Here is a 55,638-nt window from a genome sequence, read left to right on the forward strand (position 1 = left end):
CGCGACATAGCCCTTGGCGAAATTGAGGTAGTCGAGAATGCCCTCGGCGTCCGTCCAAAGCTTGAACAGGTAGTTGTTCTTGAAGAAGTGGTTGTGGCCGAAGGCGGCATGCGCAATGACCAGCGCCTGCATCGTCGCCGTATTCTCCTCCATCAGGTAGGAGATGCAGGGCGAGCTGTTGATGACGATCTCATAGGCGAGCCCGCGAAGACCCTTGCGATAGAAGGCCTCGTGATGGGCGAAATGCTTGCCGAAGGACCAGTGCTTGTAGAACAGCGGCATGCCGATCGAGGAATAGACGTCGAGCATCTGCTCGGCGGTGATGATCTCGATCTGGTTGGGGTAAACGTCGAGACCAAGTTCCTTGACGGCAATCTTCTCGCAGGCATCGTGGATTCGCTGAATGGTGGCGAAATCCCAGTCCGCACCTTCAAAAAGCCGTTCCATCGATGCTTTCGCCATCACCCACTCCTGGTTTCTGCCGTCCGACGCTGGAAGAGATCGTGGAAGACCGGATAGATCTGGCTACGATCATTCACGCGCCGCATCGAGAGCACCGGCCAGGCCGCCTGCAGCCGCTCGTAGAGCGACCAGATCGCCGAGCCCGACGAGATCGCGACGCTGCGTGATTCGCCCACTTCCAGATAGGCGAAATACTGGCAAACCGGCAGGATTTCGCCAGTCAGGAGCGCAGCGGTCGTCGCATTGTCTGAATAGGCGTTGTCGCCGTCCGATGCCTGCGCGGCATAGATATTCCAGTCCGATGGCGGGAAGCGATCGTGCACGATCCGCCGCATCGCTTCGAGCGCACTCGAAACCTGTGTGCCACCCGTCGCCGGACTGCGAAAGAACGTCTCCTCATCCACCTCCTCGGCCACGTCGGTATGCCGGATGAAGACGATCTCGACACGGCGATACTGCCGGGTGAGGAAGATGTAGAGCAGCATGTAGAAGCGCTTGGCGAGATCCTTCATGTGCTCGGACATCGAGCCGGATACGTCCATCAGGCAGAACATGACGGCCTGCGCCACCGGCTTCGGCTCGTTCTCGAAACGGCGATAGCGGATGTCGATCGGATCGATATAGGGAATGCGCCGAACCTTGGATTCCAGCAGCTTGATCTCAGCCTCGAGCTGGGCCCGACGCTTCTCGTCCTTGCACTCTTCTGCCTCTTCGATGAGCTTGGCGACCGTTTCCGGCTTCGGACGATGCAGGGCGACACGCCGCATCATCGCCAACCGCATGGTGCGGTTGATCGCCAGATTGGCGGGCGATCCCGTCACCGAATAGCCTGATCGTACTGGATTGATCTGGTCTGTCGATATAAGCCGCCGCTTGGCGAGATCCGGCAGCTCGAGATCATCGAGGAAGAGATCGAGGAACTCATCGCGCGTCAGGATGAAGCGGAAGGCGTCCTCGCCGGTACCGTCGCCGCCGGCGCGCGGCTTGCCGCCGCCGCTTTCCGGACGCGGGATGATGTCGCCTTCCAGAAAGTCCTTGTTGCCGGGAAGAATATGCTCCCGCAGCCCTTCCGGGCCGCGATGGAACCGAGGTTCCTCGGTTCCATCCAGGGGAATGCTGATTTCGCCACCTTTCAGAATGTCCTGAATGTCGCGATTTTGAGAGGTTTCATAGACCGCTCTCTGCACCAGCGCTTTTGCTCTTCGCAAAAATCGTTGACGATTTTCTAAACTTTTGCCGCCTGGGTTCAGGCGTCGGTCAACAATGTGCATTCCTTCTTCCTTGGTGGCTCATCCCGCCTGTTTCACACGCATGTACCATTCCACAAGCCGTCGAACCTGACGCTCGGTATAACCCCGCGCCATCATGCGCTCGACGAATTCGCCATGTTTCTTTTCGGACTCGCCGTCCTTCTTGGACCCGAACGAGATAACAGGCAGAAGATCCTCGACCTGGGAGAACATCCGCTTTTCGATGACTTCGCGGATTTTCTCGTAGCTCGTCCAGGATGGATTCTTGCCGCCGTGGCTCGCCCGTGCCCTCAGGCAGAACTTGACGATCTCGTTGCGGAAATCCTTCGGGTTGGCGATGCCGGCCGGTTTCTCGATCTTGGTGAGTTCCTGATTGAGAAGCTCGCGGTCCAGAAGCTGACCTGTATCGGGATCCTTGAAGTCGACATCCTCGATCCAGGCGTCGGCGTAGTCGACGTAGCGATCAAAGAGGTTCTGTCCGTAATCCGAATAGGACTCCAGATAGGCCTTCTGGATCTCATGCCCGATGAATTCCGCGTACCGCGGCCCGAGTTCGCTCTTGATGAACTCGATGTAAAGCTTCTCGGTTTCGAGCGGCAGCTGCTCCCTGCGGATCGACTGCTCCAGCATGTACATCAGGTGCACCGGATCAGCGCCGATCTCGGTGGTGTCGTAGTTGAAGGTCGCCGCCAGCACCTTGAAGGCAAAGCGGGTCGAAGCCCCGTCCATGCCTTCGTCGACGCCGGCAGAGTCGCGATATTCCTGCACGCTGCGCGCTCTCGGATCGGTCTCCTTCAGGCTCTCGCCGTCATAGACCCGAAGCTTGGAGAAAGCAGTCGAGTTCTCGTGCTTGGAGAGCCGCGTCAGAACCGTGAAGCGGGCGAGCGTCTCCAAAGTCGACGGCGCGCACGGCGCGTCGCTGAGCTCGGACTCCTCGATCAGCTTCTCGTAGATCTTCTGCTCTTCGGTGACCCGCAGGCAATAAGGCACCTTGACCACGCAGATGCGGTCGATGAACGCCTCATTGTTCTTGTTGGCCTTGAAGGTCTGCCACTCCGACTCGTTCGAATGGGCGAGAATGATGCCGGAGAAGGGAATGGCGCCGATATTCTCGGTGCCGATATAATTGCCTTCCTGGGTCGCCGTCAGCAGCGGATGCAGCATCTTGATCGGCGCCTTGAACATCTCGACGAACTCGAGAATGCCCTGGTTGGCACGGTTCAGCGCACCCGAATAGCTGTAGGCGTCGGGATCGTTCTGCGCCAAGCTTTCGAGCTTGCGGATATCCACCTTGCCGACCAGCGAGGAGATATCCTGGTTGTTCTCGTCGCCCGGCTCCGTCTTGGCGACGGCAATTTGTCGCAGCCTGGAGGGCTGCATCCGGACGATGCGGAAACGGGAAATATCGCCTTCGAACTCTTCCAGCCGCTTCAGGCACCATGGACTCATGAGGCCGGTCAGGCGGCGACGCGGAATGCCGTAGCGCTCCTCGATCATCGGCCCCATGGTGACGGGGTCGAACAGGCTGAGCGGACTTTCGAAGACCGGGCTCAGCTCATTGCCGGCCTTGAGCACATAGATCGGATGCACTTCCATCAGCGACTTCAGCCGCTCGGCAAGTGAGGATTTGCCTCCGCCGACAGGCCCGAGCAGATAGAGGATCTGTTTACGCTCTTCCAGCCCTTGCGCCGCATGACGGAAGAAGGCGACGATGCGTTCGATCGTCTCCTCCATGCCGAAAAAGCCGGCAAAGGCGGGATAGGTCCGGATTGTCCGGTTCATAAAGATACGCCCAAGTCTGGTGTCCTTGGCCGTATCGATCAGCAGTGGTTCTCCCATCGCGGCCAGCAGGCGCTCCGACGCATTTGCGTACATGAGCGGATCATCCCGGCACGCATCCAGGTATTCGGAGAATGACATCTCGACTTCGCGCCGTGCTTCGAAAGAACGGGCGAACGTGTTGAATAGCACATCGTTATTTGACATGGCGCCTCGATAGCTTGCTATTGCAATAAACGCCGGACTTAACGAGATCACTTATCCCGCTAGTATCTAAGGTGCGGTAAGAGTCGCTTCGAATCAATAGGTGACCCGTACAATAATTCGTACGCTTGATTGCAAATGTCATCAACATGTTGAAGGGACCATGCACCGAATTAATGAAGAACGCCCTTAAGTTGTTGCAATCAACGACACCCCATCAAGGGATGTACACCCTCGAAAAGACAACTTGACCGGCTTTCCCATGCGGGAAGCCCGGCCTTGATGAACCGAGCGAGACCAGCGTCAATCCGACAATATCAGCATAATTTTGGAGAAAAGATGGTGCCCAGAGCCGGAATCGAACCAGCGACACGCGGATTTTCAATCCGCTGCTCTACCAACTGAGCTATCTGGGCATCCGAGCTTCGCGTACGGATAAGAGCCTTGAAAGGCCCTGGGCGGTTGGTTCGCCCCGGAAGCGAGCGGGGTTATAGCATCTTGTTCGCCCATGTCCAGCCGCAAATGACTCTTTTTTGACAGGAAATGGAGTTTTGGCAATTCACGAGCAAAATGAAGGGGTTCGCAACGCCGAACAACGCCGGGAAGCGGTATTTACTCGCTCTCGGAGCCGTCGGCTTTCTCCTCTTCCTCGGTAACGGGAATGGCGTAGGAGCCATTGAGCCACCGCGAAAGATCGAGCGAACGGCAGCGATCCGAACAGAAGGGATAGTGTTCGCGTACCGAAGGACGGCCGCATTCCGCGCAAGCGCGCGTCTTGCGCAGCGGCTCGATCTTCGAGCCCACCTTGATCTCACCAACCTTCGTCATGATTCCTATCCTTCCTGCCATCCGGCGTGAACGTCGAATCCCTCGCCCGCCAGCAAAAGCATGGTCTCATAAAGCGGCAATCCGACGACATTGCTGTAGGAGCCGATCAGCTTCTGCACGAAGGAGCCTGCAAGCCCCTGGATGCCATAGGCTCCGGCCTTGCCCCGCCACTGGCCGGACGCCAGATACATTTCGATATCGCGGCTGGAAAGCCGCTTGAAACGCACCTTGGTCTCCACAACTTTCTGACGCAGCTTGCGGTCCGGCGTGATCAGGCAGATCCCGGTATAGACGACATGGCCTCGTCCGGAGAGAAGATGCAGGGCCGAAGAGGCTTCGTCGACGAACTCCGCCTTCGGCAGGATACGCCGGCCGACGGCAACGACCGTGTCGGCGGAGAGAATATAGCTGCTCTGCCAGGCGACATCGCTCTTCACGGCCGCAAACGCCGCCTCGCCCTTCTCAGCCGAAAGCCGCCGCGCCAGCGAGCGCGGATGCTCCGACTTCTTCGGCGTCTCGTCGATGTCCATGGGCATGAGACGTGAAGGCTCGATGCCTGACTGGTGCAGGAGCTCGACGCGACGCGGCGATCCGGAAGCCAGTATCAGCTTGTGTTTCAACGCCATCAGACCTCGACCTGTCATGCGGGGATGAGAACCGACTCCAGAGCATGATGCCGAAAAGTGTTAGGGGATTTCGGGCGACATCATGCTCTACTTCTTTGAACCCAGAGCGGCGGACTACTTGAAACGGTAGGTGATGCGGCCCTTGGTCAGGTCATAGGGGGTCATTTCCACCAGCACCTTGTCGCCGGCAAGAACGCGGATGCGGTTCTTGCGCATGCGGCCTGCCGTGTGGGCGATGATCTCGTGCTCGTTTTCCAGCTTCACGCGGAATGTCGCGTTCGGCAGGAGTTCGGTGACGACACCGGGAAATTCGAGGACTTCTTCTTTCGGCATTAAAGCTTCTTTTCCTGTCGGTTGAGGTCGGCGCCCATGGCAAAAAGCCGGGGGTCGCCGGAAATTGCGCGGAAACTACACAATCGCCGCGGTTTTGTGAACCTCGTTGATAAGGGTTTCTGCATTTGTTTCATCCGCAGCTCTAAAGCGAGCCGCGATGTTCCACAAGTCGGCTTTCGATCAGCCCGAGAAGATAGTCCCGAACCTCGCGATAGGCGGTGAGAACCTGCTCGCGGGTTCCGTCCGTCGCGGAGGGATCCATGGTCGGCCAATAAATGACATCCACGGCATTGGCCCTGGTCAATTCCAGGGCGGCGTGATGCGCCTCCGGCGAGAGCGTGATGATGACATCGAAGAAATCATCCTCCAGCTCCTCCATGGTCTGCGGCTGCCGGCGGCCGAGCGAAAGCCCCATCTCATCAAGCACGACATCGACGAAGGGATTGCGCTCGCCGGCGCGCACGCCCGCCGAGGCGATATAGGTGCCCTGCGGCAGCATATAGCGCGCGATCGCCTCGGCCATCGGCGAGCGGATGGTATTGAGCCCGCACATGAAGAGGATGGCGCCGGGCGCTTTGCCACCATGCTCGCCCCCCTGCCTCTGCTCTGGCACCCGCCCCATGACAGTCACCCGCGCCAATAGAGCACGCAGACAAGCGTAAAGAGCCGGCGGGCTGTGTCGAAATCCATGACGATCTTGCCGTTCAGCCGGTCCATCAGCGTCCGGGAGCCTTCGTTGTGGATGCCGCGCCGGCCCATGTCGATCGCCTCGATGCGACTGGGCGTGGAGGAGCGTATCGCCTCGTAGTAGCTCTCGCAGATCATGAAGTAATCCTTCACGATGCGGCGGAACGGCGTCAGCGACAGGATGTGCGTGGCGACCACGACGCCATCTTCCGTGCGGATATCGAAGACCAGCTTCTGGTCGACCAGCGACAGATTGAGCAGATAGGGGCCGCCCTTGTGTCCCACGGGCTCGAAGCTGTTTTCCTCGATCAGGTCGAAGATGGCGACGGCGCGCTCATGTTCGACATCCGGCGTCGAGCGGCCGATCGTGTCGTCCAGGACAACGTCGCTCAGCCGGAAGACGCCTTCAGCCATGCCTCACCCCTCGAGATTGAGGCGGATCGCGACGGACCGCGCGTGTGCGTCCAGCCCCTCGGAATTGGCAAGCGCGATCGCCGCCGGTCCCAGCGCGCGTAGCTGTTCTGGCCCGAGCCGCAGGATCGACGTGCGCTTGACGAAGTCGAGCACGGAAAGGCCGGACGAGAAGCGGGCGGAACGGGCCGTCGGCAGCACATGGTTTGAGCCGCCGACATAATCGCCGATCACTTCGGGCGTATGGCGGCCGACGAAGATGGCGCCGGCATTGCGGATACCGGCAAGCAACGCGTCGGGATCGTCAACGGCGAGTTCGACATGCTCGGCGGCGATACGGTTGGCGAGCGGAACGGCATGCTTCAGATCGGCTACCTGGATGATGGCGCCGAAATCCCGCCAGCTTGCCGCCGCCGTCTGCGCCCGGCTCAACTGCTTGATCTGGCGCTCGACGGCGCCTTCGACAGCCTTGCCGAATTCGGCATCGTCGGTGATCAGGATCGACTGCGCGCCCTCGTCATGCTCGGCCTGCGCCAAGAGATCGGCGGCGAGCCAATCCGGATCGTTGTTCTTGTCGGCGATGACGAGCACTTCCGAAGGGCCGGCGATCATATCGATGCCGACGGTGCCGAAAACATGCCGCTTGGCGGCGGCCACATAGGCATTGCCGGGGCCGGTAATCTTGTAGACCGGAGCAATCGTCTCCGTGCCATAGGCAAGAGCCGCGATCGCCTGCGCGCCGCCGATGCGGTAGATCTCCTCGACGCCGGCCATGCGGGCAGCGGCCAGCACCGCCGGGTTGATGGCGCCGCCCATGGTCGGCACCGTGATGACGACACGCTCGACGCCGGCGACCTTGGCCGGCACGGCATTCATCAGCACAGAGCTCGGATAGCTTGCCGTACCACCCGGCACATAGAGGCCGACAGCCTCGATCGCCGTCCAGCGCGAGCCGAGGCCGACGCCGAGATCGTCCTCATAGATATCGTCCTTCGGCAATTGCCGGCGATGATGCGATTCGATGCGGGTGGCGGCAACCTTGAGCGCCCCCAGCACCTCGGAGGGAACGGCTGCGATCGCCGCATCGATCTCGGCTTCGGCGACGCGCATGGGCGTCGTGGCGAAATCGATGCCTTCGAATTTCTGGGAATAGTGAGCAAGGGCGGCATCGCCGCGCGTCCGCACATCGTCGATGATGCCTCGCACCACGGCATTCACATCTTCGGACACTTCCCGTTTGGTCGTCAGAAAGGCGGCAAACTGCTGCTCGAACCCTTCCGATGCCTGATCCAGCCAGATAGCCAACGCTGATAATCCTCTTTCATCGAGGCCGCCCTGAGCGGCCGGCATTCATCGATCGCCTGCCTATTCGCCCGCATCCGGATGGCGGGGCTTATGCGCGGTTTCCCATGCGCCGCCGATATCGGCAAGCTGAACCTCGATGCATTCGACATCGAGCGCAATGGTGGCCTTGCCGGCAAGCGTCAGCTCGATCGTACCGTCAGGCCCCTCGCCCTTCTGCTCGAAGCGGATGGCGAGCAGCGACAGCACCTCGTCGCGGTTGCGCCGGTCGACGCCATTGGAGCGCACGGCCTGCACCCGCTTGAACACCAGCGCGGCGCGATGGCGCTGATAGGGCTTGCCGCGCTCACCCGACTGTTCCCAGGCAAAACGATTGGCCGCAAGCGAGAACTGCCCGAGCGTCGGCGCAAAGGACATGTCGCCGACCTTGAAGACGCTATCCTGCATATGCGCGGATATGACGCCCAGATCTTCGTTGTCGAGTGCCATTAGCTTCAGATCGCCCATTCGCCCTTTATCCCCGATCGCACAATCGAAACGCCGTAACAGACGTTTCCCTTCTGTGGACATAGGATGCGAGCGCAAAAGACGCAACCGAAGAAAGCGGGCTCGCCCGCTCTCTGCACGACAAGAAATAATTTTAGTCGCTGATGCGCTCGACCACCGCGCCGCAGCGCGTCAGCTTGTCTTCCAGCCGCTCGAAGCCACGATCGAGATGATAGATGCGCGACACCACAGTCTCACCCTCGGCGGCAAGGCCGGCGATGACGAGCGAGACGGAGGCGCGAAGATCGGTCGCCATGACCGGCGCGCCCTTCAATCGCTCGACACCCTCGATGCGGGCCGTCTGGCCGGAAAGCGAGATCCTGGCGCCGAGGCGGGCGAGCTCCTGCACATGCATGAAGCGGTTTTCGAAGATGGTTTCGGTGATATGTGCGGTACCCGACGAGCGCGTCATCAGCGCCATGAACTGCGCCTGCAGGTCGGTCGGGAAGCCGGGGAACGGATCGGTGACGATATCGACGGGCTGGATGCCGCCGCCGTTGCGCTTGATGCGGATGCCGTTATTGGTCGCCGAAATATCGGCGCCGGCGCGGCGCAGGCTTTCGAGCGCGGTGTCGAGCAGCGCCATATCGGTATTTTCCAGGCGGACATCGCCGCCGGCCATGGCGACGGCCATGGCATAGGTGCCGGTCTCGATACGGTCAGGCAGAACGCGGTGGCGGGCGCCGGAAAGCGAGGTGACGCCTTCGATGGTGATCGTGCCGGTGCCGGCGCCGGAAATCTTGGCGCCCATCGCGATCAGGCAATTGGCGAGATCGACGATTTCAGGTTCTCGCGCCGCATTGCCGATAACCGTCGTGCCGCGGGCAAGCGTCGCCGCCATCATCATCACATGCGTCGCGCCGACCGAAACCTTCGGGAAGACATAGCGCGCGCCGATGAGGCCGCCCTTGGGCGCCGTGGCATTGATATAGCCGGCGTCGATTTCCATGGTGGCGCCGAGCGCCTCGAGGCCCTCGATGAACAGATCGACCGGACGCGTGCCGATGGCGCAGCCGCCCGGCAGCGACACGCGCGCCTGGCCCTCGCGGGCAAGCAGCGGCCCGATGACCCAGAAGCTGGCGCGCATCTTGGCGACCAGTTCATAGGGTGCTGTCGTATCGACGATGGTGCGGCAGGTGAAATGGATGGTGCGGGAATAGCCGTCTTCCTGGCGCTCGCGCCGGCCGTTGACGGCGACGTCGACGCCATGGTTGCCGAGGATGCGCATCAGAAGCTCGACATCGGCCAGATGCGGCACGTTCTCCAGCGTCAGCGTATCGCTGGTCAAAAGCGAGGCGATCATCAGCGGCAGGGCGGCATTCTTGGCGCCGGAGATCGGAATGATACCGTTTAGCTCGTTGCCGCCGACAATCCTGATACGATCCATATGTGCAATACGGGCAAGGCCCGCCTTTCCTGAAGTTCCGTCCGCCTGGGAAAAAGCGCTCTTTAGACGAAATAGATTAAGGCTTCAATTCGTTTGATGATGGGCGACATCAATCATTGCGATTCGTCCATTTTTGCGGCAGCATCCGGCTCATCCCCAGCTTTTGCAGCCGGCAGCCCATCCGTCTCGTCGGCTTGTCCCGCGCGGCGGGCGCGCACCTGCTGCTTGCGACGCGACAGATTCTCGCGCAGCTTCAGCGCCGCCCGCTCGCGCCGCCTGTCCGCCTCGGTTATCTGCTTGCCGCCCGCGAGCTCACCCGCCTCGCCGGCGGTCAAACCGCCCTGCAAAACCTTGCCGTCATCGATCTTCGTCTTGTCCGCACCCATCTATTCGTCATAGCGGAAAACCCCGCCCGTCAAAAGACCGACACATTTTTTCCCACGATCTTTCACCGAAGTTGAAAATTGCGGCTTGCACTCAGCCCCGACCTATGGCAATAGCCGCCTCGCCCAATACGGCGCACTTAACCGCGCCACGGATTGCTGCTATAGCTCAGGGGTAGAGCACTCCCTTGGTAAGGGAGAGGCCGAGAGTTCAAATCTCTCTAGCAGCACCAGTTTCCTTAATATTTTTCCAATAATTTAAATATCAGCTTCATTTGTATGCGTATCGGCTACCATCATCTTTTTTTGCGACACACAATCGCAAATCCAGATAGGCCCGCATGGACTTGCATCCGAGATAAATTCTTCCTCGAGTCGAAAACGGGGGCATTTCTCGCCGCAATCAGCATTACGGCATCCATAGCCTCAGGGACGACTTGCTATGTGGGCTGAGATTGCGTGCGTTTACTGTCCCTCGCCGCACAGGCACGACGAGGGACAGCTAATAACTTAGCTAAAGATATCAGCAGTTTTGGTCGAAAGGCGAGCATAGATCGAGGTTATCCGGTGTAGCGTAGTATAGCACGCTTTACTTTTACCCATCAGCTGCGGGCTGCTTCCGGCAATTTCCGTGTAGGCTTGTGCTGCCGCCTCAATCAGCTCTTCGTCGTTAAACGCAATCGGAATACGAGGCGCCCAACGACCGTTATTATCTTGCGAGACGAAAGCTGAATGCGCCGCTATTATCGGAAATATTATCCCGTCTGGCACTGACACCACAGCTCCCTTTTCCCGCTCTATTGATCGAAGCCTCGTTCCTTTGAACTTCTGGTGGCTTTTCCATTTCTCATAGAGCTGCCAGGCGGGACCAGCTAAGTCTAGGAGACAATCGAAGACGTCTTCAAGAGACGTGTCAGCTTCAATCTTTTGAAAGAGTTTAAGGCAGCGTGTCTTCTGGCTGTACGAGAAGGCCTTGTTCGTTAGTTCTGTTTGATCGCCAGCACCGCCGATACGCTTTAAGATTTCCGGCGGCATTAGCGCAAATATAACCTGAATTACCTTCTCAGTATCGAGAAAACCGTCATCTTCGTCAGTAACAAGGTCGGTTTCTCGCTTGCGCAGATTGGCATCCGGAAAATGGCGCCTAATTGCCTCTTCCAGTTCGTCGAGCTGCCCCTTGCGGCCGGCAATTGAAATCGCACGAACATCGTTCTGGAAATTCCTCGCGATAGATATCTCGGCAACAAGATTTTCGTCCCGGGTAATGATAATCTCGTACCGAATGCTCGGGGTAAATTCCGGGTTTCCGGCCGCCTTCTGGAAGTAGCGCTTCAACTCACCTTGCGTTTGGGAACCGTTAATAATGCTTGGATTTTCAAGCGTTATCATTTTCGCCTTGTCGTCAACGACAGCGCTTTTAGCAACAATCACCATGCCCCCATTGAGGATACTAAAAATATCGGGCGTATCCACAAGAGTCTTGCGGATTGCTTGATGCACCAAGGTTGGGGAACGTTTTTGCTTGCCTTGAACATCAACTAGATATTCTCGCACGTTCTCATTGTCTTCCAACATAAGAACAGAAGATGCAGGCGCATGCCCGGCGTAGACCTTTCGATCTGAACTTTCATCTTCGGGTGAGCTGATGTTACGGCAAGTATGATAAGGGAACGCAAAAGCGTTCTGCGGTGTAGCAGTCATTTTATTCTCCTAATCCGACGATCGCGACAATAAAGGCGCACCCACCTGGATGACCACCGCGTATCGACAAGAACAGCATGCCTTCCACGTAGCAAATAGTCAACAGGGGTGCGTGACACCACTTGTCTATGCGATCAGGAATTTCTTCAGATCGGTTTTAAACCTAAAATTCTCAGCGGCTTAGGGATCTCAACTTATTGTTGACAGCACCAAAACTTAGATACGAAGTTCGGCCCATCGCGAACCCACCCTCCCCAATTCCGCTGCAATCCCCCGTTTAAACCCTCCCATCCGTCACACCCTTCTTGCCCGGGAGAGCAGCCCTCATGTCGAAACTCCGCGTCGCCGTTTTGTTTGGTGGCCAGTCCAGCGAGCATGATGTTTCCATCATGTCGGCCCGCAATGTCATCCGGGCGATCGATGCCGGGACATATGAGGTCGTGCCGATCCTGATCGATCGCGCCGGGCGCTGGCTGCTGGTCGAGGCGGAGGGCGGCGTGTTGGGCGAGCCGGTTGTCTATGAAGGCACGGAGGTTTGCCTGTTGCCGGGGGCGAAGGGTCGGCTGCTGGCGCTGGAAGGCGACGGCGCACGGGAGATCCCGGCGGTCGATGTGCTGTTTCCGGTGCTGCATGGGCTTTATGGCGAGGATGGCTCTATTCAGGGTCTTGCCCAGATGGTCGGCATTCCCCTTGTCGGCTGCGGCATATTGGGTTCGGCAAACGCGATCGACAAGGATATCGCCAAGCGGCTGTTGCGGGAGGCAGGCCTGCCGGTTGCGCGCTCCGTCACGCTCACGCGTGGCGAAAAGCCGGATTTCGAGGCAATCGTGAGCGCGCTCGGCTCGCCCGTCTTCGTCAAGCCCACCCGCCAGGGGTCGTCGGTCGGCGTCAGCAAGGCGCATGATGCCGGGGAATTCGAAAGCGCGCTGGCCGATGCCTTCCGGCATGACCGCAAGGTGCTCGTCGAGGAATTCGTCCGCGCCCGGGAGATCGAATGCGCCGTGCTGGAGCAGCCTGATGGTACGCTGTTCGTCTCCGTGCCAGGCGAAATCGCCACCGCCGCGACGCACGGCTTCTATTCCTACGATGCGAAATATATCGATCAGGACGGCGCCGTGATCACCATCCCGGCGGATATCCCCGCCGAGACGGCCGAGACGCTGAGGCGCATGGCGGCGGATGGCTTCCGGGCGCTGGGATGCGAAGGGCTGGCGCGCGTCGATTTCTTCGTCCGGCCGGATGAGAGCGTTGTTATCAACGAAATCAACACCATGCCGGGCTTCACCAATATCAGCATGTACCCCAAGGCCATGGGCGCCTCGGGCATTTCCTATCAGGAGCTCGTCGGCCGGCTGATCGAGCATGGGCTTGCCAGAGCAAGGCAAGCCTAGCGCAATTCCAGGAAAAGTGCTGAGCGGTTTTCCGTCCGCAATTGCGTCAAGACAGCCGGCAAGGGCGGCAGGGGTTTCGCCGCCGCCCCTTCCCTGCCCGTCAGACCTTTTCCGTCTTCTTGACCTTCACCTTCGGCTCGACCGGCGCATCGGGCGTCGGGGCCAGCAGCTTTCTGAGCGAGGCGATCTTGTCCTTCACCAGCGGACGGAAGCGGGTGGCGCGATAGGGCATGTCGTCGGCGCCATAGCCTTCGGGGCCGTCATCATTGCCGCGATGGATCTCCTCGAGCTTCACGCCAATGAAGGTGCCGTCGACATAATGCGTATATTCGCCGACCCAGCGGATCGTGTAGATCGTGCCCTTGCGGATCAATTGGTCGATGCTGACATGCTTGAACTTGTCATCGATACAGACGACCTTCTGGCCCACATGGAAATCGTAGCTCACTATGCTCTCCTTGAAGCGACAAGGAACCTATAACCCTATCGCCAGGGCACGACCATAGCCGCATATCGGCTTCAGAGTAAACGTGGCGAATGGCGCGACCCGATCAATGCAACGGTGACAAAGCAACCCGTTGACAAGCCTCATGGAAGGCTGAAGATTGCACTTCGCTCGAGCAGCCGTAAGGCCTTGCTTTCATGCCCACATCCGATACCCGCAAAGCCCGCTGAAGGCTCCCTCCATCATGCCCACCCTCCGCCTCCTTGCTGACGATCTCACCGGCGCGCTCGATACGGCGGTGGAATTCGTCGGCTTGTGCGGGCCGATCGAGGTGCGGCACGGGGATGCACTTCCGGCGAAACTCCCCGATGGTTTTGCGATCGATACCGGCACCCGCGAGAAATCGGCGGCCGAAGCAGCCGCCATCGCGGGCAGGCTTGCGCCGCTGCTGAAGGGCGCGGATATCGCCTTCAAGAAGGTGGATAGCCTGTTTCGCGGCCCCTGGGCGGCGGAACTGGCGGCCTGTTTCCGGCTCGGGCACTGGCGACATTGCATCCTCGCCCCAGCCTTTCCGCATCATGGGCGACATACCCGGGGCGGACGGCAGGTGCTCTTTGCCGGCAACGAGACATGGCGCGATGTCAGCGGCGATCTGGTTGCGCAGCTGAGGGCCGAGGGATTGCCAGCCTTCAACACTACACTGAGCCAAAACCGTGTCGATGCCGAAGAACATAAACCTGTTCCAGATGGCATCCATGTTTTCGACGCCCATTCGGATAGCGATCTGGACGCCGTCATCTCGTGGATATCAGCGCGAGTGCGAGGGCCGGTTCTGTGGTCCGGCACTGGTGGGCTGGCGCAGGCGCTGGCGCGGAATGGCAATTTGGGAATGCATCCCGCACCCTCCGTGCCCGTTTCACGCAGACTGCAAAGACCGGTGATAGGCCTCTTCGGCTCCGATCAACCGATCACGCTGGCGCAGCTTCAGGCCTGCGGTCCCTACTGGCTGAAGCTTACGGAAGGCACGGGCGCTGACGTGGTCGATGCGCGCCTCCACCAAGGCGGCATCGCACTGGTCAGCGTCGATCTGCCGGCGGGGCTCGAACGAGACGACGCGGCAAAGCGGATCGAGACCACTCTCGGCGGCATTGCCAAGGCTCTGCCCGCGCCGGCCACATTGATCGTCGCCGGCGGCGAAACCCTGCGGAACCTTTGCACCGCCCTCGGCGTCACCGCTCTCAAGCTCACCGGCCAGGCCGCGCCGGGCTTGCCCTGCTCCACGATCATCGGCGGCCCCTGGGAAGGGGTGTCCGTGATTTCAAAGTCCGGCGCTTTTGGCGGCCCGACCCTGTGGCGCGATCTATTGAATGAAAACGCATTGATCGTCGGAGGAGAAGAGCCATGACGCGGCATTTGGCAATCACAATGGGTGACCCCGCCGGCATCGGCCCGGAGATCATCCTCAAGGCTGCGGCACGGCTGAAGGATCAGATCGAAGAAGGTAAGTTAAAACTCACAATCATCGGCAGCGGCCCTTCCCTTCGCCTGGCAGAACAGCAGCTTGGCCTCGACATCAAAATTCCTGAGACACAGATGGATGGCGACTGGCCGAACCTCTGCTTCATCCAGGCCGATGTCGAGGGCGAGCCTATCCTGCCCGGCCAGCTTTCCGCCGATGGCGGCCGCATGGCCTTCAAGGCGATCGAGAAGGGCGTTCAGCTCGCCATGGCCGGAAAGGTCGGCGGCATCGTCACCGCGCCGCTCAACAAGGAGGCGCTGAACAAGGCCGGCTTCCACTATGCCGGCCATACCGAGCTTTTGGCCGAGCTCACCGGCGCGCGTGGCTCCGTGATGATGCTCGCCCACGGCAACATGCGCGTCAGCCACGTCACCACCCATGTCGCACTGGAGGATGTGCCGAAGCGCCTGACGCCTGAGCGGCTGCGCCTCGTCATCGACCTCACCGACAAGGCGCTCAAGCATCTCGGCATCGCCAGGCCGAAGATTGCGGTTGCGGCGCTCAATCCGCATGCCGGCGAAGGCGGCCTCTTCGGCCGTCAGGATATCGATATTTCCGCGCCCACCATCGCCACGGCCGTTGCCGATGGCCTCGATATCGTCGGTCCCGTCCCCGGCGACACCGTCTTCGTCAAGCTGCGCGCCGGCCAGTATGATGCCGTCATCGCCATGTATCACGACCAGGGGCATATCCCGGTCAAGCTGCTGGGCTTCGAGATCGATCCGGCAACCGGCAAATGGTTGGATCTTTCCGGCGTCAACATCACTCTCGGCCTGCCGATCGTCCGCACCTCCGTCGACCACGGTACCGCCTTCGACATCGCCGGCAAGGGGATTGCCAACGAGCGCAGCCTGATCGAGGCGATCGAGTTTGCCGAGAGGTTGGCGACGGGCGGTTGAGCTATTGCATCGGCCAATGCTTCTCTCGTATGCCGCGCGTCTGTCGCTTTCGCGACATCTTCCCCATGTGGGCAGGGCAATTGCATATGGAGCATGCCGATGCCGTAAGCTCCTTCTTCCCTCGGGGAGAAGGGGGATAATGCGCCCTCCGCAAATTCCACAGTCGATATTGGCAACAACAATCCCACCTGCCCGCATCGCCTTGAAAAGCATTTTTTGAAACTCTCCTTGTCGGCATCCCTCCCTTTCAAACGTCCTCTGGCTGCCTGGCTAGAACGAGACCCATCCAGGAGAGGAGATCACCCGATGTCAAAAATTGCCCCATGCCTGTGGTTCGCACACGAAGCCGAGGAGGCTGCGAAATTCTACGTCTCGCTGTTTCCGGATTCCCGGATCGACCATGTGCAGAAAAACCTCGTCGACACCCCGGCCGGCAAGGCCGATCAGGTTCTGGTCGTCGGCTTCACCCTTGCCGGCCAGCGCTTCATGGCGTTGAACGGCGGCACCCGCTTCGAATTCACCCATGCGATCTCGCTGGAGGTGGATTGCACCGATCAGGCCGAAGTCGACCGGCTCTGGGAGGGGCTCGCCGATGGCGGGGCAATCGAGCAATGCGGCTGGCTCAGGGATCGCTATGGCGTCTCCTGGCAGATCGTGCCGACCGTGCTTAGCAAGCTCCTGGCCGATCCTGATCCGGCCAAGGCCGCGCGCGTCATGCAGGCGCTGATGCAGATGGTCAAGCTCGACGTTACCGGGCTGCAAGCGGCATATCATGGGTAGTGTGAAAAAGTCTCGAACCTGAAGCTCCCGGTCGCCATCTGTAGGAACCGCAGCGCACGCGGCGACCGGGAGAAACCCTTGTTCGTCACGCATCCCGTCGCAAAACGCTCCACCACACCAGCCGCCAACAACCGCACCGGTCAGATTGACACGTAGCCGCGCCGATCGTCTTCCGTCTCTTAACCGTAGCAACCTTAGCGCAAGCATCATCCGCAGGCGCAGCTTGCGCAGGGCCGTCGGCTGGAATACGGTCGCGCCATCGCCTAAGTAGGCGGAATTATTGACATATCCTCAAAGAAATCATGCCGTCACGCCAGCGCTTGCGGATGTCGACCATGCGGCTATTTTATCGACTTTTCGGCGGGAGAACGGCGAAGGTCATGGAACAGCCCCAGCGTGCGCGCATCGGCCTTCCCGCACAGGACTATGCAGCCATCTATGCGTTGAGCGACATCCATGGATGCCATGACGCGTTGCTCGAAGCCGAGAAGCGCATCGTCGAGGATGCGAGCGCCATTCCCGGCCGGAAGCTCCTGATGTTCCTCGGCGACTATGTCGATCGCGGCCCGCGATCGAGCGATGTGCTGCAGCATCTTTGCGAACCGCCGCCATCGGGCTTCGATCGCTACGCTCTCCTCGGCAATCACGACGACGTCTTCCTGAAATTCCTGGATGATCCCGGCAACAACAGTGATTGGTTGTCCTTTGGCGCCGGCCCGACGCTCGCCTCCTATGGCGTCGACGCGAAACATCTGCTGCGGGAAGAAGGCAAGAGCATCGAAGAGTTCGGCGAAATCGTCCGGCAGGCCGTTCCGCAAGCCCATATCGAGTTGCTGCGCTCGCTGCCGGTCGCCGTGACAGTGGGTTCCGTCATCTTCGTCCATGCCGGCATCCGGCCCGGCATACCGCTTGCCGAACAGACCGACGAAGAGCTGATCTGGATCCGCGAGCCTTTCCTCTTCGAAGGCCCGCGATTGCCGGTGCTGGTCGTCCATGGACATACCCCGGGTCCACGCCCGGTTTTCGGCATCGGCCGCATCGGTATCGACACCGCCGTTTCCATGGGCGGGGACCTCACCGTCCTCAAGATCGCCGACAACAGGCAGACGATCCTGACGCCGAGCTTTTGAGCAATCACATCGCCGAAATAAAAAAGGCCCCGGCATAGACCGAGGCCCCTTTGGTTTTATCCGCGCCTGCTATTCCGCAGCAATGGCCGGTGGCAGATGATCGACGGCGTCGTTGCTCTCCTCCTGCTTGGCCGCTGGCTCCGCCGACTTGCTCTTCGGCTCGCGGCCGAAGAACAGGGCATAGCCTGCAGGCAGCACGAAAATGGTCAGCACGGTCGCAACCAGGATGCCGCCCATCATGGCGTAGGCGAGCGGACCCCAGAAGACGCCGCGCGAGATCGGGATCAGCGCGAGCACCGCCGTCAGTGCCGTCAGCATGATCGGCCGGAAACGACGTACGGCAGAGCCGATGATCGCCTCCTTCCGGTCCATGCCCGCCGCGATATCCTGGTCGATCTGGTCGACGAGGATGATCGAGTTGCGGATGATGATGCCGAGCAGCGCGATGACGCCGAGGATCGCCACGAAGCCGAAGGGCGCACCGCTGATCAGTAGGGCCGCTGCCGCACCGATGATGCCGAGCGGGCCGGTGGCCAGCACCAGCATCGCCTTGCCGAAGTGCTGCAGCTGAACCATCAGCAACACGACGATGATGACGAGCATGATCGGCGCCTTGGCAGCGATCGAGGCCTGGCTTTCGGCGCTGTCTTCGGCACCGCCCTGGATCTCGATCTTGTAGCCGGCCGGCAGACTGTTTCTGAGATCCGCCATGCCGTTATAGAGCGCGGCGGTCACGTCGTTCGACTGCACATTGTCGGGCAATGTCGCCCGCACGGTGATGGTCGGCAGGCGGTCGCGACGCCATTCGATGCTTTGCTCCATCACGGGCACGACCTTGGCGACCTGCGATAGCGGCACGAACCCGCCGGTATCCGTCGGGATATAGACGGAGTTGACCGATGTCAGCAGATGACGGCTGGCGTCCGGCTCTCGGGCGACGATCCCGACAGTTTCCTCGCCTTCGCGGTAGTTGTCGAGCGTGAAGCCGGACATCGAGGCCTGCAGTATCTGGCGGATGCGCTGCGAGGTGACGCCGAGCGCGCGGGCGCGGTCCTGATCGATGACCAGCTTCATGGCCGGCACCGGCTCGAGCCAATCGTCGTGGATGGCGCCGAGCAGCGGATTCTGGGAGAAGCGCTGCTTCACCTCGTCGGCAATGTGGCGAACCTCCTGCCGATCCGGACCCATGACGCGCAGCTGCACCGGCCAGCCTGTGGGCGGACCGAGGAACAGGCGGTCGACCTTGCTGCGGACGGACGGGAAGTCCGCCGCGAGGATGGAACGCAGCTTGGTGATCAGCCGCTCGCGTGCCGGTTCGTCCTTGGCCATGACAAGCATCTGGGCATAGTTCGGGTTGGTGAGCTGCTGATCGAGCGGCAGGAAGAAGCGCGGCGCGCCCTGGCCGACATAGGTGGCGATGAAACGCTTGTCCGGATCATCGGCCATGCGCGATTCGAGCGCCTGCGCCTGCCGTTCCACTTCCTTGATGCTGGTTCCCTCGGGCAGCCACAAATCCACAAGGATCTCCGGACGCGACGATTGCGGGAAGAAGTTCTGCGGAATGAACTGGAAGGACCAGAGGCTGCCGACGAAGGCGGCAAGCGTCACAAGCAGCACGATGATGCGATGGCGCACGGCCCAGGAGACCGAGGACCGCAGGCGACGATAGAAGCGCGTGTCGAAGACATCGTGATGCTCGCCGGCATGATGGCGCTGCTTGAGGATCATGTAGCCAAGCCATGGCGTGAAATAGACGGCGACGAACCAGGACACCACGAGCGCGATGCCGACGACATAGAAGAGCGTGCGGACATATTCGCCCGCCGTCGATGCCGCAAAGCCCACCGGAATGAAGCCGGCCGTGGTGATCAGCGTACCGGTCAGCATCGGGAAGGCGGTCGAGGAATAGGCGAAGCTGGCCGCATCGAGCTTTACCAGCCCCTCCTCCAGCTTGCGCTCCATGAGCTCGACCACGATCATGGCGTCGTCGACCAACAGGCCGAGCGCGATGATGAGCGCGCCGAGCGAGATGCGCTGCAGGTCGATGCCGAGCTCGTACATGATGGCAAAGGTCGCGGCCAGCACCAGCGGAATGGCGATGGCGATCACGAGGCCGGAACGCCAGCCGATCGACACGAACGAGACGATCAGCACGATGACAAGCGCCTCGCCGAGCGCATGCATGAACTCGCTGATGGCGTCGGTAACGACCTCAGGCTGGTTGGCGATCTGGTCGACCTGAACGCCGACCGGCAGCGAAGCCTCGAAGCGCTTATAGGTTTCCTCCACGGACGCACCGACATCGGTCACCTTGTAGCCGTTGGCCATGACGACACCGAGCTGCACGCTCGCGTGGCCATTGTAGAGGAATTTGGCGGTGTAGGGATCCTGCAGCCCGGCTGTGACGGTGGCGATATCGCCGAGGCGGGTCACCTGGCCGCCAGCGGTCAGGCGCAGATTCTTGATGTCCTCGATCCTGTTGACATCGCCTTCGACCGAGATGCGCACGGAGCGCGTGCTGGTATCGACGTTGCCGGCCGGATCGACGTTGTTCTGGCCGACGACGGCGTTCTTCAGGTCGTTGAGCGTCAGTCCGCGCTCGGCCAGCACCTTGGAGGAAACATCGATATAGATCTGCTCCGCCTGGTCGCCGATGATGGTGGCCTTCTCGACGCCGGGCGTGGAAAGCAGCATGTCGCGCGCCTGGATGGCGAATTTCTTCAGTTCCGGATAGGTGAAGCCATCGCCGCTGATCGAATGCAGCGTAATGAAGGTATCGCCGAATTCATCGTTGAAATAGGGACCCAGCAGGCCGGATGGCAGCTCGTTGCTGATATCGCCGACCTTCTTGCGGATCTGGTAGAAGGCGTCCTTCACCTGTGCGGTGTTGGTGTCACCCTTGATCTGGACGGTGGTGATGGCAAAGCCGGCGCGGGTATAGGATTTGACCCAATCGAGATGCGGCGTTTCCTGCAGCTTGCGCTCGATCTTGTTGACCACCTGGTCTTCCATGTCCTGCAGGGAGGCACCGGGCCAGACGGTCTGCACGACCATGACGCGGAAGGTGAAATCCGGATCTTCCTTCTGACCCATATGGGTCAGGCCCAGCGCACCGGCGATGATGATGAGACCGAACAGGAACCGCGCAATGCTCGGATGGCCGATCGCCCAGCGCGACAGGTTGAAAGGCTTCTTCTCGCCGGAAGTGTTGTTGATGGACATGATTTCGCCCTCTCGGTTCCGTTAGCGCACGATGTCCGCCGCCGAAGCGGCATGGGTATCGGCGGCGGCCTGCTGAGCTGAAGCGGCCGAAAGCTTGACCTTCATATTCTCGGTCATGAACTGCGTGCCGGCCGCGACCACGACATCGCCGGCCCGGAGGCCATCGGCAACGCGGACGCCGTCATCGGCGAAATCCGCAACCTTGACAGCTCGGGAATGCACGATACCGGCACCACGGTCGACGAGCCAGACGATCTGCTGCCCATTCCTTTGCGCAAGGGCGCTCAGAGGAATGGAAACATAGGGCTGAGTATTGTCGGCCTGCGCCTCGATCGTCGCCGTCATGCCGAGGAGCACACGCGGATCGTTCGGCAGGCTCACGCGCACCGCAAACGTTCGCGATTGGGTATCGGCACTGCCAGCCACCTCACGCACCTTGCCGTCAAGCACCAGCGCATCATCGGACCAGAAGCGCGCCTTGACATCCTTGCCGACCTTGAACTGCGCGATATCCATTTCCGGCACGGCGATCAGCACTTCCTTCTCACCGTCGACGGCGACGGTGATAACCGGTGTGCCGGAGCTGACCACCTGACCGACATCGGCATTGATTGTGGTGACGATGCCGCTCATATCCGACGTCAGGTCGCTGTAGGCGACCTGGTTTTTCGCCTCGGCCAGCGCCGACACAGCGGAATCCCGCGTCGAGACGGCCTGATCATAGGAAAGCTCGGCCTGTTCGAGCTGCGATTTCGAGCCGACGCTCTTGTCGAAGAGCAGTTGGGCGCGGTTGCGGGCAAGCTCGGTCGTCTGCACCTGCTTTTCCGCCGAATCCAGATCCGCCTGCGAGCGGCGCACCGCCAGAACGTAATCGGTGGCGTCGATGCGGGCGAGCACGTCGCCAGGCTTGACCTTCTCGCCGATGTCAACCTTGCGCTCGACGATCTTGCCGTTGACGCGGAAGCCGAGGTTCATATCCGTCCGTGCCTTGACAGAGCCGGAATAGTCGAGCTTGCGCGTCGTATCCGCCTGGGCGATCTCGACCACTTTCACCGGCCGGATCACTTCAGCCGTCTCTTCCTTCTTCTCATTGCAGCCCGAAAGTGCGAGCCCCAAGGCGGCAAATAAAGCAGCGCCGGCAACGGTCCGTAGGGTGGTGGTTGTCAGCGAAACCATGTCGCTCTCCTAAAGTCGAACAAAGAGTGGGAGCGCGCCGGCCAATGCGGTGCGCGGAGTGTTATTTCTTCAAGGCTCTGATGGCGAATTCGATAAGATCCTCGGGCTTGGCCTGGTATGTCTTGCCGAGGCATTGTGCGACCATCTGCGGATGACAGAGATCGACGGTCGCCGAAGCGAAGCACTTGGCCGCGATAACCGGATCCTGCTCGACGAACTCGCCGGCAGCTATGCCTTCGGCGATGATCTCGGCAACCAGATCCTGAATACGAACGATGTGCTTCTCGATGACATGCCATGCGCTCTCGATGGCGATGACAACCATCTCATGAACCTTCTGCTCATCGAGCATGGTCTCCAGCGTCATCTTGTACTGGCCCATGGCGTAGGCCCGTAGTCGATCGGATGCGCTGATCGGCTGATTGCGGATATTGAGGGCCATCAGGTAACTTTGTTCGAGCATACGCCCGCAGAGGGCCTGATGAATCTCGCCCTTGGAGGCGAAGAACCGGTAGATATTCGCGGTCGACATGCCGAGATCGCGAGCAATGTCGGCAACGGTCGTCTTGCTGTAACCATAGTGGCGAAACAGCTTTTCGGCGGCAACGAGAATTCGCGCGATGTTTTCCTGACGCGCAGGATCGGCGCTGATATCGGGAAGATCGAGCATGAGCATAACCTGATGATTTACGAGTGACGATTTTCAATTTTCGTCACTCGTAAATCATCAGAGCGCCGATGTCAAGAAAGCCGCCCACAACTGCAGGCAGCTTTCAGATGCTATTGAATAAACCGAGATTGCGCCGGACAACTTGAAACAAGAGTTAAATCATCGACAACGCGCCTGGCGGAACGGAGTCGGAAGTGTCCGACATTTTATCGCGGAACGATCGACGCGTGATCAGGCGCCCAAAAGCGCCGGGCGGAAGCGGCGGATGCTCAAAAAGCCGACAAGCACGCACACGACCAAGAGCGCCGCCTGGGCCGCAAGTATCGGCGGCTCGTTGCCATTGGGCGCCAGTGCATTGAGCACAGGTATCTTCTGGAACGATTGGACGATCAGCACGAGACAGTTGAAAAAGAGAAGCACCATGGCCCCGATGATGAAGACGGGACGCCAGATGCCTGCAAGATGAAAGCTGTAGCGCGCCAGCGCGGTCGGTATGAAAATGAGAACGCAGAGACTGCCGACGATGATTGCCGGCGTGACAGTGTGAAACGGAAACAGAAAACCCGTCAAACTGGTAAGAATGGTCGTGACCATATAGACCAGCGTCGATCGCTCGTGACGATTGGCCGTGAGAAAACCAGAGGCAACGACAATGCCGCTGACGATGGCAATCAAACTTATGACGACGTGAATTAAGAGAATTCCAGACATTCGCCCCTCCGTTGAGTATTGCATTTCGTGAAAATGACAGCCCAATGCGCGAATGCGGAATATACATGAAACGCGCCGCGCGAACCAGCGCGGCGCGAAGCCGTGAAATGGCCGCTTAGGCGGCGTGGACTTCCAACGAAATCGGAACGGAGGCGAGTGCCTTCGAAACCGGGCAACCGGCCTTGGCCTTATTGGCAAGCTCGGTGAAAGTGGCTTCATCGGCGCCTGGAATCTTGCCCGTCAGCGTCAGATGGATCGCGGTAATGGCAAAACCGCCTTCGACGCTTTCAAGCGTCACCTTGGCCGTCGTTTCCATGCTCTCGGCGGTGAAACCGGCCTCGTTGAGGATCAGCGACAGGGCCATGGTGAAGCAACCGGCATGCGCAGCCCCGATCAGCTCTTCCGGATTGGTGCCGGCAACGCCTTCGAAACGGCTGGCGAAACCGTAAGGGTAGTGATTGAGCGCGCCGCTCTGCGTCGAGATCTGGCCTTTGCCATCCTTCAAACCGCCGGCCCATTGAGCCGAACCTGTACGATTGATCTGCATGTCGTCCTCCTTGTCGTTGAAATGAGCTTTGGAAGCGGAATCGCCGCCTCCCCGCAATGACCGACGGCAAACGGCATTCACGCCATCCGCCCGGACACCATAGTCTTTCTATCCGTCGAAGACGACGCCGCCATAACAAGAGCAGCGTCGTCTTCGACAAAGCGCGGCACAGCGGATTGTTCCCACCGACAATCGCGCAAGGTTTTCAAATCATCATACAATATTATTGCCAATGTATGATGATTAGCGTATCTTGGCTTCGACGCGAAGGGTGCACGAAACGCAGGCCGGATGTCGGCCGCATGAAAGCCCCGCGCATGTCCCTCGTCGCGAGAGGTTTACGGGGCAACATGCGACAGGTGTGGAGGAGATAGGGTGGATTCGCTTGAAGGACAGGAGCACGGCGCATCAGCCCAGCCCGAGCGCCGCCCGCGCGTCCGCAGGAACGTGACAGCGTCGATCGCCGAAGACATTTGCTCCGAACGCTATCCCTCGGGCTCGACCCTGCCGCGCGAAAACGATCTGTGCGGTATGTTCGGTGTGAGCCGTACGGTCATCCGCGAATCCTTGAAAGTGCTGGAATCGAAGGGCCTCGTGCGCGGCAAGCCACGCGTCGGCACCACCGTCTGCGACAAGGACGATTGGAACATCCTCGATCAGGACGTGCTGGAGTGGATGGGGCCTCATATCGCCGAATTCGATATTCTCGGATCCATCTTGGAGGCGCGCCGCACCATCGAGCCCGCCGCCGCCGAATATGCGGCGGAACGAGCCACCGCCCAGGAGATTGCCGACCTCGACCATGCATGGCGGCAGATGCGCGATAGCGCCAATGATCCGGAAAGTTTCACCGAGGCCGATGTAGCCTTTCACAAGGTGCTGCTGAGCGCCAGCCACAACCAGGTGTTCCGTCGCCTGTCGAGCGCCATGCATGCCGGCCTCAAATACGCGCTTCATGCCTCGAATGTCGCCGCCCACAGCCGCGACGAGGCGATCACGGTCCATGGCGAATTGGTGGAGGCGCTGCGACTGCGCAACGGCGCCGCCGCACGGAATTGCGCCCATCGCATGCTCGATCTCGCCGCCCGCGATCTTGCCGTCGAACGACGGTTGGACGATGGCCGGAGAATAAAACCAGAAACCCCGAAATCCGCGGCTGCAGACCGCTGATATCATCCAAAGCCGAAATGGAATCATACCCATGAAGATCACGAAACTGACGACGTATATTGTGCCGCCGCGCTGGATGTTCCTGAAGATCGAGACTGACGAGGGCATTGTCGGCTGGGGCGAGCCTGTCGTGGAAGGCCGGGCGCTGACCGTGCAGGCAGCCGTGCATGAGCTGGAAGACTATCTGATCGGCAAGGATCCCTTCCTGATCGAGGACCACTGGAACGTCATGTACCGCGCCGGCTTCTATCGCGGTGGCGCGGTCCACATGAGCGCGATTGCCGGCATCGACCAGGCGCTCTGGGACATCAAGGGCAAGGCGCTCGGACAGCCGATCCATTCGCTGCTCGGCGGCCAGGTGCGCGACAAGATCAAGGTCTATTCCTGGATCGGCGGCGACCGCCCCTCCGACGTCGCCAACAATGCGAAGGAGGTCGTCGCCCGCGGCTTCAAGGCGATCAAGCTCAACGGCTGCGAGGAGATGCAGATCGTCGATACCTACGACAAGGTCGAAAAAGCTGTCGAGACCATCGCCACCATCCGCGAGGCGATCGGTCCCTATATCGGCATCGGCGTCGACTTCCATGGCCGCGTCCATCGGCCGATGGCCAAGGTGCTGGCCAAGGAGCTGGAACCCTACAAGCTGCTGTTCATCGAGGAGCCCGTTCTCTCTGAAAACCGCGAAGCGCTGAAGGAAATCGCCAATCATTGCTCGACGCCGATCGCGCTCGGCGAGCGGCTCTTTTCACGCTGGGACTTCAAATCAGTGCTGTCGGACGGCTATGTCGACATTCTCCAGCCCGACCTCTCTCATGCCGGCGGCATCACCGAATGCCGCAAGATCGCTGCCATGGCGGAAGCCTATGACGTGGCGCTGGCGCCGCATTGCCCGCTCGGTCCGATCGCGCTTGCCGCCTGCCTGCAGGTCGATGCCGTCAGCTACAATGCCTTCATCCAGGAACAGAGCCTCGGCATCCACTACAACAAGGGCAACGACATCCTCGACTATATCTCCAACAAGGAAGTGTTCCACTATGCCGACGGCTTCGTCTCGATCCCGCAGGGACCGGGTCTCGGCATCGAGGTGGACGAGGCCTATGTCATCGAGCGTGCCAAGGAAGGCCATCGCTGGCGCAACCCGGTCTGGCGTCACGAGGACGGCAGCGTCGCCGAGTGGTAGGATCACAGTCCTTTCCTGACGGACGAAGGACCTCATATCCGGAATAACTAAGGGCCTGATGGCAGCAGATTTGCGCCATCAGGCCCTTTCTTTAAACAGTGCTCTCTTAGAGCGTTTCTGCTTTTAGCTGAATCGGAAGGGATTCCGTTTTCGGTTGATTTGTGATTCAAGATGTTGGCTGGAGTGGAGGCCAGCATCTGATGACTCGACCTCTTTCAAATGATCTTCGTAAGCGTGTTGTTGATGCGATCGCGGCCGGCGAGAGCTGCCGGTCGGTGGCGTCACGGTTCGGTATTGCGGTATCTTCGGCAGTGAAGTGGTCGCAGCGTTATCGTTCGAGCGGATCCGTCGCGCCCGGGAAGATGGGCGGTCATCGCAAGCGTGTTCTGGAGCCGTACCGGACGTTTATCGCGGAGCGGATCCACCAGACGCCGCATCTGTCACTGCACGCGTTGAAGGAAGAGTTGGCTGCACGAGGGGTGAAGGTATCCCACGACACCGTGTGGCAGTTCCTACGGCGCGAAGGACTGCGGTTCAAAAAAAACACTGTTCGCCCTTGAGCAGGCACGTGCCGACATAGCGCGGCGGCGACAGCGCTGGCGATCCTGGCAGACCGGTCTCGATCCAAGGCGGCTGGTCTTCATCGACGAAACGTGGATCCGCACCAACATGGCACCGTTACGCGGTTGGGGGCCGAGGGGCAAAAGGCTGCGCGGCTTTGCCCCGCATGGCCGCTGGCGCACCCTGACCTTTCTCGGCGCGCTGCGCTGCGATCGGCTGACCGCACCCTGTGTATTCGATGGACCGATCAACGGTCAGTGCTTCCGAGCCTATGTCGAGCAGCAGCTCCTACCGGTGATTGAACCCGGCGACATCGTCGTGATGGATAACCTCGGCTCCCACAAGTCGGTCGCCATCCGTCAGATGATCCGCAATGCTGGTGCGCGGCTCTGGTACCTGCCGCCCTATTCTCCCGACCTCAATCCGATCGAACAAGCCTTCGCCAAAATCAAGCACTGGATGCGCCTGGCTCAGAAGCGAACCATCGATGACACCTGGCGCTACATCGGACATCTCGTCAAAACAATCGAGCCCAACGAATGCAACAACTACTTCGTCAACGCTGGATACGCTTCCGTCAAAACCTGAAACGCTCTAGCCCGGCACCTTTCCCCTTTGCCGCGCTGCGGCGAAAATGGCTGCGAACTCGGTTTGCCACTCTCAAAAAAGTTGCGCCTGCAGTATCGGCGCAGATACTGCAGGCGCGTCATGCGTCTCAACAAGCCCCCAGGGAGACGCATTACCGGAGCATGATCACCAAAAGGGTGGAGTGCCTTTCGGATCCGACCATGCCCAAGCGGGCAATTTCAAACCTATTCCCGTTCACCGGTGAGATTCAGCAGCAGCTGAAAGATGTTGACGAAGTTCAGGTAGAGCGACAGGGCACCGAAGACGGCGAGCTTCTGCTGCGATTCCTGATCATGGTTCTCGGCATACTGTTCCTTGATGTTCTGCGTGTCCCAGGCGGTCAGGCCGACGAAGACGACGATACCGATCACCGAGATGGCGAACTGCAGCGCGCTCGAACCCAGGAAGATATTGACGACGCTGGCGATGATCACGCCGAACAGACCCATCATCAGGAACGAGCCGATGTTGGCAAGATCACGCTTGGTCGTATAGCCGTAGAGGCTGGTCGCGCCGAACATGGTTGCGGCGATGAAGAAGGTGCGCGCGATGCTCGTGCCGGTGAAGACCAGAAAGACCGAGGCCAGCGACAGGCCCATGACCGCACAGAATGCCCAGAACATCATCTGTGCCGTGCTTGCCGACATGGTCTGGATGCGGAAAGAGAAGAAGAACACGAAAGCGAGCGGCGCCAGCATGACGACCCACTTCAGCGGCGTCTGAAAGATCGGCACGTAGAGGGCCGGCGTCGTACCGACGACCATCGCGACGATACCCGTCAGCACGAGGCCGATACCCATGTAATTGTAGACGCGCAGCATATGCCGGCGCAAACCCTCGTCGAAGAGCGCCTGCGAGCCGGCGGCGGCTCCGTAGCCGTATCGCGGATTGGTCGGGTTCATGGTCGTTCTCCTTTAATTCAAACTAGTACAGGCTGCGGGCGAGCTTTTCGGCATCGCCGTCGAGCTGAGCCGCCTGGCCATCGCCGATCAGCGCATAGGCGACTTCACCGATCTGCCAATAGGCAGTCTGGACGTCGTCACGCTTGATGTGACTGACCTCCTTGACGGCGAAATTCCCCGGGCGAACGGCGAAAAGTGACAAATGTCCGTCCCTGCCGGCATCAACAGTCATTTCGACGCTCGGACCGAATTCGGACGGATAGATCTGGGCATCGGTGACGCGCCAGTCGCCCGGCAGCTCCGGCAGGACGATCGCCGTCGATGCGCGGATTTCTTCCGGATTGTAGTTCGCGGCCGCCGATTGCGGCTTGATTTGTTCCCGCACGGCAGTCGTCTTGTAGGCGCGCACGGCGTCATCGATGAAAGCCGGCGGCCGTGAGGACGCATTGACCTCGCTCGCGGTGAACGCGCCGAAGGACGTATGCGCCACCCAGCCGGTCGCCACCAATACGGCAACGGCGGCCACGCGCTGGAAAGATGCCAGCATGCGCCCATAGACCAGTCCGCGCTCCAGCCGCCGGGCGGCCTCGCGGGTCTCTGCCCTGAGCACATGGCTCTCACCGGCCAGCGCCATGCGCAGCTCGCCACGGATGCTCATATCCGCCATGACCTTGGCGGCGATCTCGGGATGCTCCGACAGATAGGATTCGACCTCGACACGGCGCGCGACCGGCAGCTCGCCATCGACATAGGCGTCGAGATCGGTATCGATGATCGGATCAACCGTTTTCATTGCCGCCTCCCTCGATAAGCCTGAGATGTGAAACCTTGGAGGTAGCCTCCTCGAAATTGCGCAGGCTCGCCCGGGCCCTTGAGATGCGGGACATCAGCGTGCCGACAGGAATGCCAAGCGCGGACGCCGCTTCCTGATAGGAAAGGTCTTCGATCGCCACGAGATGCAGCGCTTCGCGCTGTTCCTCAGGCAGACTGAAAAAGGCCTCGCGCACCTGGCTCAGGCGGACCGTATGGTCCTGCGACGCCGGTAGCGCCACCTCAAGCTCGGCGGCCGCCTCTTCGTGGCGACGATTCAGCGATTTCTTCTGACGCAGGCGGTCGATATGCACATTGTGCAGGATCGACAGCAACCAGGTCCGCAGGTTGCCGCCGCGACGGAAGGACGCCTTGCGCTCATATGCCTTGACCAGCGCGTCATGCACCAGATCTTCGGCCTCGTCCGCATTGCGCACGAGCGAGCGGGCATAACGTCTCAGCGAACCGAGCTGCCCCAAAACATCGAATGTGCGTCCTTTGCGATCCATACACCTATATACGGAAGCGCTCCGGATTCTATTCCATCGCTTTTCGAAATTTTTTGCTGACGGCCTACATCAGCACGAAATCCTGGGGCTGTGGCAGCGGCGGCAGATCGGTTTCGCCAAGCGCCTCGCGCAGATTGATCTCGATCGTATCGGCAAGGGCGCTGATTGCCAGCGCATTCGGACGATGGCCGAAGGGATCCTCCAGCTCATCGCCCAGCGCATCGAGACCGAAGAAAGTATAAGCGATGAGAGCCGTTACGAAGGGCGAACCCCAGCCGAGCGTATCGACGAAGCCGAAGGGCAGCAGGAAGCAGAAGAGATAGGCGGTGCGATGCAAAAGCAGCGTATAGCCGAAAGGCAGCGGCGTATTGCGAAGGCGCTCGCAGGCGGCCTGCACCGCACCCATCTGGCCGATGCTGATATCCAGCATCTGATATTGGATATCCGAAATCGCGCCCTTCGCCTTCAGACGCGCAAGATCGGCTGAGATCAGGCGCAGGATGAGATTCGGCCGGTTCTGCGCTGCGTGATAGAACTCGGCCTCGCTCGATGTCAGAAGGCGCAACACTTTGCTGTCGTCGCTACCCGATCGCAGAAGGCAGACCAGCGCCTGCGCAAAAGCCATGGTCAGACGCAGCAGGGTCTTCCGCGCCTCGATACCAGCCTCACCTTCCGCTTCAAGGATCAATGTCTGACGGGCAAAGCCGCGGGCGACATAGACGAGCTGACCCCAGTCGCGCCGACCCTCCCACCAGCGGTCGTAGGCGGCATTGTTGCGAAAGCCGAGGAAAATCGAAAGCGCGATGCCGAGCAGGGAAAGCGACGATCCGTTGAAGGACACGACCAGATTCGGCCGCTCCTCATGTCCCCAGACGATCAAAGCCGACAGCAGGAAGATGGCGACGATCTGCGGCAGGATTCGCAGGATGATCGAACCGCGAACAATGAAGAAAAGCTGGAAGAGATTCGGCCGGTCGCGGACGATCATGACGAAACGCACTCTCGATATATGTCTGGTGTCAGGCAGCAATACACCAGACGAGCCGCGAGTAACGAGCTTTTCTTGCAATGCGGCCGTGACCGGCGATCATCGCTCGCCGGTCACACGACCAAGTGCTGGTCAGTTCGCGCTGGCGCTTGCCGTCACCAGAACCGGGTCAGCGCGATAATCCTTGGGAAAGAGATGCTGCAGATTCTTGATCTTCGGCATGTCGTTGATGACGATATAGGGATAGTCGGGATGCGTCGTCAGGAAATCCTGATGATAGCTCTCGGCGGCATAGAATTGCCTAGATGGCTCGATGCGGGTGACGATCGCGGCGTCGAACACCTTGGCGTGATTGAGCTGATCGATATAGGCGCGGGCAATATCAGCCTGTTCCTGACTGCTCGGGAAGATCGCCGAACGATACTGCGTGCCGCTGTCCGGCCCCTGATAATTCAGCTCCGTCGGATCATGCGCGACCGAGAAATAGATCTGCAGCAGATGTCCGTAGCTGACCTTGCGCGGATCGAAAACGACGCGCACGGATTCGGCATGGCCGGTATCGCCGGTGCTCACCATTTCGTAATGCGCGCCATCCTTGCCGCCGCCGGCATAGCCTGACGTGGCGCTGATCACGCCGTTGACATGCTGGAACACGCCCTGCACGCCCCAGAAGCAGCCGCCGGCAAGCACGACCGTCTCCGTGCTGGCGGAACCAGCCTTCTCGTCCATGCTTGGCGCGGGAATGACGCGCGCGTCCTCGGCCGAAGCGCGGCCGGCAAATTGCAGCGCCATACCGCCGACGAGCACCGCCGCGACCGTGAGGCCGGCGAAACGGACGACACGCGCTGAGCGAATGCGGATCATGTCCGTCGATAAAGTCTTCATGACGATCTCCTCTCGACCGCGATTGTAAACGCTCCGGTCATAAGGAGATACGGGAAGACGGGGCCTTTTGTTACACACGCCCGCGTGAAACACCGAAACGTGAATGATCCAGCCGAACTGATCAGTAGTGCGGCGGCTTGGTGATCGCTGGCGCGTCGAGCGACTGCTCCTCCAGCATCAGAAACCGCTCCGCGAGCCGATCGAGCTTGTGCCTGGTCTGCTCGACCACCTTCCATTGCTCCGCAATCTGGTCGGACAGTTCCTCGATGGTCTTCGCCTGGTAGGCAACCGTCTCCTCGAGTGTCGTGATGCGGCTCTGCTCGTCTGACATGTCCAATCCCCTTCGGCAGCGATCTATATCACCGAACCCATCACGTACAGGTCACAATTCGCCACAAGGCCAGCGATGACGTTGTTTGACGGTGATGTGACAAAACTGAAAAACATGTGAAAAGACCCGTTACTCAACTGACATGGGGGCCTTCTAAAGAGTGCGCAGAGACGCGCCTGTTTTGAAGGGAATCCCCTCGCTGGCGCATTGCTTCTGAAGACTCGGGAGACGCGCCTTGAAGATCATCCAGATCACCGACACCCATTTGAGCCCAACCAAGCCGCATTTCAACGGCAATTGGGAGCCGCTGGCAAAATGGATCGAGGCGAGCGGCGCCGATCTTGTCGTCCACACCGGCGATCTCAGCGTCGACGGCGCCGACAAGGACGAAGACCTTACCTTTTCCATGGACCTGATGCGCCAGATCTCCGTGCCGATGCTGATCGTGCCCGGCAATCACGATGTTGGCCATCTGCCGGGATCGTATCAGCCCGTCAACCCGGAACGGCTGGAGCGCTGGCGCCGCCTCGTCGGCCCGGATTACTGGGCGAAGGACGTCGACAATTGGCGGCTGATCGGGCTCAACAGCCTGCTGATGGGCTTCGAGGATGCCGAGGAGAACAAGCAGTTCGAATGGCTGCAGGAGAAGCTGGAAAGCCGTGATGGTCGCCGCGTGGCGCTCTTCGCCCACAAGCCGCTCTTCGTCGACGCACCCGACGAGGGCGATACCGGCTATTGGAGCGTACGCCCGGCGCAGCGCCGCCGACTGTATGATCTGATAGCAGCCCACGACGTCGCCCTGCTCGGCAGCGGTCACCTGCACTGGACCTGGGAAGGCCGCTTCAACGATACGGCCCTCGTCTGGGCGCCTCCTGCCGCCTTCATCCTCGACAAGATGGAACGCGAGATGCCCGGGGAGCGGCTTGTCGGCGCCGCCATTCATGACCTTGGCGAGAGCGTATCGACGGAGCTCGTCGCAGTATCGGGCATGACCGCCTACTTCCTCGATGACGTCGTCATGGAGGTCTATCCGCAGGCCGCCCCGAAGCTTCAGAAGGAGGCGACCGAATGAGCGCCCTTTCGCTTCGCGGCATCGCCAAATCCTTCGGCGGCAACGCCATCCTTAAAGGTGTCGATCTCGACGTCGAACCAGGCGAATTCATCGCCCTCGTCGGTCCTTCCGGCTGCGGCAAGAGCACGCTGCTGCGCATCCTGGCAGGACTTGAGCATGCCGACAGCGGCGAGATCGTTCTTGGCGGCACCGACGTCTCCGGCGTCGCAGCCGCCGACCGTAACATCGCCATGGTCTTCCAGTCCTACGCGCTCTACCCGCATCTGACCGCATCTGAAAACATCGCCGTGCCGCTTGCCATGCGCCGCCTGACCCGCGTCCAGCGCCTGCCCTTTATCGGCTCGCTGATCCCCGGCCAGCGCAGCACCCGCCGCGCCATCATCCGCGACGTCCGCGAAATGGCCGTTTCGCTGAAGATCGACCATCTGCTCGACCGCAAGCCCGGTCAGATGTCCGGCGGCCAGCGCCAGCGCGTGGCGCTTGCCCGCGCCATGGTGCGCCGCCCCAGCGTCTTCCTGATGGACGAGCCGCTTTCCAATCTCGATGCCAATCTGCGCGTCCATGCCCGCGGCGAGATCGTCGATCTGCATCGCCGTGCCGGCGTGCCGACTGTCTATGTCACGCACGACCAGGCCGAGGCACTTTCCATGGCCGACCGCGTCGCCGTGATGATCGGCGGGCAGTTGCTGCAGCTGGCCTCGCCGCAGGTGATCTATGACGATCCGAGCCATGTCGAAGTCGCTCGTTTCGTCGGCCAGCCGCGCATCAACCTTTTGCCGGCGCTCGCCGAAAACGGCTTCGTCGCCTTCGGCGGCATCCGGCTCGCACTCGAAGACGGCAGCTTTGCCGGCAAGAATGTAACGCTCGGCATCCGGCCGGAATTCGTGAGCCTCACGCAGGGACGGCAGGATGCGCTTGCCGCCCATATCGAGCGCATGGAATTCCTCGGCTCCGAGGTCATTCTCTATGCCAAGCTCGATGCCATCGGCGAAACGATGATCGTCAAGCTTACACCCGCAGAGGCCGCGGGGCTCTCCGCCGGCATGCCCGTGGCGCTGACGCTTGCCCCGGAACAGGCCATGGTCTTCGCCGAGGACGGACGCCGCCTGCGCACCGTTCCCGCGACCGTCGACACCGCCAGGGAGAAGGCGCATGGCTAGCATTGCCGCCACTTCCCTGCCGATGCAGACGGCGGCGGCGCGCGAACGCAGCGAAGCCCGCACCGCCCTCCTCTTCGCGCTGCCAGCCATCATCCTGATCGTGCTGTTCATCCTGGTGCCGATCGTTGCCGTCGTCGTCCTCGGCTTCACGGATTTCCAGCTCGGCGACAAGAGCCTGCGCTTCGTCGCCTTCGAGAACTACGCGCATCTGCTGAAGGATCGCGCCTTTATGAAGTCGCTCTGGAACACGACGGTCTATATGGCCATCGTCGCTCCCATCTCGATCGTGCTCGGCCTCGGCGTCGCGCTACTGATCGAAAGCGAAAGTATCGGCCGCAGCTTTTTCCGCACAGCCTACTTCCTGCCCGTGGCTTCGCTGATCGTCGCGATGGCGACCGTCTGGCAGTACCTCTTCCATCCCACAATCGGCCCGATCAACGCTCTTCTCGCCGAGATCGGGGTGCGCGGCCCGAACTGGCTCGGCTCTTCGGCAACCGCCCTCTACAGCCTGTCGATCATCGGCGTCTGGCAGTCGGTCGGCTTCAACATGGTGCTGTTTCTCGCCGGTCTCACAGCCATCCCGCGTGAACTTTATGCCGCAGCCGAAGTGGATGGCGCGAAATCGGCGTGGGACCGCTTCTGGCTCGTCACCTGGCCGATGCTCGGACCGACCACGCTTTTCGTCACGACCATCAGCATCATCAACGCGGTCAAGGTTTTCGACACCGTCAAGGCGCTGACCGAGGGCGGCCCGAACCATGCCTCGGAGGTGCTGCTCTTCACCATCTACCAGGAAGGCTTCGTCTACCTCAGGGTCGGCTATGCCTCGGCGATGACGACGGTCTTTCTCGCCATTCTCGTCGTGCTGACCTTCCTGCAATATCGCGTCCAAGACCGGCAGGTGCATTACACATGACCTCGACAGGCTTCACTCCCGGCCGCATCCTGCGCCTCTCCTTGCTGATCCTCGGCTCGCTCGTCTTTCTTGCGCCCTACATTTTCATGATCTCGACCGCCGGCAAGGCGCAGGACGACATCTTCACCTCGGCGCTGCGGCTGATCCCGACGCATTTCTTCTATATCGAGAATGTCGCCAAGGCGCTGAGCAAGGTTGATATGGGCAGGCTGCTGTTCAACGGCGTCCTCGTCTGCGGCCTGATCTTCTTCTTCCAGGTGCTGATCGCCATTCCCTGCGCCTATGCCATGGCCAAGCTGAAATTCCCGGCTGCGCGCATGATGATGGTGCTGGTCATGCTCGGGCTGCTGATCCCGATCCACGCGACCGCGCTGCCGCTCTATGTCGGCTTCAACAGCCTGTCACTGCTGAACAGCTATACTGCCCTGGTCGCGCCCTTCTCGATCTCGGTCTTCGCGATCTTCATGTTCCTGCAGTTCTTCCGCGCCATGCCCGATGATCTCATCCACGCCGCCCGCCTCGACGGCATGTCGGAACTCGGCATCGTCGCCCGCGTCATCGTGCCGAATGCCTGGCCGGCGGTAACAGCCTTCGCGATCTTCTCGGTCGTCGCGCACTGGAACGACCTCTACTGGCCGCTGATCGTCATCAGCAAGCAGGACTACGCCACGCCGCCGCTGGGCCTCATGTATTTCCGCGCCGCCGAAGCCGGCGACGACTACGGCGCGCTCATGGCGGCAACCCTGATCATCACCCTTCCCCTCGTCGTCGCATTCCTGCTTGCACAGAAGCGTTTCGTCGAGGGCATCACCATGACCGGTCTCAAAGGCTGACCGGTTCGAAACAGGAGAACGAGCGATGAAGCATATCACCCAGATTCTCGCCGCCGCGGCCATTTCGATGGTCGTGTCGGTCCCGGCCTATGCCGAGACAACCTTGACGGTTCACTACCCCATGCCCGGCTTCTTCAAGAACGTGATGGACACGATCTCGAAGAAGTTCATGGAAGAAAATCCCGATATCAAGATCCAGTTCGCCGCTCCCTCGGCCACCTATGAGGAAGGCATCCAGACCATTCTTCGCCAGGCCGGCACGAGCGAAATGCCCGATGTCACCTTCATCGGCCTCAACCGCCTGCGCATGATGGACGAGCGCAATGTCGCCGTCGATCTCGGGCCGCTCGTCAAGAAAGACGGCAACATGGCCGAGCAGGGCTTCTCCGACACGATCCTGAAGCTCGCCCAGGTCAAGGGCAAGCAGGTCGGCCTCGCCTTCGCGACGTCGAACCCGATCATGTACTACAATGCCGACCTGGTGAAGGCCGCCGGCGGCGACCCGAACAACCCTCCGAAGACCTGGGACGAAGTCATCACGCTCGCCGGCAAGATCAAGGCGCTTGGCAACGGCGTCGACGGCATGGACTTCCGCTGGCAGGGCGACGACTGGATGTTCTCCGCCCTGCTCTTCGGCGCCGGCGGCAAGATGCTGAGCGACGACGAAAGCAAGGTCGCCTTCAACGGTCCTGAGGGACAGAAGGCCGTCGAACTGATCCAGCGCTTCGTCAAGGAAGGCGGCATGCCGGTCTTCACCAAGGCCGCCGGCGAACAGGCTTTCGCTGCGGGCAAGGTCGGCTTCGAATTCCAGACCACCGGCGCACTGGTCAACACGATCAAGAACGTCGGCACCAAGTTCGACCTGCGCACGGCCAAGATCCCGCTGATCGATCCGGTCAACGGCCGCCTCCCCACAGGCGGTAACGCCGTCGTCATCCTGACGCATGATCCGGTGAAGGAAGAGGCCGCCTGGAAGTTCGCCAAGTTCGCCGCCGGCCCCTACGGCGCGTCCGTCGTCGTTCCCGGCACCGGCTACGTTCCGAACAACGAACTTGCCGCCAAATCGGCCAACTATCTCGGCGACTTCTACAAGAAGAACCCGCTGTTCCAGGCCGGCCTCAGCCAGATGTCGGTCATGATCCCCTGGTATGCCTTCCCCGGCGCCAATGGTGTCAAGGTCACGCAGACCATCGTCGACAACCTGTCGCGCATCGTCGATGGCTCGGCCGCGCCGAAGGAAGCGCTTGAAGATGCAGCTTCCGACGTCGAAGGCATGCTGCCGCGCAGCTGATTGCCGGATCGGGTTTGAAATCCGCGCCGCCTCTCTTTGGGAGGCGGCGTTTTCATGTGCAGAGATCCGTCAGGATTGAATGGCGAGATTGCGCACGGTTCCGCCCGGCCGCAACCGGTAGGGAACGGTCAGATGTCGCGCCGGTGCGGCATTCTCCGCCATGTCGAGCAGCAGCGAAGCCGCCGCCGCCCCCATTGTCCCATCCGGTATCTCCACTGTCGTCAGCGAAACCTCCGTCAGCAGGCCGAGGGAAATGCCATCGAAACCGGCGACGGAGATATCACGTGGGATCGAAAGGCCCTGACGCCGCAGCGCACCCATAACCCCGAGCGCCAGAAGATCGTTGGAGGCGATGATCGCCGTCGGGCAAAACTGCGAAACAACGTCCGAGAGATCGAGCTGCCCCAGGCTGCTGATGAAGGAAATCTCCAGGGCGTCGAGAGGCTGTAGACCTGCGGACTCCATCGCCTTGAGATAGCCGAGATAGCGCAACTTTGCCCGATCCGATGCGGAAAAATGGCCTGAGATGAACAGGATGCGCCGATGCCCCTTCTGCAGGAGATGATCCGTCAGATCCCGGCCGGCGCCAAAATTGTCGGTCGCGACGGCGGCGGTGAAGCGGGCGGTCGGCAGATTGCCAAGCAGCACGGTCGGCGGCAGGGCGGAAGACAGAGCCGGGCTGCGTTCGGGATCGCAGACCGTGAGGATGAGGCCGGTCGGCTGCTGCTGGAGCAATGATGCGACGGCATCCGCCTCCTGTGCCGGATCGTAATTCGATTGCGCGATCAGCACGCTGTGACCTGCGTGAAGAGCCCGGTTCTGAATGCTCGACAACGACGCCGCGAACACCGGATTGGTGATGCTGGGAATGAGCACGCCGATCGCCGGCCGTCGATTGCCGGCGCGGCCGCCGGCGCGATAACCGAGCTCCGCCGCCGCCCGACGCACCCGACGCACCATCTCATCGCTGACGGGACCGTTGCGGTTCAGCACCCGGCTGGCGGTCGCAACCGAACAACCGGCACGAAAAGCGACCTGCTGGAGCGTCGACAAGATATCAAGCACCTTCGGCTTCGGATTTCAGCATCGAGGCTGACATCGCCCATAGGGAATGGCGGGGATTTATATCAAATCGATGACAGTTATTTGACGCTCGTCCGATACAGCCGTGACATCTGCGCCCTTGATCTTTGCTGCGGCGCAACAGATCTTCAACGGATCACGGCGCGAATGATGCTGTCATCAACCGATGCCATGATTGCCGCTGTGATCCGCAGATCCGACCCTTTGAAAGGATGCTCTCATGTCTGAAGCAGAAGCACGGACGCCTGCCGCCCCCAGAGAAAAGACCGAACGGCTGTTTTTCCTCGATATCAACGACGGCCGAATTCTATCCTCCGCCATCGACGGAACCGACCTCAAGCTGATCATCCAGCGCCCGGGCCGCAGTCCGGACGGCATTCTCGTCGACAGCGAGAACGGCTGGCTCTACTGGACGGAAATGGGCACCGACTACAACGCCCATGACGGCTCGATCGAGCGCATTAATCTCGACGGCAGCAACCATGTCACCCTGATCCCGCCGGGCAGCACGCTGGTCACGCCGAAGCAGATCCAGATCGACCACGACAACGGCACGCTCTACTGGTGCGACCGCGAGGGCATGCGTGTCATGCGCGCCAACATCGACGGCTCCGACATCGAAACCCTGGTGCAGAACGGCGACAGTCCGCAGGACAGTGCCGATATCGAACGCTGGTGCGTGGGCATCGCCCTCGACCTGCCGCTCGGGCAGATCTACTGGACGCAGAAGGGGCCGCCGGACGCCGGCCTCGGCCGCATCCTCCGCGCCAGCATCGACATTCCCGAAGACGAGACGGCAACGAGACGCAGCGATATTGAGACCCTGCTCGACAAGCTGCCGGAACCGATCGACCTCGAACTCGATCTCGCCACCCGCACAATCTACTGGACCGACCGCGGCAATCTCCCACGTGGGAATACCGTCAACCGCGCCAGCATGGACGACATCGCGGCAACATCCGAAGTCGTCCTGGAAGGACTGGACGAAGGCATCGGCCTGTCGCTCGACCTGCCGAACAATCGCATGTTCTTCTCCGATATCGGCGGCAATCTCTATTCGGCGAGCCTCGACGGCTCGGGCGAACGCGAACTGCTTCACCACGCGGGTTCGTTCACCGGGATTGTCTACGCGGTGGTTTGAGATTTCCAATCGGCTCCGGGTCGCGGGATTGCCTCTCATACCCTAGCCCTCTCCCCGTTTTGACGGGGAGAGGCAACGATCTCTGTACCCTCGTCCAACAGGTAGCTGAATGGAAGGCTGGGTGAGCGACTATCCCCTTCTCCCCGCTAGCGGGGAGAAGGTGGCCGACAGGCCGGATGAGGGCTCTCCAGCCTTCAATGTGCCTTGCGCACGCCATCCAGCAGATGCGGCAGCGTCTTGATGCCTTCATCCCTCAGTTCGGCCGGCAACATCCCTTCCGGCAGATCCTGATAGGATACCGGACGCAGGAAGCGACGGATGGCGAGCGTGCCGACCGACGTCGTGCGGCTGTCCGATGTTGCCGGGAACGGTCCGCCATGTACCATGGCATGGGAGACTTCCACGCCCGTCGGCCAGCCGTTGGCGAGAATGCGTCCGGCCTTGCGCTCCAGCACCGGCAGCAGCTTTGCGGCGACGGCATGGTCGCCAGCCTCGATCTGCAACGTGGCGGTCAGCTGGCCCTCAAGCTTTTCGGCAACCGCAATCATCTGGTCGATGTCCTTGCAGCGCACCAGCAGGCCCGCCGCGCCGAAGACCTCATGCCCGAGCCGCTCGTCGGCAAGGAAAGGCTCGACATCGGTCTCGAAGAAGATGCCGGGGCTGCGGTTGACTCCCTCGGCCGGTGCGCCATGAGCGACGGTCTTGACCGCCTCATGCTCCGCGAGCGCAGCCACGCCCTTGTCGAAGGCGGCGTGAATGCCCGGCGTCAGCATCGGCGCCGGCGCGCGACCGGTCAGTACCGCGCTGGCAGCCTCGATAAAGCGATCGAGATCGGGGCCATCGATGGCGAAGAGCAAGCCGGGATTGGTGCAGAATTGGCCGGCGCCGAGCGTCAGGGATTCGATAAAGCCCGTGCCGATCGCTTCGGCGCGCGCCGCAAGCGCCGCCGGAAAGAGGAAGACGGGATTGACGCTGCTCATCTCGGCATAAACAGGAATCGGCTCCGGCCGGGCCGCGGCGATGGCGCCGAGCGCCAGACCGCCGCCGCGCGAGCCGGTGAAGCCGACAGCCTTGATACGCGGATCGCGCACCAGCGCCGCGCCTGTTTCGTTGGCGCCCGTCAGCAGCGAGAAAGTCCCTTCAGGCAGGCCGCAGGCCGCAACGGCAGCGCGGATGGCGCGTCCCACAAGCTCGCCCGTGCCCGGATGGGCGAGATGCCCCTTGACGACGACCGGGCACCCAGCAGCAAGCGCGGACGCGGTATCACCCCCGGCGACCGAGAAGGCGAGCGGGAAATTGCTGGCGCCGAAGACGGCGACGGGGCCGAGCGGGATCTGACGCAGGCGCAGATCGGGCCGCGGCAACGGCTTGCGCTCCGGCAATGCCGGGTCGACGCGCAGATCGAGCCATTCGCCGGAACGAACCACCTGCGCAAACAGCCGAAGCTGGCCGACTGTGCGGGCGCGCTCGCCCTGCAGACGTGCCACCGGCAGTCCGGTCTCTTCCGTTGCCCGCTCGATCAGCGCATCGCCGATATCGATGATATTGTCAGCGATCTTTTCGAGAAATGCCGCCCGTTCCTCCGGGCTGGTCGCGCGGTAGACGTCGAAAGCCTGGCCGGCCAATTCGCAGGCCCTTGCCACGTCGGCCTCGCTCGCAATCGCAAAAGCCGGCTCGAGATTTGCGCCGGTCGCCGGGTTGATGGCATGCGCGGTTCTGTTGTCGCCGGTCGACTCTGCGCCGATCAGCAAATCGCCGCTAATCACAAAAGACTGTGTCATGGGTATTCCTTGATGATGTCGAAGCGCCGGGAGGTGCGCCGTCGAAGGCTGATAGCAGGACGGGATGACAGATGTAAGATGATAATCGTCATCCAATTATCAAGGCTTCGGTCGCGGGATCAAGTCCGTCGGGACACTTGCACCGAAGACTTGGCTTGGCTGCATCGAAGATGTCGCAGTTCGTCGCTATATGGCATTGTAAACTCTTTCATGCCAATTTAGCGCCCATCCGATAGATTGAGTGCGGCCAAACCCCCATGTCTCTTGCACTTCTCGATGATCCGATCGTCCAGTTCTGCATCCTGGTGGTCATCGGCACATTCGTCAGCCGTGTCATGCTGCGCCATCAGCGCGCCGGGCGGCTGATAGGCCAGGCTATCTTTTTCGTCTGCCTGACCGTGCTTCTGCTCTATCACGGCATCATACCCTACGAGCCGAGCCCGCCGCAGGTGTCGGTGTCGCTGCGCACCTTCACCGGCTTCGCCAAGATCATCTGGTGGATCAACGGTGCCTGGGTGCTGATCGCCTGCGTGCGCCTGTTCCTCATCTTCGAGCGCAAGCCGCGCGAGGGCCGGCTGCTGCAGGATCTGATCGTCGGCGTCATCTATCTCGGCGCCATTCTTTCCATTGTCGCCGACGTCTTCAGCGTTCCGGTGGGCACGCTGATCGCCACCTCCGGCGTGTTCGCCATCATTCTCGGCCTGGCATTGCAGAGCACGTTGAGCGATGTCTTCTCCGGCATCGCGCTCAATCTCGGGCGGCCCTATTCCGTCGGCGACTGGATCGTCCTCGAAAACGATATTCAAGGCCGTGTCGTGGAAACCAACTGGCGGGCCACGCAGCTGCTGAACGGCACCAACGATCTGGTCGTCATCCCGAACAGCGTCCTTGCCAAAACGCGGCTGACCAATCTCTCCTCGCCCGACGAGAGCCACGGCGCCACCGTCACCGTACGCGTTCAGCCGACCACCCTGCCAAGCGTCGTCGTCGATGTGATGCAAAGCGTGCTGATCAGTTGCAACTCGATCCAGAAGACCCCCGAACCCAGCGTCGCCATCAATTCCGTCGACGGACAGGCAATCGAACTACAGCTGACGTTCCGCGTGCGCGATATATCGCAGACGATGGCCGCAAAGAACGAGATCTACGACCTCCTTTACCGCCATTCGAAGGCGGCGGGCCTGAAACTCGCCGGCCCTTCCGATACGATCGTCATTCCGGCGGAACACAAGGCAGAAGCATCGGGCGAGCAGCAGCACGCTCCCGGAACGCCATGGCGGCTGGTCAGCAACATCCCGCTGTTCTCATCGTTGACCGAGGACGAAAAAGAGCATCTGGCATCGCACATGCAGCGCCGCACTTATCGCAAGGATGCGGTCATCGCCGAACAGGACGCACAGCTTCGCGCGCTGACGATCGTGCGATCGGGCGTCGTCAGCATCACCCGCCGCGAGGGGCATCGGCAGATCGAGCTGACGCGGCTCGCGCCTGGCGATTATTTCGGCGAAAACGGCCTGTTGATGGGAACAGGCGAAGTCGGGACGGTCCGCGCCCTGACCTTTGTCGTCACCTATGAAATCGGCGAGGACTGCCTGTCGCCGCTCTTGCATGACAGACCCGCCCTCGCCGAAGAGCTGGGCGCCATCATGGCGAAGCGCATCGAGGCCGAACGCCATCTGTTCGCCAACACCGATATCCTGGTCAACGGCGCTCCCGTCAGTTCGCTGAGCTCGCGCATCAAGCATCTCTTTCAGTTGCAGCAGCACGACTAGAGCGATGAAGCGTTCACGGAACCGCCTCACCGCTCTATGCTATTGTTGTTGCTCAATTTCGGACGGAAAACCGCTGCACACTTTTCCTGGAATTACTTAGTTCGATTTCACGGCCGGCGCGGCGGGAGGCTGCGTGGCAAAGAACGCCTTGGCATCCGTCGTGAACTGCTCGCGTGATGTCGGCCGGGTGTAGAACATATGACCGCCGCGGTAGAGTTTCAGCGCCACGCGATCGGCAAAGGCCGATGGCATGTGGTCGAGCACATATTTGTTGACGCCAAAGGGAATGACGAGGTCGCTGTAGCCCTGCCCCACCATGAGGCGGAAGGACGATGACAGCGACAGCAGTTCCTTGAGATCGTCGGTGACGCCGGCGCTGAGGCGCGAGCCGCCGTCGTTTCGCCCACCCCATTTCCACTGCCTGTTCACCGATGTCGACAGCAGCGTGTAGGTCATATCGGTGTGAAAGCCCAACTCATCACGCGCATAGCTCGAAAACGCACCGCCATAGGCGCGGACGAAACCGTCAAGGATCGGGTCGCCGCCATGCTCGGCGTCGGACTGAGGATAGGGGTCGGGCGCCAGGAAGGAAGCATCGTAGGCACTCGCCACCTCCGCACCATCGCCGTCGGAATGTTTCCGATAGACGCTACCGAGAAAACCCTGGTTCTTGGCAACGACATCCTCGGGGATGCCCGTCAGTTTTGCGACCCGACCATACAAGGCCCGGCCGGCATCGCCGGAGGGCGGCGGCCCGGCAAGAACAGGCAGATATTCGTTCAGAGCAAAAGCCTGGGCATCTTGAACCGCCTTGTCGCTGAAAGCATTCTGCCGCTCGAGCTGGGCGGCTGCCAGCGAGGGCAGCTCCAGGGCAGCACTAAGCGCATCGTCGCCGCCGCCAAAGACCAGCCGGCCCTCGAGCAAGGGCGAAAGCATGACGATGCCGGAGATCAGGATACCTTGATCCTCGCGTAGGCTGTTGGCGACCTTGACCGAGCGAAATCCTCCATAGCTTTCGCCAAGAATATACTTCGGCGACGCGGCGCGACCGTTATGGGCGACGTAAAGGGCGATCGCCTTGGCAAGGCTTTCGGCATCGCTTTCGACCGTGTAGAATTCATTCTGGTCATCCGGCTTCACCGCCCGGCTCCAACCCGTGCCGATCGGATCGATCAGCACAAGATCGGTGAAATTGAGCCAGCTCTGCGGATTGTCGACCAGCTTGGCATTGGCGCCATCACGGCCATCAGGCCCGAAATCGAGGATACGCGGTCCGACAAGCCCGAGATTGAGAAAGGCGGATGCTGCCCCTGGCCCGCCGTTGAATACGAAGGTGATGGGCCGACCTGCATCCCGGTTTTTCGCGACATAGGCGGTATAGAAGATCGCCGCACTGCGCTGACCGTCCTGACCGAAGAGATCGAGCGTTCCAGCCGTCGCCATATAGGCCATGCTCTTGCCGTCGGCATCCAACACGTGGTCGCTCACCGCGTCGGGCGGCAGGAGCGAGAGGACGCCACCACCACCCGGCTCACCACGAGCCTGCTCCGGCGGCGCGGCAAAGGCAGGCGTCGATATCAACGAGAAGGCCAGTATCAAGCCGGGAACCATCTGGCGAAAAGACATCGAAACTTATCCTCCAAAGGTCCGGCACATAACCGCGGTTGCCGGCGATACTATGTCATGGCGGACGGATACGGAAACTCAAGAGATGTTGATCGGCGATCCGCCGGTCGTATCACTTTCGGCAAGGAATGCTATTGAGCGCCTGTCGGCCATTTGCCAAAGTGCCCGCCGCGCGGGGAAGACAAACAGACAACAGGGATCGCAAGGGATACGAGGATGAAACAAGACGTCGACATCAAGACGGCCGACGGGGTCGTCAAAGCCGCCCTCTTCCGCCCCGACAATGGCGCTCCGGCCGAACATGGCGTGATCTTCTACATGGATGCCATGGGTCCGCGCTCCTCCCTTGACAGCATGGCGCAGCGCCTCGCCGATGCCGGCCACATCGTGCTGCTTCCCGATCTCTTCTACCGCTTCGGCGCTTATGGCCCCTTCGACGGCAGTGCCTTCGGCAATCCGGCATCTCGTGAAACGATCATGACGATGCTGCGCGGAACGACACAGGAAATGACCAAGCGCGACAGCGCCGCCTTTCTCGATGCCCTATCAGCCGCCGGGGCGAAAGGCCCGGTCGGCACGGTCGGATACTGCATGGGTGGAGGCCGCGCGCTGACCGCTGCTGCGACCTATTCCGACCGCATCGCAGCGGCGGCCAGCTTTCACGGCGGCAATCTCGCCAGCGACGCGGAAGACAGCCCGCACCGCCTTGCGGCCGATATCAAGGCGCGCGTCTATGTCGGCGTTGCGGGCGTCGACAACAGCTTTCCGCCGGAACAATCCGCCCGCCTTGCCGAGGCGCTCCGCACCGGTGGCGTCGACCACATCATCGAAAACTATATCGGCATGGCGCATGGATGGACCGTGCCCGACCACCATGGCGTTTACGACGAGACCGGCGCCGAAAGGCACTGGAAGCGCCTTCTGAACCTGTTCGACGAAGTCTGGCCTAGGTAAAGCCGAACCGACATCCCGCTATCGCATTGGAACGCGGGATGTTTCCATCGAGTCGTTACCGGATCAGAACTTGATCATATCGATGCTGGTCAGCGTCGTCTTCTGCGCGACACCCGGTGCGTTGACCATATGCCAAGCCACATACTGCTCGCCATAGAGCTCGGTGGAGGACATGCCATCGACGGGCAGGATGATGTTCATGCCGTTCAAAGCGGCATCCGTCGCGGTATCGAGCACCGCGCCTTCCGAGGCCGTGCCGGTGACGATGACCGTCTTGATGCCCTTGTCGGCCAGGATACTGCGCAGATTGGTGCCGATGAACTTGTCGGCACCGGACTTGACGATCGGCTCGCTTGCCAGCGGCGCCAGAGCCGTGGCGATATCCTGCGGCTCGCCGGCGCCAGCCAGGCTGAAGACGACAAGCATTTCCTTGGCACGCGCCTGGTCGAGCAGGGTTTTGACCTTCGGCACGGAAGCAAGGCACCGCGGCTTGGTGTTCTTGTTGCATGGTCCCTTGGTCGGGTCCTGCGCGCCGTTGAAATCGAGGATCAGCAACGCGGTCGTCTTGAGGTCCACCGTAACCGGCTTCAATTGCGGCGGTGCCGGCGGCTTTACGTTGTGCCAATCGTCGATGATCGTCTGCGCCGCCGCCGGCGAGGTAATCACGGGGCTTACGACCGCGCAAAGGACTGCCAGACCGGCGCCGAAAACAAAGCACGCTTTCCGCATCGTACCGCTTACCTGTCGCATCAAATTCCTCTCCTGCATCGCGTTCCCATTGGTTGACGATGATGCAAAATAGATAGGCCAGAAATCGCGCCGGGGTAACGAAACTCTTCGTGATATCGAGCCGACCACCAATGATGGCAGCGGCAGCTTAGGTGCCGGCCTCGTCTATCGGCTCGGCGGCATTTCCATCGCCGCTGCGCAGCTTTTCAAGCAAGGCCTGCAAAGCTTGCTTGATCCCCTCGATCTCTTTCGTCCCGGCCATATCGGACCAACGCTGGTCCACCAGGCGGCCGGTGGCCATCGCGACCGGCCGCACGCCTTTGCCGCGCTCGGTGAGGAAAACCAGCCGCGCACGCCGGTCGTTGGGATCCGGCCGGCGTTCGACGTAACCCAGGCGCTCGAGCTCTTCCACCGCCTGCGTCATCGTCTGCTTGCGGACATGGGCGAGCTTTGTGAGTTCGCTCACCTGAATTCCCTCCGGGCGGGCGAAAGTGAAGACATTGGCATGTGGCGGGCGGATATCGTCGAAGCCGGCTTCTTCAAGTGCGGCTTCGACATCCTGTGTCCAATGCTGATGCACGAGCCGCAGCAGCAGACCCAAAGACAGACGTGTGGGAACGCAATTTTCCATGAATATAGACAGGCCCCTGACTATTATGATAGATAGACAGGTACCTTACCATTTCCTTTCGAGAGAGGATACCCCGCATGCCCGTGCTCAACGTGCTGGACTCGACGATCTTCTACGAGGATGCAGGAACGGGAACGCCTTTGGTATTTCTGCATGGCAATCCCACCTCGTCCCATCTCTGGCGGCATATCGTGCCTGCCATAGCTGCGCCGGCCCGCCGTCTTGCGCCCGATCTCATCGGCATGGGCCGCTCCGGCAAGCCCGATATTGCTTACAGTTTTGACGATCATGCCCGCTATCTCGACGCCTGGTTCGACGCGCTGGCGCTCGACGGCGTCGTGCTGGTCGGCCATGACTGGGGTGGCGCCCTCGCCTTCGACTGGGCTGCCCGCCATCCCGAACGCGTGCGTGGTATCGCCTTCATGGAAACGATCATGAGGCCGATGACCTGGGACGATCTCCCGAACGCACGCCCTCGCTATGAAGCGCTGCGCCCGCCGGGCACAGGTGAAACGAAGGTTCTGGACGAGAATTTCTTTATCGAGCAGGCGCTGAAGGCCACGGTTCTCAACGGCCTGAGCGCCGATGACCACGCCGTCTACCGCGCACCCTACCCGACGCGCGAAAGCCGACGGCCTTTGCTTGCCTGGCCGCGCGCGATGCCGATCGAAGGCGAGCCGGCCGATGTCGTCGCACGGATCGAAGCCTATGATGTCTGGCTGACGGAAAGCACAGATATCCCCAAGCTGTTGCTGACCTTCGACGGCCCGGCGGAAACCCTGCTGATCGGCGAGGCGATGACAGCCTGGTGTCGTGCCAACGTGGCCAATCTGGAGGTCGAGAATTCCGGTCCGGCCAGACACATCGCACCCGAAGACCAGCCGGAGGCGATCGCCGCGGCCATTTCCGGCTGGATCGACCGCCACGACCTGTCTCGATAGAGGCCGGGCTTTGCAAACAAGGGTGCGTCCATCACCCTTGTTCGACCGGAAAAGTGCCGGAGACAATCCGCCGTTGACAAACCTCCGTCAGATCATAATCTGCGGTAAGCCTTTGCGATCGCCACCATTCTTTCGGAGATCAGGACCATGCCGGCGAATTGCATGAGACGATGGATTCTCGCAGGCGTTGCCCTCGGTATTTCTGCCTATGCGGCGGCAGCCGCGCAGACACTCGATCTTGTCGCGCAAAAAGGCACGATCCGCATCGGCTACATCAACGACGAAGCCCCGTTCTCCTCCAAGAAGAAGGATGGCAGTCCCACGGGATACGCCGTTGACCTCTGCGGCAAAATCGCCGACGCGGTCGGGCGCAAGGTAACGAACCTGAAGCGCGATTACGTCGAAACCACCCTGGCCGATGGCTTCAACGCGGTGAAGGACGGCCGGGTCGACCTTCTCTGCGGCGCCTTGACTATCAATCTTGCCAGACGCCAGAGCGTCGATTTCTCGCAGCCGATCTTCCTGACGGGTGCGAGCGCCCTGTTGCGCAAGGATTCGCCCGACTATCTGATGATGCTCTTCCTCGACAAGCGCCCGACGCTCGCCTCCAGCAAGCAAGCGCCGGCGACAAGCACGATCGGCGTCCGTTCCGACACGACGACGGGCGCGACGCTGCGCGAAGCGCTGGGCTCCGATGTGCCGAAAACGCGGATTGCCGATTTTGCCACGCATCAGGATGGCCTCGCCGCTCTCGAAGGCCACAAGATTGATGCCTATTTCGCAGATCGCGCACTGCTCTTCGATCTTGCATCGCGTGCCCGCAATCCTTCGGCGCTCGCGATCGGCAATCGCCTGTTCACGCACGAGCCCTACGGAATTGCGCTCAAGCAGGATGACTCAGCCTTTCGCCTGCTCGTGGATCAGACCCTGACGGACGTCTACCAATCGGATGATTTCCCAAAGCTGCTGACGACCTATTTCGGCGACGAAGGCCCGATTTTGCGCCGTGAGATCATGATGCAATCCATCCCGCAATAATGCAGTGGGGGTATGCCGTCGCCTTTGCGACATCATTGGCCATGATCATGACAACGAAATCCCCCGCTTCCCAAGCTGAACGGCGTCGCGGTCGTCGTGCAAGCATCTTGAATATGTCGTAGACAGGCTCTGGTCGCCGCCGCGCACATCATAAAATCCGTTTTCAGTATCAATCAGGGTCGCACGCAATGGCAGTATTTCCTCAAAAGGCGAAGGTCGTCATCATCGGGCTCGGCGGTATCGTCGGCGCCTCGATCGCCCACCATCTGATCGAGCGCGGCTGGGACGATATTGTCGGCATCGATAAATCCGGCATCCCGACAGATATCGGCTCGACGGCACACGCCTCCGACTTCTGCTACACGACCAGCCACGATTTCCTCTCCTGCTGGACGACCCTCTATTCCATCGAATTCTACGATAAGCTCGGCCACTATGCCCGTGTCGGCGGCCTCGAAGTCGCCCGCGTCGGCGACGACGACCGCATGGCGGAAATCAAGCGCAAGGTGACCTCGGGCAAGGCCTTCGGCACGCGCGTAAGCCTGGTCGAGCCCTCCGAGATCAAGGAGAAATTCCCGCTGATCGAGGAAAGCATGGTGCAGGGCGGCATGTGGGATCCGGATGCCGGCCTGGTCATTCCGCGCTCGCAGACAGTTGCCGGCAAGCTGATCGATCAGGGCGAAAAGAGCGGCAAGCTCCTCTCCTTCGCCAATACGCCTGCCCAGTCGCTGATCGTCAAGGACGGCCGCATCACCGGCGTCGTCACCCATCGCGGCACGATCGAGGCGGAATACGTGATCGTCTGCGCCGGTCTCTGGGGCCGGCTGATCGCCGAGATGGTTGGCGAAGACCTGCCGGTCATGCCTGTCGATCACCCGCTGACCTTCTTCGGCCCCTACAACGAGTTTGCCGGCACGGGCAAGGAAATCGGCTTCCCGCTGATGCGTGACCAGGGCAACTCCGCCTATATGCGCGACACCGGCGACCCCAAGACCGCCGAAGGCGGCCAGATCGAATGGGGCTATTACGAAGAGAAAAACCCGCGCCTCTGCCATCCGCGCGACCTGCTCGAAAAGCACGAAGCCCGTCTTTCGCCCTCGCAGCGCGATCTCGACATGGAACAGATCATCGAGCCGCTGGAACGCGCCATGGAGCTGACGCCGATCCTTGGCGAGCTTGGCTACAATGAAGGCCATTCCTTCAACGGTCTGCTGCAGGTGACGACCGATGGCGGCCCTTCCGTCGGCGAAAGCCAGAAGGTCAGAGGCTTGTGGTACTGCGTCGCCATCTGGGTGAAGGATGGCCCGGGCTTCGGCAAGCTCGTCGCCGACTGGATGACCGACGGTCGCACCCCGATCGACCACAACAGGATCGACTATTCCCGCTTCTATCCGCACATGCTGGAAGAAAAGTTCATCGAGGGTCGCTGCACCGAGGCGGCACAGAAGATCTACAATCCGGCCGTCCATCCCCGCGAGCCCTACGCGACCGGCCGCAGTGTTCGCCGCTCGCCTTTCTGGGAGCGCGAGAAGGAGCTCGGCGGCTATTTCATGGAGCTCGGCGGCTGGGAACGCGCTCATGGCTATGCCGCAAACGAGCACCTGCTGGAAAAATACGGCGACCGGGTGCCTGTGCGTGCAAACGAATGGGACAACCGCCATTTCTGGCGCGTTTCCAATGCCGAACATCTCGCGCTGAGCGAAGACTGCGGCATCATCAACCTCTCGCACTTCGCCATGTATGACATCGAAGGCCCCGATCATGTCGAGCTGCTGGAATGGCTTTGCGCGGCAAAAATCGGCGGCGATGCCAATATCGGCAAGGGCATCTATACCCACTTCCTCGACGACGAGGGCATGGTGCGGGCCGACTTCACCGTGATCCGCATGGCCGACCGCTGCCGGCTCATCGACGGCGCCGATGCCGGCCCGCGTGATTTCCACTACATGCGCCGCGTCGCAGAGGACAAGGGTTTCGACGTCACCATCACCGATGTCACCGAACGCTATGTCACGATCGGCATCTGGGGACCGAACGCCCGCACCAACCTGCAGAAGGTGGTCGAAGCCCCGGAAATCCTCTCGCAGGAAAACTTCCCCTTCGCTGCAATCAAGCAGATCCGCATCGCCGGTAAGAACGTCACGGCATTCCGCATTTCCTATGTCGGCGAACAGGGCTGGGAATTGCATATGGCCTATGGCGACGCTTTGGCTGTATGGGACGCGCTGCGCTCCACGGGCGCCATCGCCGTCGGCGTCGAAACCTATGCCAACAGCCGCCGCATGGAAAAGAGCCTGCGCCTGCAAAATGCCGACCTGCTGACGGAATACAATCTTCTCGAAGCCGATCTCGCCCGCCCGAAGGTCAAGGATGCCGACTTCCGCGGCAAGGCCAAGCATCTCGAATATCGCGCCCGCGATCATCAGCCGGCCATGCTCTGCACGCTTGTCGTGACCGACAACACCGACTCCAAGGGTGTGGCGCGCTATCCGGTCGGCATCCTGCCGGTCATGGACCCTGAAACCGGCGAAACGCTCGTCGACGAACTTGGCCGCCGTTCTTTCACCACGTCGATCGCCTATGGCCCGACCATCGGCAAGAATATCGCGCTCGCCTACCTGCCCTGGTCCTACGCGCGGGAAGGCCGCAAGCTGAAGGTCGAATATTTCGGCGAAACCTACCCCGTCGAAGTCGCCGGTGTCGGCTACAAGCCGCTTTACGATGCAGAGAACCTCAAACCGCGCAGCTGATCACCCCATCGCTGCGGGAAAGCTGGATTGAACAACCGCCCGCCTGGCATCCAGGCGGGCAGTTTTCTTTTGCCACGCTCTTCCGCTCGCCGGCGGGCACTCGCCGTCGCCTCCGCTGAGATTATTCCTGGGCGAGATCCCTCTGGGCGTCGCTCAGAAGCAGTAGCCGAGCGGCTTGCGACCTGGGAGCTTGGGCAGACGTTTCAAGGCGGGCTCAAGGCTGACGACGTGATCGCCAGGGCGGCGCCGCAAAAACGCGACGCCGGCCTTCGCTATTCTGTCATCTGGCATCGTGGAAGATGATCCCGACCGTGTGCCGCATGCCGGAGCGGACACGGCTCACGCCATGGCGCAGGTTCACGCGATAGTTCCCCTTCGGACCCCGCACAGGGCGATTGTGGACCGCGAAGGCAACGGCATCGCCCTGGCGAAGCGGCACGACCTCGACGCGGCTTTGCATGCGCGGCCGCTGCTCGGTCAGAGCGAATTCGCCGCCCGTGAAGTCCCGGCCAGGTTCTGAAAGCAGGATTGCCACCTGGATTGGAAATGCGAGATCGCCATAGAGATCCTGGTGCAGGCAATTGAAATCGCCCGGGACATATTGCAGCAACAACGGCGTCGGGCGCATCTGGCCGGCGGCGTGGCACTGCTTCAGGAACGAAGCATGCTCGTCGGGATAGCGCTCATCGATCCCCATGCGCACATTCCATTCATTGGCGACATCAGCGAGGTGCGGATAGAGCACCGTGCGCAAGCCGCCGAGCAGGTCAGGCAGCGGGTATCTGAAGTAGCGATATTCGCCTTTGCCAAAACCATGTCGCGCCATGAGGACGTGGCTGCGAAAGTGGCTTTCGTCGGGATAGAGCCCCGCGATTGCGCGGCACTCCTCCGGCGCAAGCAGCTTCGTCAGCACGGCACAGCCGAAGCTGTCGAGCTCTCCGGCAAGCGCCTTCCAATCGTAGGCGGCAACCCGCGCCTCCGCGGACGCCACCGCAGAGGCTGGGGAGGCGGCGGATACATGAGAGTTCATGCCAGGGCTTCCTTCTGGATGAGGACGCGCTTGCGCTCGATGCCCCAGCGATAGCCTGCCAGGTCGCCATTGCCGCGGACGACGCGGTGGCAGGGAATGGCCAGTGCGATCGGGTTGGCGGCGCAGGCACTGGCGACCGCACGGGGATTAGCCAGCGGGCCGACCCAGCGGGCCAGCTCCATGTAGCTCACCGTTTTGCCAACAGGGATCGCCTTCAGCTTTTCCCACACGCGGCGCTGGAACGATGTCCCGCGCATGTCGAGGGTGAAATGAAGGCTCTCGGCCGGCCTCTCGAGGTAGCGGAGCACCTGCGCCAGATCGTCCTTGACCGCGGCTTCGTTCGAAACGAGCGAGGCCCGCGGGAAGCGGCGGGCGAGATCCGCCGTCAGTTCTTCGGCGGTGTCGCCGAGCAGGATCGCGCAGACACCCGTGGCACTGCGTGCGACCAGCACGCTGCCCAGCGCGCAACCGGCGACGGCGTAGAAAAGGATATCGGCTGATATAGCCGTGGCTTTTGCCCGGTGCATGGCCCGCAAGGCATCGCTGGAGATCATAAGGTTCATCGTCGTAACTCCTTGCTCTGTTATCAGCATCAAAGTTACTCCGGACTTGGGCCACCCGAACTCCGGTCCTTGCTTTCAAATCGAGAAACTATCTGGCTGGCACATGGCGCAAAGAAAGAAGCCGGGCGCGTGCACCCGGCATGGACCCTCTTCTTGGCGACCGATCAGACCAGACGCAGGATGGTGGTTTCAGCGAGCAAAAATGTCTCGCCAGAATTGAAGCGGACCTCGATCTGTCCGCTATCGAGCACGTCCCAGACCGCAAAGCCATCGGCGACGAGCTGGCTGATATGAGCCATGACGAGCGTCTTGTCGGGATTGTCCTCAGCGAGCGCGACAATGGCCGCATCCGCTCTGGGAGGCCGGCGTCGGCTCGTCCTTGCATCGAATCCGCCGCGCGAAAACATCGGTGAGACGCTCCTTGTTTCAGGCGTTGCGTGCTTGTCAGGCTGACCGGGATAACTCCCGATCGAGCAGGGCACCTTTGCGCTCGATGCCCCAGGCATAGCCCGAGAGCGCACCGTCATTGCGAACCACCCGGTGGCAGGGAATGGCGACGGCGAGGTTGTTCGCCGCGCAGGCGCCTGCGACTGCCCGCACCGATTTCGGTGATCCGATGCGGCGGGCAATCTCGGCATAGGAAACCGTTTCGCCTACAGGAATCTCCTGAAGTGCCTGCCACACACGACGCTGGAACGCTGTGCCGCGGACATCGAGCGGCAGATCCAGACCGATCCCCGGAGCTTCGACGAAGCCGACAACCCGCGCGATCAGGGCCTCATAGTCGCGATCGGCTCCGATGAGGCGGGCGTTCGGGAAGCGATCCTGAAGATTGCGGACCAACTCGTCAGGGTCATCCCCGAGCAGGATTGAAGCGACGCCCTTTGTGCTTGACGCAACGAGGATCGCACCGAGCGATGACTGGCCGACCGCGAACCTGATCTCCTCGTCGATGCCACCGGCACGATATTGCGAGGGCGTCATCCCGAGCATGCCGGTCGATTTTTCGTAAAAGCGGCCGCTGGAGTTGAACCCTGCTTCATAAATGGCTTCCGTGACGCTGTTGCCGGTTGCCAGGCCTTTGCGGACCTTCTTCGAGCGATCGGCGACGGCATAGTTCTTCGGGGTCAATCCGGTCGTGGCCTTGAACATACGATGGAAATAGCTGGAGCTCCGGCCGACGGCATCTGCCAGCTCTTCAAGCGAGGGCTCCTCCTCACTTTCCTCAATAATCCGGCATGCCTTGGCGACAAGGGCCGCATTCTCGCATTCAAGTGAGAGCCCCTCCGGATTGCAGCGCTTGCAGGGCCGGAAACCGGTCGCCCGCGCACTCTCCAGCGTCTCATGGAGCGTGACATTCTGGGGATTGGCGATGCGCGACGGGCATGACGGGCGGCAATAGACCCCTGTCGTCCCGACCGAATACCAAAGATGGCCGTCCGCCGCCTTGTCGCGAGCAACGATGCGCGCCCAGCGGGGGTCCTCGGCTACCGACGGCGTCGGGGTGCGTTCAGCCATGCGTGTGGATGTGGTCATGGTCATCATCTCGAATTGCTCCTGCCCGACCGTGCCGCCGAAACTTGTCGGGCGCACTCCGATCCTTGCTCCCGAATCCGATCGTCAGCCACCCGATTTCCGTCTGCCGCCCTGCTGGGTGCGCACTCCGGCAAGTCCCTGAACGCCGAAACGGCTTTGAAGTATATGCATTTGGGTGATTTGGTTGCGGGGGCAGGATTTGAACCTGCGGCCTTCAGGTTATGAGCCTGACGAGCTACCGGGCTGCTCCACCCCGCGTTACCAGCGTAAGCCGCAAAGCGGCTTATCGCGTCCAGCGTAAACCGCTTGAGCGGTTTATCGCGCCCGAGCAAACCCGGAGGGTTTGTCCCGTATTACCAGCGTAAGCCGCTTGAGCGGCTTATCGCGTCCAGCGCAAATCGGTGAGCGATTTGTCGCTTGTTTCCCTTGGCCCTTATTT

53 protein-coding genes and 3 tRNA genes (1 of these 56 running past the window's edge) are annotated in these 55,638 nt (G+C 60.9%); 20 read left to right on the plus strand and 36 right to left on the minus strand.

The window, feature by feature from the left end; translation table 11 throughout:
• From GA0061101_RS09100 to GA0061101_RS09160, 13 genes are all read right to left on the minus strand, one after another.
• Positions 1–462, minus strand: partial view of a SpoVR family protein gene (locus GA0061101_RS09100; RefSeq protein WP_047640763.1) — the start only. The gene continues 1,086 nt to the left of window position 1, outside the view; the window shows 462 of its 1,548 coding nt (coding positions 1–462); its start codon is at positions 460–462; the stop codon falls past the left edge of the window.
• Positions 462–1,733, minus strand: a complete 1,272-nt coding sequence (locus GA0061101_RS09105; protein ID WP_037200055.1) for a YeaH/YhbH family protein — start codon at positions 1,731–1,733, stop codon at positions 462–464. The genes GA0061101_RS09100 and GA0061101_RS09105 overlap by 1 nt, the downstream gene beginning before the upstream one ends.
• Positions 1,734–1,751: 18 nt before the next feature.
• On the minus strand, positions 1,752–3,698 hold the full coding sequence (locus GA0061101_RS09110; RefSeq protein ID WP_037200054.1) for a PrkA family serine protein kinase: 1,947 nt from the start codon (positions 3,696–3,698) through the stop codon (positions 1,752–1,754).
• 337 nt (positions 3,699–4,035) lie between these two features.
• Positions 4,036–4,111: transfer RNA gene (locus tag GA0061101_RS09115), tRNA-Phe, on the minus strand.
• Between the two features lie 196 nt (positions 4,112–4,307).
• Complete coding sequence (gene yacG / locus GA0061101_RS09120) at positions 4,308–4,523, minus strand: DNA gyrase inhibitor YacG (RefSeq protein ID WP_037200052.1); 216 nt, start codon at positions 4,521–4,523, stop codon at positions 4,308–4,310.
• Positions 4,524–4,528: 5 nt separating this feature from the next.
• Complete coding sequence (locus GA0061101_RS09125) at positions 4,529–5,149, minus strand: Maf-like protein (RefSeq protein WP_047555254.1); 621 nt, start codon at positions 5,147–5,149, stop codon at positions 4,529–4,531.
• A gap of 114 nt (positions 5,150–5,263) precedes the next feature.
• Positions 5,264–5,482, minus strand: a complete 219-nt coding sequence (gene infA / locus GA0061101_RS09130; protein ID WP_004117876.1) for a translation initiation factor IF-1 — start codon at positions 5,480–5,482, stop codon at positions 5,264–5,266.
• 142 nt (positions 5,483–5,624) lie between these two features.
• Complete coding sequence (locus tag GA0061101_RS09135; RefSeq protein ID WP_052211978.1) at positions 5,625–6,104, minus strand: arsenate-mycothiol transferase ArsC; 480 nt, start codon at positions 6,102–6,104, stop codon at positions 5,625–5,627.
• A gap of 5 nt (positions 6,105–6,109) precedes the next feature.
• Positions 6,110–6,583 carry a UPF0262 family protein gene (locus tag GA0061101_RS09140; RefSeq protein ID WP_037200050.1) on the minus strand — a complete coding sequence of 158 codons (474 nt, stop codon included), beginning with the start codon at positions 6,581–6,583 and terminating at the stop codon, positions 6,110–6,112.
• A 3-nt stretch (positions 6,584–6,586) separates the two neighbouring features.
• Entirely contained in the window at positions 6,587–7,885 is a 1,299-nt protein-coding gene (gene hisD, locus GA0061101_RS09145; RefSeq protein ID WP_092573551.1) for a histidinol dehydrogenase, read from the minus strand.
• A 60-nt stretch (positions 7,886–7,945) separates the two neighbouring features.
• Positions 7,946–8,389, minus strand: coding sequence for a DUF2948 family protein (locus tag GA0061101_RS09150; RefSeq protein ID WP_037200049.1), 444 nt, complete (start codon positions 8,387–8,389; stop codon positions 7,946–7,948).
• A gap of 133 nt (positions 8,390–8,522) precedes the next feature.
• Positions 8,523–9,815 carry a UDP-N-acetylglucosamine 1-carboxyvinyltransferase gene (murA, locus tag GA0061101_RS09155; RefSeq protein ID WP_092573504.1) on the minus strand — a complete coding sequence of 431 codons (1,293 nt, stop codon included), beginning with the start codon at positions 9,813–9,815 and terminating at the stop codon, positions 8,523–8,525.
• 113 nt (positions 9,816–9,928) lie between these two features.
• Positions 9,929–10,201, minus strand: coding sequence for a hypothetical protein (locus GA0061101_RS09160; protein ID WP_244655185.1), 273 nt, complete (start codon positions 10,199–10,201; stop codon positions 9,929–9,931).
• Between the two features lie 155 nt (positions 10,202–10,356).
• Between GA0061101_RS09160 and GA0061101_RS09165 the strand changes: the two genes are divergently transcribed.
• Positions 10,357–10,431, plus strand: a tRNA-Thr gene (locus GA0061101_RS09165).
• A gap of 277 nt (positions 10,432–10,708) precedes the next feature.
• On the opposite strand, the gene GA0061101_RS09170 is transcribed toward GA0061101_RS09165, so the two are convergent.
• The gene (locus GA0061101_RS09170; protein WP_092573505.1) at positions 10,709–11,899 is read right to left on the minus strand and encodes an AIPR family protein; all 1,191 of its coding nucleotides are present in this window, start codon (positions 11,897–11,899) and stop codon (positions 10,709–10,711) included.
• A gap of 326 nt (positions 11,900–12,225) precedes the next feature.
• Between GA0061101_RS09170 and GA0061101_RS09175 the strand changes: the two genes are divergently transcribed.
• Positions 12,226–13,290, plus strand: coding sequence for a D-alanine--D-alanine ligase family protein (locus GA0061101_RS09175; protein ID WP_092573506.1), 1,065 nt, complete (start codon positions 12,226–12,228; stop codon positions 13,288–13,290).
• A 100-nt stretch (positions 13,291–13,390) separates the two neighbouring features.
• On the opposite strand, the gene GA0061101_RS09180 is transcribed toward GA0061101_RS09175, so the two are convergent.
• Complete coding sequence (locus GA0061101_RS09180; protein WP_034483120.1) at positions 13,391–13,738, minus strand: CAP-Gly domain-containing protein; 348 nt, start codon at positions 13,736–13,738, stop codon at positions 13,391–13,393.
• 241 nt (positions 13,739–13,979) lie between these two features.
• Between GA0061101_RS09180 and GA0061101_RS09185 the strand changes: the two genes are divergently transcribed.
• The 4 genes from GA0061101_RS09185 (at position 13,980) to GA0061101_RS09200 (ending at position 18,063) form a co-directional block, all read left to right on the plus strand.
• On the plus strand, positions 13,980–15,140 hold the full coding sequence (locus GA0061101_RS09185) for a four-carbon acid sugar kinase family protein (RefSeq protein WP_092573507.1): 1,161 nt from the start codon (positions 13,980–13,982) through the stop codon (positions 15,138–15,140).
• Positions 15,137–16,153, plus strand: a complete 1,017-nt coding sequence (gene pdxA / locus GA0061101_RS09190) for a 4-hydroxythreonine-4-phosphate dehydrogenase PdxA (RefSeq protein WP_092573508.1) — start codon at positions 15,137–15,139, stop codon at positions 16,151–16,153. Before GA0061101_RS09185 ends, pdxA begins: the two co-directional genes overlap by 4 nt.
• 306 nt (positions 16,154–16,459) lie before the next feature.
• On the plus strand, positions 16,460–16,933 hold the full coding sequence (locus GA0061101_RS09195) for a VOC family protein (protein ID WP_092573509.1): 474 nt from the start codon (positions 16,460–16,462) through the stop codon (positions 16,931–16,933).
• 380 nt (positions 16,934–17,313) lie between these two features.
• Positions 17,314–18,063: a metallophosphoesterase family protein gene (locus GA0061101_RS09200; protein ID WP_245297458.1), complete on the plus strand. Its 750-nt coding sequence runs from the start codon at positions 17,314–17,316 to the stop codon at positions 18,061–18,063.
• A 69-nt stretch (positions 18,064–18,132) separates the two neighbouring features.
• Here GA0061101_RS09200 and GA0061101_RS09205 read toward each other — a convergent pair whose 3' ends face one another.
• The 5 genes from GA0061101_RS09205 to GA0061101_RS09225 all read right to left on the minus strand — a co-directional run bounded on the left by GA0061101_RS09205 (position 18,133) and on the right by GA0061101_RS09225 (position 24,389).
• A complete protein-coding gene (locus GA0061101_RS09205) occupies positions 18,133–21,285 on the minus strand; it encodes an efflux RND transporter permease subunit (RefSeq protein ID WP_037200039.1) in 3,153 nt (1,050 codons plus the stop codon).
• Positions 21,286–21,306: 21 nt separating this feature from the next.
• Positions 21,307–22,461: an efflux RND transporter periplasmic adaptor subunit gene (locus GA0061101_RS09210; protein ID WP_092573510.1), complete on the minus strand. Its 1,155-nt coding sequence runs from the start codon at positions 22,459–22,461 to the stop codon at positions 21,307–21,309.
• A gap of 61 nt (positions 22,462–22,522) precedes the next feature.
• Positions 22,523–23,131, minus strand: a complete 609-nt coding sequence (locus tag GA0061101_RS09215) for a TetR/AcrR family transcriptional regulator (RefSeq protein WP_047555414.1) — start codon at positions 23,129–23,131, stop codon at positions 22,523–22,525.
• Positions 23,132–23,362: 231 nt separating this feature from the next.
• Positions 23,363–23,842, minus strand: a complete 480-nt coding sequence (locus tag GA0061101_RS09220) for a hypothetical protein (protein WP_047555120.1) — start codon at positions 23,840–23,842, stop codon at positions 23,363–23,365.
• 115 nt (positions 23,843–23,957) lie between these two features.
• Positions 23,958–24,389 carry an OsmC family protein gene (locus tag GA0061101_RS09225; protein ID WP_034483104.1) on the minus strand — a complete coding sequence of 144 codons (432 nt, stop codon included), beginning with the start codon at positions 24,387–24,389 and terminating at the stop codon, positions 23,958–23,960.
• Between the two features lie 375 nt (positions 24,390–24,764).
• On the opposite strand from GA0061101_RS09225, the gene GA0061101_RS09230 reads away from it, so the two are divergent.
• The 3 genes from GA0061101_RS09230 (at position 24,765) to GA0061101_RS09240 (ending at position 27,888) form a co-directional block, all read left to right on the plus strand.
• Complete coding sequence (locus GA0061101_RS09230) at positions 24,765–25,559, plus strand: FadR/GntR family transcriptional regulator (protein WP_092573511.1); 795 nt, start codon at positions 24,765–24,767, stop codon at positions 25,557–25,559.
• A 31-nt stretch (positions 25,560–25,590) separates the two neighbouring features.
• Positions 25,591–26,739, plus strand: coding sequence for a galactonate dehydratase (dgoD, locus tag GA0061101_RS09235; protein WP_037200032.1), 1,149 nt, complete (start codon positions 25,591–25,593; stop codon positions 26,737–26,739).
• A 200-nt stretch (positions 26,740–26,939) separates the two neighbouring features.
• Positions 26,940–27,888, plus strand: a protein-coding gene (locus GA0061101_RS09240; RefSeq protein ID WP_092573512.1) for an IS630 family transposase whose coding sequence is annotated in 2 segments (ribosomal slippage) — positions 26,940–27,275 and positions 27,277–27,888 — 948 coding nt in all. Because the reading frame shifts where the segments join, the coding sequence is not laid out codon by codon here.
• A 224-nt stretch (positions 27,889–28,112) separates the two neighbouring features.
• Here GA0061101_RS09240 and GA0061101_RS09245 read toward each other — a convergent pair.
• The 6 genes from GA0061101_RS09245 to GA0061101_RS09270 form a co-directional block, all read right to left on the minus strand.
• Positions 28,113–28,829 carry a Bax inhibitor-1/YccA family protein gene (locus GA0061101_RS09245; protein WP_037200031.1) on the minus strand — a complete coding sequence of 239 codons (717 nt, stop codon included), beginning with the start codon at positions 28,827–28,829 and terminating at the stop codon, positions 28,113–28,115.
• Positions 28,830–28,851: 22 nt separating this feature from the next.
• Positions 28,852–29,622, minus strand: a complete 771-nt coding sequence (locus GA0061101_RS09250) for an anti-sigma factor family protein (protein ID WP_037200028.1) — start codon at positions 29,620–29,622, stop codon at positions 28,852–28,854.
• On the minus strand, positions 29,609–30,148 hold the full coding sequence (locus GA0061101_RS09255; protein ID WP_037200026.1) for a sigma-70 family RNA polymerase sigma factor: 540 nt from the start codon (positions 30,146–30,148) through the stop codon (positions 29,609–29,611). The genes GA0061101_RS09250 and GA0061101_RS09255 overlap by 14 nt, the downstream gene beginning before the upstream one ends.
• Positions 30,149–30,212: 64 nt before the next feature.
• Positions 30,213–31,136 (minus strand): bestrophin family protein, encoded by a 924-nt coding sequence (locus tag GA0061101_RS09260; RefSeq protein WP_092573513.1) that lies wholly within the window; start codon positions 31,134–31,136, stop codon positions 30,213–30,215.
• 132 nt (positions 31,137–31,268) lie between these two features.
• A complete protein-coding gene (msrA, locus tag GA0061101_RS09265) occupies positions 31,269–32,021 on the minus strand; it encodes a peptide-methionine (S)-S-oxide reductase MsrA (protein WP_092573514.1) in 753 nt (250 codons plus the stop codon).
• Between the two features lie 121 nt (positions 32,022–32,142).
• Positions 32,143–32,352, minus strand: a complete 210-nt coding sequence (locus GA0061101_RS09270) for a SlyX family protein (protein WP_047555093.1) — start codon at positions 32,350–32,352, stop codon at positions 32,143–32,145.
• A gap of 235 nt (positions 32,353–32,587) precedes the next feature.
• Here GA0061101_RS09270 and GA0061101_RS09275 point away from each other — a divergent pair, with 235 nt between their 5' ends.
• Genes GA0061101_RS09275 through GA0061101_RS09295 form a run of 5 tightly spaced genes read left to right on the plus strand, consistent with a single transcriptional unit; the run spans position 32,588 to position 37,624 of the window.
• Positions 32,588–33,424, plus strand: a complete 837-nt coding sequence (locus GA0061101_RS09275; RefSeq protein WP_092573515.1) for a metallophosphoesterase family protein — start codon at positions 32,588–32,590, stop codon at positions 33,422–33,424.
• On the plus strand, positions 33,421–34,584 hold the full coding sequence (locus GA0061101_RS09280; RefSeq protein ID WP_047555087.1) for an ABC transporter ATP-binding protein: 1,164 nt from the start codon (positions 33,421–33,423) through the stop codon (positions 34,582–34,584). The genes GA0061101_RS09275 and GA0061101_RS09280 overlap by 4 nt, the downstream gene beginning before the upstream one ends.
• A complete protein-coding gene (locus GA0061101_RS09285) occupies positions 34,577–35,500 on the plus strand; it encodes a carbohydrate ABC transporter permease (protein WP_092573516.1) in 924 nt (307 codons plus the stop codon). The genes GA0061101_RS09280 and GA0061101_RS09285 overlap by 8 nt, the downstream gene beginning before the upstream one ends.
• Positions 35,497–36,333, plus strand: coding sequence for a carbohydrate ABC transporter permease (locus GA0061101_RS09290; RefSeq protein WP_092573517.1), 837 nt, complete (start codon positions 35,497–35,499; stop codon positions 36,331–36,333). Before GA0061101_RS09285 ends, GA0061101_RS09290 begins: the two co-directional genes overlap by 4 nt.
• A gap of 25 nt (positions 36,334–36,358) precedes the next feature.
• On the plus strand, positions 36,359–37,624 hold the full coding sequence (locus GA0061101_RS09295; RefSeq protein ID WP_092573518.1) for an ABC transporter substrate-binding protein: 1,266 nt from the start codon (positions 36,359–36,361) through the stop codon (positions 37,622–37,624).
• 69 nt (positions 37,625–37,693) lie between these two features.
• Here GA0061101_RS09295 and GA0061101_RS09300 read toward each other — a convergent pair whose 3' ends face one another.
• A complete protein-coding gene (locus tag GA0061101_RS09300) occupies positions 37,694–38,677 on the minus strand; it encodes a LacI family DNA-binding transcriptional regulator (protein WP_047555413.1) in 984 nt (327 codons plus the stop codon).
• A gap of 250 nt (positions 38,678–38,927) precedes the next feature.
• On the opposite strand from GA0061101_RS09300, the gene GA0061101_RS09305 reads away from it, so the two are divergent.
• Complete coding sequence (locus GA0061101_RS09305) at positions 38,928–39,848, plus strand: 3-hydroxyacyl-CoA dehydrogenase (RefSeq protein ID WP_092573519.1); 921 nt, start codon at positions 38,928–38,930, stop codon at positions 39,846–39,848.
• Between the two features lie 194 nt (positions 39,849–40,042).
• Here the strand turns inward: GA0061101_RS09305 and GA0061101_RS09310 are convergent, their stop codons facing one another.
• Positions 40,043–41,629, minus strand: a complete 1,587-nt coding sequence (locus GA0061101_RS09310; protein ID WP_037200010.1) for an aldehyde dehydrogenase (NADP(+)) — start codon at positions 41,627–41,629, stop codon at positions 40,043–40,045.
• 257 nt (positions 41,630–41,886) lie between these two features.
• Here GA0061101_RS09310 and GA0061101_RS09315 point away from each other — a divergent pair, with 257 nt between their 5' ends.
• On the plus strand, positions 41,887–43,401 hold the full coding sequence (locus GA0061101_RS09315; RefSeq protein WP_037200009.1) for a mechanosensitive ion channel family protein: 1,515 nt from the start codon (positions 41,887–41,889) through the stop codon (positions 43,399–43,401).
• A gap of 96 nt (positions 43,402–43,497) precedes the next feature.
• Here the strand turns inward: GA0061101_RS09315 and GA0061101_RS09320 are convergent, their stop codons facing one another.
• Entirely contained in the window at positions 43,498–45,027 is a 1,530-nt protein-coding gene (locus tag GA0061101_RS09320; RefSeq protein ID WP_092573520.1) for a S10 family peptidase, read from the minus strand.
• Positions 45,028–45,243: 216 nt separating this feature from the next.
• Between GA0061101_RS09320 and GA0061101_RS09325 the strand changes: the two genes are divergently transcribed.
• On the plus strand, positions 45,244–45,981 hold the full coding sequence (locus GA0061101_RS09325; RefSeq protein WP_092573521.1) for a dienelactone hydrolase family protein: 738 nt from the start codon (positions 45,244–45,246) through the stop codon (positions 45,979–45,981).
• Positions 45,982–46,044: 63 nt separating this feature from the next.
• Here GA0061101_RS09325 and GA0061101_RS09330 read toward each other — a convergent pair whose 3' ends face one another.
• Complete coding sequence (locus tag GA0061101_RS09330; RefSeq protein ID WP_092573522.1) at positions 46,045–46,731, minus strand: isochorismatase family protein; 687 nt, start codon at positions 46,729–46,731, stop codon at positions 46,045–46,047.
• Positions 46,732–46,858: 127 nt separating this feature from the next.
• The gene (locus tag GA0061101_RS09335; protein ID WP_092573523.1) at positions 46,859–47,341 is read right to left on the minus strand and encodes a MarR family winged helix-turn-helix transcriptional regulator; all 483 of its coding nucleotides are present in this window, start codon (positions 47,339–47,341) and stop codon (positions 46,859–46,861) included.
• Between the two features lie 77 nt (positions 47,342–47,418).
• Between GA0061101_RS09335 and GA0061101_RS09340 the strand changes: the two genes are divergently transcribed.
• The 3 genes from GA0061101_RS09340 (at position 47,419) to GA0061101_RS09350 (ending at position 52,070) form a co-directional block, all read left to right on the plus strand.
• Entirely contained in the window at positions 47,419–48,282 is an 864-nt protein-coding gene (locus tag GA0061101_RS09340; protein WP_092573524.1) for a haloalkane dehalogenase, read from the plus strand.
• 147 nt (positions 48,283–48,429) lie between these two features.
• Positions 48,430–49,320: an amino acid ABC transporter substrate-binding protein gene (locus GA0061101_RS09345; protein WP_037199998.1), complete on the plus strand. Its 891-nt coding sequence runs from the start codon at positions 48,430–48,432 to the stop codon at positions 49,318–49,320.
• A gap of 188 nt (positions 49,321–49,508) precedes the next feature.
• Positions 49,509–52,070, plus strand: coding sequence for a GcvT family protein (locus GA0061101_RS09350; protein WP_092573525.1), 2,562 nt, complete (start codon positions 49,509–49,511; stop codon positions 52,068–52,070).
• A gap of 280 nt (positions 52,071–52,350) precedes the next feature.
• On the opposite strand, the gene GA0061101_RS09355 is transcribed toward GA0061101_RS09350, so the two are convergent.
• The 5 genes from GA0061101_RS09355 to GA0061101_RS09375 all read right to left on the minus strand — a co-directional run bounded on the left by GA0061101_RS09355 (position 52,351) and on the right by GA0061101_RS09375 (position 55,457).
• Complete coding sequence (locus GA0061101_RS09355) at positions 52,351–53,100, minus strand: 2OG-Fe(II) oxygenase (RefSeq protein ID WP_037199994.1); 750 nt, start codon at positions 53,098–53,100, stop codon at positions 52,351–52,353.
• Entirely contained in the window at positions 53,097–53,663 is a 567-nt protein-coding gene (locus GA0061101_RS09360) for a methylated-DNA--[protein]-cysteine S-methyltransferase (RefSeq protein ID WP_092573526.1), read from the minus strand. Before GA0061101_RS09360 ends, GA0061101_RS09355 begins: the two co-directional genes overlap by 4 nt.
• 164 nt (positions 53,664–53,827) lie before the next feature.
• On the minus strand, positions 53,828–54,070 hold the full coding sequence (locus tag GA0061101_RS09365) for a hypothetical protein (RefSeq protein WP_037199993.1): 243 nt from the start codon (positions 54,068–54,070) through the stop codon (positions 53,828–53,830).
• A 37-nt stretch (positions 54,071–54,107) separates the two neighbouring features.
• A complete protein-coding gene (gene ada, locus GA0061101_RS09370) occupies positions 54,108–55,199 on the minus strand; it encodes a bifunctional DNA-binding transcriptional regulator/O6-methylguanine-DNA methyltransferase Ada (protein ID WP_051964134.1) in 1,092 nt (363 codons plus the stop codon).
• 181 nt (positions 55,200–55,380) lie between these two features.
• Positions 55,381–55,457 (minus strand) — tRNA-Met (locus GA0061101_RS09375).
• Between the last annotated feature and the right edge of the window lie 181 nt (positions 55,458–55,638).

The sequence above is a fragment of the Martinezella lusitana genome, assembly GCF_900094565.1.
Classification (GTDB): Bacteria; Pseudomonadota; Alphaproteobacteria; order Rhizobiales; family Rhizobiaceae; genus Rhizobium; species Rhizobium lusitanum.

Bases quoted from the DNA above. Each gene is read 5' to 3' on its own strand.
- GA0061101_RS09270 (WP_047555093.1), bottom strand. From the start codon at position 32,352: ATGTCAGACGAGCAGAGCCGCATCACGACACTCGAGGAGACGGTTGCC.
- murA (WP_092573504.1), bottom strand. From the start codon at position 9,815: ATGGATCGTATCAGGATTGTCGGCGGCAACGAGCTAAACGGTATCATT.
- GA0061101_RS09200 (WP_245297458.1), top strand. From the start codon at position 17,314: ATGGAACAGCCCCAGCGTGCGCGCATCGGCCTTCCCGCACAGGACTAT.
- GA0061101_RS09135 (WP_052211978.1), bottom strand. From the start codon at position 6,104: ATGGGGCGGGTGCCAGAGCAGAGGCAGGGGGGCGAGCATGGTGGCAAA.
- GA0061101_RS09105 (WP_037200055.1), bottom strand. From the start codon at position 1,733: ATGCACATTGTTGACCGACGCCTGAACCCAGGCGGCAAAAGTTTAGAA.
- GA0061101_RS09260 (WP_092573513.1), bottom strand. From the start codon at position 31,136: ATGATCGTCCGCGACCGGCCGAATCTCTTCCAGCTTTTCTTCATTGTT.
- GA0061101_RS09150 (WP_037200049.1), bottom strand. From the start codon at position 8,389: ATGGGCGATCTGAAGCTAATGGCACTCGACAACGAAGATCTGGGCGTC.
- GA0061101_RS09195 (WP_092573509.1), top strand. From the start codon at position 16,460: ATGTCAAAAATTGCCCCATGCCTGTGGTTCGCACACGAAGCCGAGGAG.
- GA0061101_RS09245 (WP_037200031.1), bottom strand. From the start codon at position 28,829: ATGAACCCGACCAATCCGCGATACGGCTACGGAGCCGCCGCCGGCTCG.
- GA0061101_RS09355 (WP_037199994.1), bottom strand. From the start codon at position 53,100: ATGAACTCTCATGTATCCGCCGCCTCCCCAGCCTCTGCGGTGGCGTCC.
- GA0061101_RS09350 (WP_092573525.1), top strand. From the start codon at position 49,509: ATGGCAGTATTTCCTCAAAAGGCGAAGGTCGTCATCATCGGGCTCGGC.
- GA0061101_RS09315 (WP_037200009.1), top strand. From the start codon at position 41,887: ATGTCTCTTGCACTTCTCGATGATCCGATCGTCCAGTTCTGCATCCTG.
- GA0061101_RS09255 (WP_037200026.1), bottom strand. From the start codon at position 30,148: ATGGATCGCAAAGGACGCACATTCGATGTTTTGGGGCAGCTCGGTTCG.
- GA0061101_RS09140 (WP_037200050.1), bottom strand. From the start codon at position 6,583: ATGGCTGAAGGCGTCTTCCGGCTGAGCGACGTTGTCCTGGACGACACG.
- GA0061101_RS09175 (WP_092573506.1), top strand. From the start codon at position 12,226: ATGTCGAAACTCCGCGTCGCCGTTTTGTTTGGTGGCCAGTCCAGCGAG.
- GA0061101_RS09365 (WP_037199993.1), bottom strand. From the start codon at position 54,070: ATGTTTTCGCGCGGCGGATTCGATGCAAGGACGAGCCGACGCCGGCCT.
- GA0061101_RS09220 (WP_047555120.1), bottom strand. From the start codon at position 23,842: ATGTCTGGAATTCTCTTAATTCACGTCGTCATAAGTTTGATTGCCATC.
- GA0061101_RS09170 (WP_092573505.1), bottom strand. From the start codon at position 11,899: ATGACTGCTACACCGCAGAACGCTTTTGCGTTCCCTTATCATACTTGC.
- GA0061101_RS09330 (WP_092573522.1), bottom strand. From the start codon at position 46,731: ATGCGACAGGTAAGCGGTACGATGCGGAAAGCGTGCTTTGTTTTCGGC.
- GA0061101_RS09215 (WP_047555414.1), bottom strand. From the start codon at position 23,131: ATGCTCGATCTTCCCGATATCAGCGCCGATCCTGCGCGTCAGGAAAAC.
- GA0061101_RS09295 (WP_092573518.1), top strand. From the start codon at position 36,359: ATGAAGCATATCACCCAGATTCTCGCCGCCGCGGCCATTTCGATGGTC.
- GA0061101_RS09320 (WP_092573520.1), bottom strand. From the start codon at position 45,027: ATGTCTTTTCGCCAGATGGTTCCCGGCTTGATACTGGCCTTCTCGTTG.
- GA0061101_RS09290 (WP_092573517.1), top strand. From the start codon at position 35,497: ATGACCTCGACAGGCTTCACTCCCGGCCGCATCCTGCGCCTCTCCTTG.
- GA0061101_RS09125 (WP_047555254.1), bottom strand. From the start codon at position 5,149: ATGGCGTTGAAACACAAGCTGATACTGGCTTCCGGATCGCCGCGTCGC.
- GA0061101_RS09285 (WP_092573516.1), top strand. From the start codon at position 34,577: ATGGCTAGCATTGCCGCCACTTCCCTGCCGATGCAGACGGCGGCGGCG.
- GA0061101_RS09250 (WP_037200028.1), bottom strand. From the start codon at position 29,622: ATGAAAACGGTTGATCCGATCATCGATACCGATCTCGACGCCTATGTC.
- GA0061101_RS09205 (WP_037200039.1), bottom strand. From the start codon at position 21,285: ATGTCCATCAACAACACTTCCGGCGAGAAGAAGCCTTTCAACCTGTCG.
- infA (WP_004117876.1), bottom strand. From the start codon at position 5,482: ATGCCGAAAGAAGAAGTCCTCGAATTTCCCGGTGTCGTCACCGAACTC.
- GA0061101_RS09340 (WP_092573524.1), top strand. From the start codon at position 47,419: ATGCCCGTGCTCAACGTGCTGGACTCGACGATCTTCTACGAGGATGCA.
- ada (WP_051964134.1), bottom strand. From the start codon at position 55,199: ATGACCACATCCACACGCATGGCTGAACGCACCCCGACGCCGTCGGTA.
- GA0061101_RS09335 (WP_092573523.1), bottom strand. From the start codon at position 47,341: ATGGAAAATTGCGTTCCCACACGTCTGTCTTTGGGTCTGCTGCTGCGG.
- pdxA (WP_092573508.1), top strand. From the start codon at position 15,137: ATGACGCGGCATTTGGCAATCACAATGGGTGACCCCGCCGGCATCGGC.
- msrA (WP_092573514.1), bottom strand. From the start codon at position 32,021: ATGAAGACTTTATCGACGGACATGATCCGCATTCGCTCAGCGCGTGTC.
- GA0061101_RS09210 (WP_092573510.1), bottom strand. From the start codon at position 22,461: ATGGTTTCGCTGACAACCACCACCCTACGGACCGTTGCCGGCGCTGCT.
- GA0061101_RS09110 (WP_037200054.1), bottom strand. From the start codon at position 3,698: ATGTCAAATAACGATGTGCTATTCAACACGTTCGCCCGTTCTTTCGAA.
- GA0061101_RS09160 (WP_244655185.1), bottom strand. From the start codon at position 10,201: ATGGGTGCGGACAAGACGAAGATCGATGACGGCAAGGTTTTGCAGGGC.
- GA0061101_RS09360 (WP_092573526.1), bottom strand. From the start codon at position 53,663: ATGAACCTTATGATCTCCAGCGATGCCTTGCGGGCCATGCACCGGGCA.
- GA0061101_RS09185 (WP_092573507.1), top strand. From the start codon at position 13,980: ATGCCCACCCTCCGCCTCCTTGCTGACGATCTCACCGGCGCGCTCGAT.
- GA0061101_RS09305 (WP_092573519.1), top strand. From the start codon at position 38,928: ATGTCTGAAGCAGAAGCACGGACGCCTGCCGCCCCCAGAGAAAAGACC.
- dgoD (WP_037200032.1), top strand. From the start codon at position 25,591: ATGAAGATCACGAAACTGACGACGTATATTGTGCCGCCGCGCTGGATG.
- yacG (WP_037200052.1), bottom strand. From the start codon at position 4,523: ATGACGAAGGTTGGTGAGATCAAGGTGGGCTCGAAGATCGAGCCGCTG.
- GA0061101_RS09345 (WP_037199998.1), top strand. From the start codon at position 48,430: ATGCCGGCGAATTGCATGAGACGATGGATTCTCGCAGGCGTTGCCCTC.
- GA0061101_RS09325 (WP_092573521.1), top strand. From the start codon at position 45,244: ATGAAACAAGACGTCGACATCAAGACGGCCGACGGGGTCGTCAAAGCC.
- GA0061101_RS09310 (WP_037200010.1), bottom strand. From the start codon at position 41,629: ATGACACAGTCTTTTGTGATTAGCGGCGATTTGCTGATCGGCGCAGAG.
- GA0061101_RS09225 (WP_034483104.1), bottom strand. From the start codon at position 24,389: ATGCAGATCAATCGTACAGGTTCGGCTCAATGGGCCGGCGGTTTGAAG.
- GA0061101_RS09280 (WP_047555087.1), top strand. From the start codon at position 33,421: ATGAGCGCCCTTTCGCTTCGCGGCATCGCCAAATCCTTCGGCGGCAAC.